Below are 57,671 nucleotides of genomic sequence, written 5' to 3' on the forward strand. Positions count from 1 at the left end.
GTTGATGATATCGAGGGCTTGAGAAACGTGCATAAAAAAATCCGATAAACAATGTCTATCGGATTTTTACATAAAGGTAGGATCATTCAACTGATCTGCCGATTAAAGTCTTAACTGATCGGCATTATAGGCAGATACCCTGCCTATTCTATTTAATTTGCTTCAATAAGCCATACGTCTTCAGCAAAACGAGTCAACCCTTGCTTATTAATTTTAGGATGTAATTCATCGGCATCATCACGTAACAAATGGGTCACAGTATAACCCGAATACAACTGGCGTATTTCCTCTTCAGACACACTAAAAGGAGGGCCAGACATTTCATCTTGAACATAATCCAAACTAACCAACAAAATACGACCTTTTGGCTTTAAAAGTGATTTTAGCCTATTAGCGTATTCAATTCGCATTTCTGGCGGCAAAGCAACCAAAGCCGCTCGATCATAGATGATATCAACCGCCTCAATAGGGGCTGTAAAATAGTCACCTGAATAGATCGATAATTCATCAAACTGGTAAAGTTCATGCCAGCTATTGATACGTGTCACTTGTGGTGTATAAAAATGTTCGGAAAAAAATGAACGAACCGCGATTTCACTCAGCTCTACACCTTGAACGACATCATGCTTGGAAGCTAACCAGATCAGATCTTCACTTTTTCCGCACAAAGGAACAAATACGCTATCTTCTCGCTGCGGCTTAGTATGCACCCAAAACTCAATCAACAATGGGTTCACATCCTCTAAGTGGAAACCTATTTGATTAGCAGCCCATTTATTGTGCCAAAATTCAGGATCTTTCATCTTATTGCTTGCTCTCATCACTCATATATACGTGCCGTTAAACGACGTAAATTCACTAGCCTAACCTATCTATTGCGCATCCGGTAGCATCAAAACAAATTCATTCATGTTTGGTTAATCTTCACCCGCTACACTTAGTTACAACTTGATGAGAACAAAACCACTGCACTAAAGTCAAACTACGTGAGCAACTTCAAAGTTAACAGTTTTGCTGATTCATCAAGGTTGAGTTTCACTGATTGAACCCAAGATAGTCTTTAGACATCTCCGGTTCGTTGCATAATTCGAGCTAGACGTTTTTAGGATCTTTTAAGTTTCCCTTTTGCCTAAACGTCCCGTAAGGAGAGTCAATGAGCTTATTTCTACGAACCACAGCATTGATGCTACTGGTATTAAGCCGTGCACCAGCGTTTGCTGCTGTTTCACTGATTTCGGAAAGTGTTCCTGAAGTCAACGAGTCTCAACAAGACCAATTATCATCAAAACTCTTCAAACATAGCCTTAGCGGTCTCTATGGCATTCAGTCGACCAACACCCAGCCTTTGCAACCATATAACGACTTTGAAGTACTCTATAGCAAAGCGCATCAAGCTCAGTTTGAACTTGAAACGCTATGTAAAAGTGCTGCGCTATTAACGTCAACCGAAGCGTATTTCGCGGGTGTTAAATCAAGAGATCGCGCACTGACAAAAATTGCACATGAACTCGATGGGCGCGCAGATAGGATTACCGATTTAGCTCGAGCAACCATTGTCGCTAACGACGTACCTAGCTTGGTTGAAGCCTATGAAGTACTCAACCGTGAAGCAACAATTGTTAAAGTAAAAAATCGTTTTAAATCGCCAGGTACTTCTGGCTATCGCGATTTAAACTTATTAATACAACTGCCTAAGACCAATGTCATTGCTGAGGTACAATTACACCTCAAAGCGATTGCCGATGTGAAAAATGGCCCAGAGCATGAACTTTATGAAAAAATCCAACAATTTGAACGTAACGCTGCCAGCGAACGCCGTGCGTTGAATGAATTTGAAATTGCGAAGATAGCTCAGTTCAGACGTCAATCTATAGAGCTTTATCAAAATGCATGGCAGCCTTACATAACTACTCATATTCAAGCAGCTTAAGACTCAATTTAGGATAAATGCAAAAAGACCACGCTAGGCGTGGTCTATTGCTCGGTCTATTTTTCGACTTTAATGTTCTCGACTCGGGCTTTCAATTTCTGCCCTGGGCGGAACGTTACGACACGTCGAGCGGAGATAGGAATATCCTCACCTGTTTTTGGGTTTCGACCCGGACGTTCATTTTTGTCTCGAAGATCAAAATTACCAAAACCAGATAGTTTTACCTGTTCGCCACTTTCAAGCGCCTTACGAATCTCTTCGAAAAACACTTCAACCGTTTCCTTGGCATCCCGTTTACTGTATCCAAGCTTTTCAAACAGGTTTTCAGCCAATTCGGCCTTTGTGAGCGCCATAAAACTTCCCTCAAAGCTATGTTAAACCTTGCTGCCAGTCAGCAGCACCGAAGCATTTTCGCTTAGCCAATCAACAACCTATCGGCTCTACTTGAAAAGTGTATGCCAAGCTTCTGATTTTCGCCAACTTTTTTATTCTCAACAAAATTAATAATTTCATCAAAAAGACGCATATCATGGCCATACAGCTAGTGTTTGGTATTGACGATTTCAAAAAAGTACTGATAATTTAGTAGTTTATGTCGAATTCACAAACCGACACAGAATTTCACACTACGGACAACTATCATTATTTTTTTATGAAAAAATTTATTTTCTATAAAATCATAGACTTGTTGGCTGGAAAATTCATTGTTCAACGCATAAAAAAGCAGGCTCTAATGAGCCTGCTACCTGTAACTAATTTGTTAAGTCGTGATCAATCACGCAGTGCGGCACCATATTGCTCACCAATAGCAGAGACAATAGCGTCTACCGCGCTAACAATATCGGCTTCTTCTAATGTACGCTCAAGCGACTGAAGGTTAAGCGCAATAGCCAAGCTCTTCTTACCCTCTTCCACGCCTTTGCCTACGTAAACGTCAAACAGTTTTGCGTCTTTTAGCAATTCACCACCAGCTGCACGACATGCATTTACTATGTCGCCTGATGCTACTGAGTCATCGACAACCAATGCGATATCACGACGGTTAGATGGGAACTTAGAAAGTGAAACTGCTTCTGGAATTACTCTGCTGTCAACCGCAGACCACTCAATCTCAAATACGACCGTACGACCATTCAAACCAAACTTGCGTTCAAGTTCTGGATGCACAGTACCAATCACACCGATAACTTCGCCATCAAGAATAACCGCAGCAGATTGCCCAGGGTGTAACGCAGGGTGCTTAACCGCTGTAAAGCTGTATGCTTTACCATTAGCCGTTAGTTCTAGAATCGCTTCTAGGTCGCCTTTCAAGTCAAAAAAGTCAACCGTTGCCGTTTCCATATTCCAATGTTCTTCACCACGAGTGCCTGAGATAACACCCGCTAGCATCGGTTCTTGACGCATGCCATTTTCTGCCGTTGCTTCAGGAATAAAACGCAGGCCATATTCGAATAAACGAACACGTGGCTGCTGACGTTTTTGGTTATGAACAACAGTATTTAATAGGCCTTGAATTAGGCCTAGACGCATAGCTGACATATCCGCAGAGATTGGATTTGGCAGAACCAATGGCTCAACACTAGGAACCATTAATTTTTGCTGTTCAGGTTCAACAAAGCTGTAAGTAATAGCTTCATGATAACCACGATCAACCAGAAGGTTACGAACGCGTTTAAGCGGTAAGTTAGCTTCTTTATGATCATTCATGCTTAACGCAGCAATAGGGGCTTGATTTGGGATGTTGTTGTAGCCGTATATACGACCCACTTCTTCGACCAAGTCTTGCTCTATCGCGATATCGAAACGCCATGTCGGTGCGGTTGCACTCCAACCTTCATTAGTCACTTCTACCGTCAAACCAAGACGCTGTAGAATCTCTACAACATCAGCATCTGAGATAGAGTGGCCGAGCAAATTGTCTAACTTAGTACGACGTAATGTAACCGTATTTGGCGTTGGAAGGTCTGTTGCAGACTCTACAGCAACCACAGGCGCGACTTCACCACCACAGATTTCAACTAGAAGCTCTGTTGCGCGCTCCATTGCGTTTGCTTGTAGTGCATAGTCAACACCACGTTCAAAACGCATTGAAGAATCTGTATGTAAGCCATAGCTGCGCGCACGACCACGAATATGATCCGGTGCAAAGAATGCACACTCTAGCAATACATCTTTTGTTTCTGAACTAACGCCCGATCCTTCGCCACCAAAAATGCCCGCAATCGCTAATGCTTTATTGTGGTCGGCAACTACGAGTGTATCTGCATTTAATTCAGCTTCCGTACCATCAAGAAGCGTTAGCTTTTCACCTTGCTCAGCCAAACGAACAACAATACCACCATCGATCTTAGCTAGATCAAAAGCATGCATTGGTTGGCCTTGTTCTAGCAAAACGTAGTTTGTAATATCCACGACAGGGTCGATAGAGCGAATACCACAACGACGCAGTTTTTCCTGCATCCATAGTGGGGTTTGCGCTTGAACATTCACATTCTTAACTACTCGGCCAAGATAACGTGGACATGCTGCTGGTGCTTGCACATCAATAGCGACAACATCATCAATAGATGGCGTAACGCCTTTAGCCATTGGCTCTGTAACATCTGCACGGTTTAGAACGCCAACTTCACGCGCAAGACCACGAATACTGAAGCAGTCTGCGCGGTTAGCGGTTAAATCTACGTCTACCGTTACATCATCGAGATTAAGGAATTGACGGAAATCGGTACCGATAACGGCATCTTCAGCCAATTCCATAATACCATCTGATTCAACGTCAATACCTAGCTCAGTAAATGAGCAAAGCATACCGTGAGAAGGTTGACCACGTAATTTTGCTTTTTTGATTTTGAAATCGCCTGGCAGCACGGCGCCAACCGTAGCCACTGCAACTTTAATTCCTTGACGGCAGTTAGATGCACCACAAACGATGTCCAGTAGTTCTTCTTCTCCAACGTCAACTTTGGTGACGCGCAATTTGTCTGCGTCAGGGTGTTGAGCACACTCAACAACCAGGCCTACTTTTACGCCAGTGAATTCGCCAGCTACAGGTAGAACATCGTCTACTTCTAAGCCAGCCATTGTGATTTGGTGTGTTAACTCGTCAGTTGTAACCGCAGGGCTTACCCACTCACGAAGCCATGATTCGCTGAATTTCATTGTATCTCTACCCTTTGAATTACTTGAACTGTTTAAGGAAACGTAAGTCGTTCTCGAAGAACGCACGTAGGTCATTCACGCCATAACGAAGCATCGTCAAACGTTCAACACCCATACCGAAAGCAAAACCAGAGTATTTTTCAGGGTCAATACCAACACTACGAAGTACATTCGGGTGGACCATACCGCAACCTAAAACTTCAAGCCACTTACCGTTTTTACCTTTTACATCCACTTCTGCTGAAGGCTCTGTAAACGGGAAATAAGACGGGCGGAAACGAACCTCAACTTCTTCTTCAAAGAAATTACATAGGAAATCGTTGAGAATACCTTTTAGCTGCGCAAAGTTTACATTCTCATCAACTAACATACCTTCTACTTGGTGGAACATTGGCGTGTGAGTTTGATCGTAATCATTACGGTAAACGCGACCTGGGGCGATAAAGCGGAAAGGTGGCTTGCCGTTTTCCATGGTACGAATTTGCACACCAGAAGTATGGGTGCGCAGCATCAAATCAGGGTTGAAGAAGAAGGTGTCGTGATCAGTACGAGCTGGGTGATCTTCCGCAATATTCAACGCGTCAAAGTTGTGAAACGCATCTTCAATTTCTGGACCAGACTCAGTATTAAAACCAAGCTCACCAAAGAATTGTTCAATACGCTCAACAGTGCGAGTCACTGGGTGAAGACCACCATTTTCAATACGGCGACCAGGCAAAGTAACATCGATGGTTTCAGCGGCTAATTTCGCTTCTAGTTCAGCACGTTGTAGCTCATCTTTACGAGCGGCAATCGCTTGTTGAACCGTTCCTTTTGCAACGTTGATCTCTTGACCTGCTGCACGACGTTCTTCTGGTGGCAATTTACCCAAGCTTTGGAGTTGAGTCGTTAACTCACCTTTTTTGCCTAGGTACTGAACACGCACTTCATCAAGTGCGACTAACGAATTCGCAGCGTTGATCGCAGCGGTCGCATTAGCAATAATCTCTTCTAGATGTTGCATCGTTTCCTCATCTACCCATTGGTAGTGTCCGTATCGGATGTTTTGTATTTTTCAGATAGCTACACATAGTATCTAAAGCCACAACTAAAGCCAAATTGAAATGATATCAAGCCTTTCTATTGATGAAAAAAAACACATTATCTTTGCTTTGTTGATTTGTCGCGGTCAACACATCCATCAATAACTTGATATTTCCATTCGTAAGACCAATAACTATACCCAAACAATCATGTTTAATAAGAGAAACACATATGGACATTACCATTACTGAAATCACACCCACCGATGATCAAGATATCTGTCACATCATCAAATCGGTAGGTGCAGAATTTGGCGCTGTTGGTGAGGGTTTTGGCCCTTCAGATTCAGAAGTTGAACAAATGAGCCAATACTACGGCATAGACACAAAAAGTATTTATCTGGTCGCAAAAATGGATGGAAAAGTAATGGGGGGGGCTGGTATCGCTGCATTTAATGGCAGTCAAGAGGTTTGCGAACTCAAAAAATTGTTTTTGTTGCCTGAAAGTCGCGGCCACGGATTAGGGATAAAACTCAGTGAAGCCTGCATCAAATACGCTAAAGATATGAGCTATCAATCATGTTATTTAGACACATTATCCAATATGACATCGGCCATTCGTCTATATGAGAAACTTGGGTTTTCCCACTTAAATAAGCCGATGGTGGGTACGGAGCACAATGGTTGCGATGTCTGGATGATCAAGGAGCTTTAGTTACATCGTTGGATAAACGCAATTCTTACCAGCTTGTTTAGCCTTATACAGTGCGTTATCCGCCTCTTTGATTAATTCATCGTATATTTTCATATCGGCACTGATTGCCGCGACACCAATACTGATACTTCCACGCCAATCTGTTGCCCCTGTGCTAACACGCATTTTAGAAACACGTTGGCGTGTTGATTCAGCGATATGCAGGCCGCTTTTTAGATCAGTATGCGGGCATATAACGAAAAACTCATCGCCACCAAGACGACACACAATGTCATCGCTACGAAAGGCATCTTTTAATTCGTGAGCCAGCTCAATCAACACCTTATCTCCTGCATCATGACCACAGCTATCATTAATTACTTTAAAATGATCGGCATCGATCATGATGCAAACTAATGGATATTGATGTTGCACAGCTTCTGTCCAACATACATGCAAGTGATGCATAGCACTACGACGATTAGGAAGCGACGTTAGTGCATCGGTTAGCGACAACTCTTCTAAACGTTGATTCGCCTCTAATAGCTGTTTAGTCCGTTCCTCAACTTTATATTCAAGTGATTGATTAAGTTTTAATAGCTCCTTATTGCGCATCGATACTTGTTCAAATAAACCATTCAACGCATTTAGCAGTGGCTCTGTTGCAGAGTCTCGCTGCCGTTCTTCTTGTCTGTACGCCTCTTCAGGCGATTGACCTGACTCAATAGCCTTTATCTGCAGAGCCAAGTTTTGATCAATACCGAGTATGTGATAAGCCAACCAGTGAATTAAAAAATCTAACAATTGCCCTGCCGAGCCGTCATCCTGTTGACGAATAAAACTCTGCATACTAGCAACTTCAGCTATAAAAGCTCTATGGACCTTAACATGCTGTTCTATATGACTAGGATAAACTCCTTTGTCTCTCATCAATTGCTCTTCTTCCTTAAAATGGAATTCGGCATATCGAGAAAGTTCAAAAAGTGCGACTCGAACATCTTCCTCTGCAATATTATTTTCAGAAATAAGCGCGCCATATTGGTTGATGATCCCAACCAAATATTGATGTTGTTCATCAACATCGCCAATTCCCGTTTCAAAATGTTTATCCCAAAGAAATGATTTCGTCACACTATCCACCCATAAAGCCTGCAACCATACAGACAATAAACACTAATCCATGAAAATATATACCCAAGCTACTAGGAGTTGCAGGTTGTCGGCAAGTGAGAGAATCCCCATGAGCATAGATAAACTATGTGATTGGGGTGAGCAAACGTAGCCAACACCGCTGCAACTTCAAATAGGAAGGGTGCAGTAGAATTATATATCAATTTATTCACAGCAACTGAGTCAGAAATGAAAACTATATGCTCTCTATCAGCATCATCGATCACAGATTTGAAATTTAAGATAGGGGAACAAAAGCGTGACCTCAACCTTGGCAAGATTGCGCTACGCGCAGGAAAAATGCTAAGTATTTAGATGTAAAAAAGCCCCAGCATTTCTGCTGAGGCTTTAATTTTGGAGCAACACACGAGGTTCGCTTTCTTTTGAACTAAAAGCGTGACCTCAACCTTGCCAAGATTGCGCTACGCGTAGGAAAAATGCTGAGTATTTAGATGTAAAAAAGCCCCAGCATTTTTGCTGAGGCTTTAATTTTGGAGCGACACACGAGGTTCGAACTCGTGACCTCAACCTTGGCAAGGTTGCGCTCTACCAACTGAGCTAGTGTCGCATACTGCTTATGCAGTTAAAAGATGGTGCCCCGGGCCGGACTTGAACCGGCACGACTCGAAAGTCGAGGGATTTTAAATCCCTTGTGTCTACCAATTTCACCACCAGGGCACGCAATTCTTGATTGCGATGCTGTTTACAAAATTAAGTAACACCATCTTAAAGATATCGAAATTAAATTCAATATCGCAAAATTTTGGAGCGACACACGAGGTTCGAACTCGTGACCTCAACCTTGGCAAGGTTGCGCTCTACCAACTGAGCTAGTGTCGCAAATGGAGGCGCGTCCCGGAGTCGAACCGAGGTCCACGGATTTGCAATCCGCTGCATAGCCCCTCTGCCAACGCGCCTCTGCCACTTCAATCGAAGCGCTATTTTGTTGCGTTCCTCTTGAGTACGGGATGCATTCTACGGATTCGATGAAATGAGTCAACACTATTTTTTTAGTTTTTAAATCGTTTGACTACTTTGCATTCAAAAACAGCTGATTTGCTCAATTTAATAGCAAAATATGGCGTCATTTCCATGAGATAACTGTACTTTACCGCAGATAAAAACCGATAACAGAACCGACTAAACGTAAAAAACGGGCCGTAGCCCGTTATTTAATGATGTTCTTCATTGAGGAGGTCATCTTTGGCCGCCATCAAATATTGAGCCATAGACCAATAGGTCAAAACTGTGGCAACATAAAGCGCAGCATAACCTAACCAGATCATCCAATCATCATAGCGCCAGATAAGGATCCATAGAGCGAACATCTGCGTACCGGTTTTAACTTTCCCCACCCAAGAAACAGCGACACTTGCACGTTTGCCAATTTCTGCCATCCACTCTCTTAGTGCGGAGATAATAATTTCACGAGCAATCATTGTGACCGCAGGAATCGTAATCCAAATACTATGATAATGTTCAGTAATTAAAATAAGCGCTGTAGCAACTAAGACTTTATCAGCAACAGGATCGATAAAAGCACCAAAACGAGAGGTTTGGCCTAGTTTACGCGCCAACATTCCATCAAGCCAATCGGTAAACCCTGCGACCCAAAACACCATTGCTGCCGCAAAAGGCCCCCAGCCATAAGGAAGGTAGAATACAACGACAAATATCGGTATTAGGAAAAGTCGTAGCAAAGACAAAATGTTGGGAATATTTAAACGCATATTTTTAGGCTCTTATCCATGGCGCGTTAATGTTGCGTCATTTTACTTATTGTTTCAATGCCTGATAAATGTTTTCAGCTAAAGAATGGCTGATCCCCGGCACTTTGGCGATTTCTTCAACAGTTGCCCGCTTCAACTCTTGTAATCCACCCATATACTTTAATAAGGATTGTCGACGCTTTGGTCCTACCCCTTCAATCTCTTCTAACGCACTCGTTCTACGGGTTTTTCCGCGCTTAGCTCGATGACCAGCAATGGCATGATTGTGGCTTTCATCCCGAATATGTTGGATAAGGTGTAAAGCAGGCGCATCACTAGGAAGATTAAACTCCTCACCTTCTATGGTCACAAGTGTTTCCAAGCCCGGTTTACGAGTTATCCCTTTAGCAATACCAATCAATATCGGCCTTTTAGGCCAATCTTGCCAATGCGTGGTGATGATTTGATGCGCTCGATTGAGTTGGCCTTTACCGCCATCAATAAAAATCACATCCGGTATTTTTTCGACATCAATTTGTTTTGAATATCGACGTTCTAGTACCTGCCCCATCGCGGCGTAGTCATCACCTCCGGTAATGCCAGTGATGTTATAACGACGATATTCTTGCTTCACCGGACCTTCTTGATTAAAGACCACGCAAGATGCAATGGTGCTTTCTCCCATGGTGTGCGAAATATCAAAACACTCCATGCGCATAATATTTTCAACGCCTAATTCCGACTGAAGTGCTTTAAAACGCTGGCCGATGGTCATCCGATGATTAATTTTGGTTGTAATTGCGGTCAATGCATTGGTGTTCGCCAATTTCAAGTATCGACCACGTGTACCAGTAGGGCTAACATGAAAAGAGATTTTACGACCAGCGACACTTTGCAATGCATCTTGTAATGGCTTTGCATCTTCAAGCAGTCCTGAATTTAAAATCATGCGGCTAGGGATCGTACGAGCCTCATTGTGGTTTAAATAGTATTGACTTAAAAAGCTATCGAACACCTCTTCTTGAGTGGTGTTATTGGGAATTTTAGGGAAATGGCTGCGGCTTCCGAGGATTTTACCTTGGCGGATCATTAAAATATGAATACACGCAATGCCACTTTCTTGAGAAAAACCTAAGACATCCATATCGTCCATACTATCTTCGGAAACAAACTGCTGCTCTTGAACGCGTCGTATAGCTTGAATTTGATCTCGAAATTGAGCCGCTTGCTCAAATTGAAGCGTTTGGCTCGCTTGCTCCATTTTCTGAATCAAGATTTCCAATACTTGGTTGTCTTTGCCTTGCAAGAATAAGCGCACAAAATTGACTAACTCAGCATATTGTTGATCAGAAATGATGCTGCTGACACAAGGCGCAGCACAACGGCCAATTTGATACATTAAGCATGGCCGTGTCCGGTTGCTGTATACCGTATCCTCACACTGCCGAACTGGGAATATTTTCTGGATGAGATGCAAAGATTCCCGAACCGCACCCGAGTCAGGATACGGGCCAAAATACTCTCCTTTGCGCTTTTTTGCACCTCGGTGCAAAGAGAGCCGAGGGTGTTTATGCCCACTGATAAAAATATACGGATAAGACTTGTCATCGCGCAATAACACATTGTATTTAGGCAAATACTGCTTGATATAATTGTGTTCGAGAATCAACGCCTCCGTTTCGGTATGCGTTACGGTAACGTCAATTTTGGCGATATGGCTAACAAGCGCGCGCGTTTTCTCGCTATCGATGTTTTTCCGAAAGTAACTAGAAAGGCGCTTTTTGAGGTCTTTGGCTTTGCCAACATAAATTATATCAGCCTCGGCGTTATACATTCTGTACACACCGGGCTGATTAGTGACTGTTTTAAGGAAAGCCGCCGAATCAAACGGAATCGTCACTACAGGGTCTCAGTGTCTAACATTCCGTGTCGAATAGCTAAGTGAGTCAACTCTACATCACCATTGATAGCCAGTTTGCTGAATAGACGGTAGCGATAACTGTTCACCGTTTTAGGGCTAAGGTTAAGCTGCTCAGAAATATCCGTCACTTTCTGACCTTTAGTGATCATCATCATGATCTGCAACTCTCTTTCTGAGAGATCAGCAAATGGGTTTTCAGAAGCTGGTGAAAATTGGCTTAATGCCATTTGCTGAGCGATCTCTGGTGAAATATAGCGTTGACCGCTATTCACTATCCGAATCGCATTGACCATTTCGTCAGGACCAGCCCCTTTGGTTAAATAACCGGCGGCTCCTGCTTGCATCACTTTGGTAGGAAACGGGTTTTCAGTATGAACAGTCAACACTATAATTTTTACGTCTGGGTTAAAACGTAAAATCTTTTTCGTTGCTTCTAAACCACCGATCCCCGGCATATTCATATCCATTAAAACAACGTCGACATGATTGTTGCGACACCATTTTACAGATTCTTCACCGCTGAGAGCTTCCCCTACTACGTTCATTCCACGGACGTCTTCAATAATACGTCGTATCCCTGTGCGAACCAGCTCGTGATCATCTACAAGGAAAACACTAATCACTCTTGTATCTCCACACTCATCTATTGGCTCTGCACCCACTTGGTAGTGGATAACAGCATGGCTGCCTATATTAACTTAAAATCTGGTTTTTGCTTACACTGAATATGTGCTCTAACCGAAATTTTGGCAAGTACTTATTTACCTTGTTAATCAATCCATGAGAATTTATCAACAAATCAATAGTTTCATTATATTAGCAAATAAGTGTCCATCAATTGAGATCATTTTTTGACAAATTTGAAGCTCACCATAAAAATGCAACCAGACTCATAGCAAAGCAAAATAAAATTAAATCAATCGGTTACTAGTGATTGACATGGCGTATCGAATTACCGTAGACAACAACATGACATTAGCCTAGATATGAGAAGCTAAGTATTTAAATCTGAGCTCTGATATGATGCATCTTAAGAAAATAACTACAATCTGGATCAACCACGCTTGAGTATTCAACAAGGCTTTTTGCTCACTCGTCATGCAAGAGACATCAAAGGTGCCACTTATATCGAACTTTGGCTAGCAACTCCGCAAGGGCCGAGCCAGCTGATCATCCGTGGCGAAAAGCCCGTATTTTTCATCTCCCAACTGGAGATAGAACAGCTTCAGAGTTTGGCAAGCCAACACAACTTGTCTGTCGATTGTAAGGCATTGGAATTAAAAGATTTCGAACATAACCCATTGGCCGCCTGCTATTGCCCGACACTCCACACCTATGCAGCACTGATTACCCTCTTAAAACAGCAACAGATTCAAACCTTAGAAGATGATATCAAGCTGGCCGATCGCTTTCTGATGGAACGCTTCATTAAAGGCAGTGTTGAATTCACTGGTTTACTCACTCAACAAAGCCGTTATTTAAAAGTTGAACAGGCCAAATGTCGCCCTGGGCATTACATTCCTAGCCTCAAAGTTGTCTCTCTCGACTTAGAATGCTCAGAAAAAGGTATTCTCTACTCAATTGGCTTTGATAGCCCAATGGATAGCCGTGTGATTATGATTGGCGAACCGCAGCCCAGTGAAACAGCGATCCAATGGGTAAAAGATGAACGTGCCTTATTGCAAGCGCTTATCGACTGGTTTAAGGCGTTTGATCCGGACGTCATCATTGGTTGGAATGTAATTGACTTTGACTTCCGGTTATTACACAAACGAGCAGAATGGCACAACACCAAATTAACCATCGGACGTGGTAATCAACACAGCTTCTTTCGTACTTCAAACCAAAGTCAGCAAGGTTTTATCACCATTCCAGGACGTGTAGTACTTGATGGAATTGATACTTTAAAAACGGCGACTTACCACTTTCGCTCATGGTCGCTCGAAGCCGTTTCTCAAGAATTACTGGGTGAAGGCAAAGACATCCACAACGTGCATGATCGTATGGATGAAATAAACCGCATGTTTAGAAAAGACAAACCGTCTTTAGCTAAATACAACCTGCAAGACTGTGTGCTGGTAAATAAGATTTTCCAACATACGCATTTACTGGATTTTGCTATAGAGCGCTCACGCCTCACTGGGGTTGAGTTAGATCGCGTTGGTGGTTCAGTGGCTGCATTCACGAATCTGTATCTACCGCAGTTGCATCGTGCCGGTTATATTGCACCCAATTTACAGCCGGAAAACTGGGTTGCTAGCCCTGGTGGCTATGTTATGGATTCTATCCCTAACTTATATGATTCAGTGCTGGTGCTGGATTTTAAGAGTCTTTATCCCGCTATCATCCGCTCATTTCTCATCGACCCGCTAGGGTTAATTGAAGGATTACAGCTCACGGTGGGTAACAATGAAAACGAAGCAGTACCAGGCTTTCGTGGTGGGCAATTTCATCGCAACAAACACTTTCTTCCTGAGATGATCGAAAATTTATGGGCGGCTCGAGATCTCGCTAAGAAGAACAATGAAAAAGCTTTTTCTCAAGCGATAAAAATCATCATGAACTCATTTTATGGGGTATTAGGGTCTTCAGGTTGCCGCTTTTTCGATACACGTTTAGCTTCGAGTATCACTATGCGTGGGCATGAGATCATGAAGCAGACCAAAAAGCTGATTGAAGAAAAGGGTTATCAAGTCATTTACGGTGATACCGATTCAACCTTTGTCTCTTTAGGTGGCGAATTCTCACAGCAGCAAGCGGATCATATCGGCAGCGCACTGGTCGACTTTATTAATCAATGGTGGGCCGAGCATTTACAAGAAGAGTATCAGCTTAGCTCAATTTTAGAGCTTGAATACGAAACCCACTACCGTAAGTTTCTTATGCCAACGATCCGTGGTTCAGAAACTGGCTCTAAAAAACGCTACGCTGGATTAATTGGTGAAGGTGAACAAGAACGGCTGATTTTTAAAGGGCTTGAAAGTGCGAGAACCGACTGGACACCGCTCGCACAACGTTTTCAATATCGGCTGTATTCGATGATTTTTAAAGGTGAAAACCCCGAAGCTTTCATCAGAGAGATTGTCGAGCAAACACAAAGTGGGCAACTCGACCATGAACTGGTTTATCAAAAACGTCTACGACGTAAGCTACATGAATATCAAAAAAATGTGCCACCACAAGTCAGAGCAGCTCGCCTAGCCGATGAGATCAACATGCAACTCGGACGACCACTGCAATATCAAAACCGAGGACGCATCGAGTACTTAATCACTATTAATGGTCCTGAGCCTAAAGAGTATTTAAAAAGCCTTATCGATTATCAGCACTATATCGATAAACAATTACAGCCCGTCGCAGAAGCCATTTTGCCTTTTGTTGAACTGAACTTTGAACAGCTTAGTCAACCTCAGTTGGGCCTCTTCTAAAATAGAGGCTAGCAACGAAATATCTAAGTACTACCAACGTCATCATTTATCATGCGCTAATACGATGGTATCAGCGCACGATCAGCCAATCCGAAATTCTGTTTTTTTGTACTGCTTTACAAGCCAGTGACCATAGGAATCTAAAATACCGATCACCGAACGTTTGGCAATCGGCCGCCCAGATAACAAAATACCGAGCCTATTGATTTCAACTTCCTTTTCTGGGTGATAACGAAGAAATTGTTGACCACATTCAATCGGGTCATCAAACCAACCTTTGTCACGGTACATCACCAGTGAATAACTTGCTCGCAATAGCTTTTTAGCAATCACAATCTGTGCTTTGCTCTGCTCACTGGCAGAATTGGCTTTGGCGATTTTATCGCGGTAAAAAAGCACCCAATCTTCAACATCCATATTCCAATGCTTGGCAATCTCCCAACTGGGTTCAAAATCACCAAAGCACTCAGCTAAGTCATCCCCCCAAACACAAACACAGCAGTGGCGAAGCATAAAGCCCCACGTAAAAATACTATCGAGCGAGGCAACCTCCGATACTAACGCCGTTTTTATCGACACTTCCGTTATGTGTGGAAAACTCTTTTGGAAACGCCATTTAATGGTGTTGAGTAACGTGGTTCGAGTTTCGGGGAAATCCGCGTGTGTGACCACCACAACGTCTAAATTTGAGCGACCATAACGTGCTGTTTTTCTCGCCACACTGCCATACAAATAAACACTGTGCAGATTGTCTCCCAAACCCGCACGAAGAAACCTGATGAGATCATCAATCGCTGCTTGGTATTCAGTTTGAAAAGCTTGTTTAGGGTCGATAACCGATAAATACATAACAAAAAACGTTAATTAATAGAGAAATGGAACACGCACATCATGTTCTACCATGCAAACCGATCAATCAAGATATTCCTTTTCTAGAGCTGCAAGGTATAATGCGCCGAAATTAAGTATGAAGGAAAAATTCCATGCCAAAGGCGAATGAATTAAAGAAAGGTTTTGCCATCGTTTCTGGTGGTAAAACACTACTCATCAAAGATATCGAAGTGACTACTCCAGGTGGTCGTGGCGGTTCTAAAATCTACAAGTTGCGTTGTACTGATTTAAACACTGGTGCTCGTGTTGATGAACGTCTAAAAGCTGACGATTTTGTTGATACCGTAGATATGAACCGTCGCGCTGTATCGTTTTCTTATGTTGACGGTGACGAGTACATTTTCATGGACAATGAAGATTATACTCAGTTCACGTTCAAGAAAGACGAGATCGCAGACGAACTACTGTTCATCACCGAAGAAATTCAAGGTATGTTCGTCGTCGTTGTAGACGGTTCAGCGGTTGCGCTAGATGTACCTTCATCAGTAGAACTTGTAATTGAAGAGACTGACCCTTCTATTAAGGGTGCTTCTGCATCAGCTCGTACGAAACCTGCACGACTAAGCACTGGCCTAGTTGTTCAAGTACCAGAATACGTAGCAACGGGTGATCGCATTATTGTGAACACTGCTGAACGCAAATACATGAGCCGAGCATAATAATGTCTGATTTAATTTCTTACGACGACGCGATCGACGCTGCCTATGACATCTTCCTTGAGATGGCTCCTGACAACTTAGAACCAGCAGATGTAATCCTATTTACCATGCAGTTCGAAGAACGCGGAGCTGCCGAGTTAGTTGATGTAGGCGATGATTGGGTTCAACACGTGGGTTTCGACGTTGATAAGGAAGATTACGCGGAAGTATTGATCGGCCTTGTGAATGAACAAGACGATGTGCTAGATGATGTGTTCGCAAGAATGCTCGTCAGCCGCGACCCAGACAAAAAGTTTTGCCATATCCTATGGAAACGCGATTAATCGTATCCATATCGGAATACAACGCCAATCGCTTTGATTGGCGTTGCTGTTTCTAACCTAGGTAACGTATATCTTTACTTTTAAGTCGTGCTATTTGTGTCTGGCATCGCTTTCCACCAGTTGGTAATAAATCACATACAACTGCTCTATCCCAGGGTAAATATCTTGGATAACTTGCTTGAGCGTTTCCAAGCTCATGTTTTCTTGCGCAGCGTGAAACTCACTCAGTTCACTGAATAAAATAGGCTCTACCGCATCAACTTTCAGTCGACAAAACCACTTCCCTTCTTCCAACGTGCTCACATCTACGATCGAACCAGCCTGATAGTGGCTCTCACTTTCATCTCGAATGGTGATCACTTTCTTTTTTGCCAAAATATCCGCTTCGAAACGCGCGAAAAAAGTCATTTCAGTGGGTATAGTCATTTATATTTTCTCTAATTTATCAAACAAAAACATTCTAAGGGGTTATTCAACAAAGCCCAAATAAGTTTATTGATGTGAGATGAGTGGTAACATCACGCATCGACAGTATCTAAACATTGCATTTTTCAGTCACTTCATTAATTATTTGTATATTCAATTAAAACCGATAATACCGATGTCAGCCTCACCATTATATAAACAAATAAAACAGTTTATTTTAGATAATATAGAAACGGGTCACTGGCCGGTAGGTCATCGTATTAGTACTGAATTAGAACTGACTGAACAATTTAATGTCAGTCGAATGACCGTCAATAAAGCGATTAGAGACTTGGTTTCTGATGGCAAACTACAACGCAGGCCTAGGCTCGGTACATTTGTTTGCGCCCCTGAAGAGAAAGCAGAATCACCGCTACTGGATATCCGCAACATCGCTGATGAAGTGATTAGCCGCGGGAAAAATTACCACAGCAAAGTGCTCAAACAAGTAGCATTAGCCGCCGACGAAAATGTAGCGACCAAACTTGGCGTCATGCTTGGGTCACAGGTTTTTTACAGTGAAATCATACACTTTGCGAACAAATCCCCCTTACAGCTAGAGGTGCGTTGGGTCAATTGCCACTATGCACCTCACTACCTTGAGCAAAATTTCTCTTTAATCACTCCTAATCAGTATTTATCGCAAAACTGCCCGTTAAGCGCCATTGAGCATACCGTAGAAGCGATTATCCCCGATTCTCATACCAAGCAATTATTACAGTTAACGAGCAATGAGCCTTGCTTGCTGTTAAATCGAAGAACATGGAGTGGCGATAAGTTAGTTAGCTCTGCACTGCTTTATCACCCAGGTTCTAAGTACAAATTAACCTCTAAAGTACTGCTCAGCTAAAGATTAACATTCCACCATTTAATCACAGTTCCGCAACATTACTCTTGCACAAGCCACCTTTTTGTCTTATTTATTTGTATATACATTTAGGCATTTGTAAACTTGCATAGAAAAAGTGAGAGCAACCATGGATTTGATACTGACTAATGCTCGCGTTATCAGCATGGAAAAGGGTAAACAAGGCTACCAGCCCAGTGCGCCTCAAACCATTTATATTCAAGCAGGAAAAATTCACTCTCTGCTCAGTGCTAACGAACCTATCTATACTAACTATGACTGCCCTATTATTGATTGCCAAGACAAGCTAATAACTCCGGGATTGATCGATTGTCATACACATCTGATCTATGCCGGCAACCGTGCCAATGAGTTTGAAATGCGCTTGCAAGGTATTCCCTATCAAGAGATCGCAAAACAAGGTGGCGGCATTTTATCAACCGTCAACGCGACAAGAGCGGCTTCGGTTGAAGAGCTGGTTGAGCTTGCTCTGCCTCGTTTAGAGGGGCTAATCCGATCAGGAGTCACCTCTGTAGAGATCAAATCTGGCTACGGTTTAACGCTTGATGATGAAATAAAAATGCTCAAAGCAGCTAAGATGCTGGAAAACTATCGCCGCATAAAAGTCGTCACCACGCTACTCGCCGCCCACGCGATCCCACCAGAATTTCAACACCGCGCCGATGACTATATCGACCATATTTGCCAAACAATCATCCCGCAAGTTGCTGAGCAAAAGCTAGCAAGCAGTGTCGATGTATTTTGCGAATCGATCGGCTTTAATCTCTCGCAAACAGAAAAAGTCTTTCAAGCGGCAATCAAACATGGCTTGCAGGTAAAAGGCCATACTGAGCAACTATCAAATTCAGGCGGAACCGCTTTAACGGCGCATTATCAGGGTTTATCCGCTGATCATATCGAATACTTGGATGAGCAAGGCGTAAAAGCGTTAGCGCAATCCAATACGGTAGCAACATTACTACCCGGCGCATTTTACTTCTTGCGTGAAACCCAAAGCCCACCAATAGAGTTACTGCGTAAACATACTATTCCCATGGCGATTGCCACCGACATAAACCCTGGCACTTCACCATTTGCAGACCTGACATTGATGATGAACATGGCCTGTACTCTCTTCAATTTAACCCCAGAGGAAGCATTACGTGGTGTGACTCAGCATGCAGCGCAAGCACTCGGTTTTGCGCCGTCGCGGGGTGTCATCGCAACCGGGTATGACGCCGATTTAGCCATTTGGAACATAACCCACCCTGCTGATTTAAGTTATCAAGTGGGTATTCCTCGTTTATATGCTCGCGTAGTTGATGGAGAACTCACCCATGACTAACCTCAATTTACCTAGCGCCCAACATAGTTTTAACTGGCAAGGTCGTGATGATGTAGAAGATGGCGAGTTAAGCACTCGTGTGCATCATCAGGCTCACTGCTGCCAAGTCGATGAACTTCAAGCACTACATATTGAACGTCATCACGCCATTGCTGTAGTCGGTCTTGAATGCGATGCTGGTGTTGCGCGTAATAAAGGACGTATTGGAGCTCAACATGCTCCGAACCTAATCAGACAAGCGTTAGCTAATTTAGCGTGGCATAAAAAATCAACATTTTACGATTTAGGTAATATTCGCTGCGAAGGGGACGAACTTGAACAGGCTCAAGCAAGCTGTGCAGATATCGTTGCTAAAGCACTCAATCATATGCCCGTCATAGTACTAGGCGGGGGACATGAAGTAGCGTGGGCAAGTTTTCAAGGCCTCGCTCGACATTTTAAACACAACCAAATAAAACAACCGACAATCGGCATCATCAACTTCGATGCACATTTTGATTTACGCGCGTTTGAATCAGACACGGCAGAGATCAAACCAAGTTCAGGCACACCCTTCAATCAAATTCACTCATTTTGTCAGCAGCAGGGTTGGGATTTTAACTACGCCTGCTTAGGTGTTAGTCGTGCCAGTAATACTCCAGCGCTGTTTAAACGAGCTCGAGAACTGAGGGTTTTGTATATGGAAGACTCTCAATTTTCCACATTAAGCCCAATTGATCACCTCCGTGAATTACAGCACTTTATCAACCGATGTGATTATCTTTACCTCACCATTGATTTAGACGTTTTCCCCGCAGCTACCGCGCCAGGGGTCAGTGCCCCAGCGGCTCGCGGTGTCAGTTATGACGCGCTGGCCCCTTATCTCGATAAAATTCTTTATCACAAAAACAAATTACTGATTGCCGATATCGCCGAGTACAACCCTCAATTTGATGTCGACAACCAAACTGCACGCCTTGCCGCACGGCTGTGCTGGGATATCGCCAACGCGATGACCAACAATTAACTTTTTTGAACAACCCTACACTTGGCGACATAACAACAATAGCCAATGGAACCAAACACAAGGAGTCTCAACATGACGCAGCACCACTCTCAAGGTCAACGTCTGGATACCACACGTACTATTCGTGCGCCGCATGGCACCACACTGCGCGCTAAATCATGGCTAACCGAAGCGCCGCTTCGCATGCTGATGAATAACTTAGATCCTGATGTAGCCGAACACCCACATGCGCTCGTCGTTTACGGTGGCATTGGCCGAGCAGCTCGTGATTGGGCATGTTTTGATAAAATTGTAGAAGTGCTAGAACGTCTGGAGGAAGACCAAACCTTGCTGGTTCAATCCGGTAAACCCGTGGGCGTGTTCCCTACCCATAAGAATGCGCCTCGGGTGTTAATTGCGAACTCTAACCTAGTACCACACTGGGCAAATTGGGAACATTTTAATGAGCTCGATAAACAAGGGTTAATGATGTACGGCCAGATGACCGCAGGTTCGTGGATTTACATCGGCTCACAAGGCATTGTTCAAGGAACCTATGAAACCTTTGTCGCAGTTGCCAAAAAACACTTTGCTGGTAATGCAAAAGGCCGCTGGGTATTAACCGGCGGTCTGGGTGGAATGGGTGGCGCACAACCGCTAGCTGCCACTATGGCGGGCTTTTCAATGATTGCTGTTGAGTGCGATGAATCGCGTATCGACTATCGTCTTCGCACTGGTTATGTCGACAAAAAAGCCACCAGCATAGATGAAGCTTTAACGATGATTACGCAATCAGACACGCCGATTTCTGTTGGCTTGCTCGGTAATGCGGCGGACGTTTTCCCGCAGTTAGTCGAACGCAATATCACCCCAGATGTGGTGACTGACCAAACATCAGCACACGACCCGCTAAACGGCTATTTACCACTCGGCTGGAGCATGGAACTCGCCTATCAAACTCGTTTAGAAGATGAAGCCAAAGTGGTAAAAGCGGCCAAGCAATCAATGGCGAACCAAGTCCGCGCAATGCTTACCTTGCAACAACGTGGCGCTGCAACTCTTGATTACGGTAATAATATCCGCCAAATGGCATTAGAAGAAGGCGTTGAAAACGCGTTCGATTTCCCTGGTTTTGTCCCTGCTTACATTCGCCCATTATTCTGTGAAGGGATTGGGCCATTCCGATGGGCCGCGCTTTCTGGCGACCCAGAAGATATTTATAAAACCGATCAAAAAGTCAAAGAGTTGATCCCTGACAATCCTCATCTACATAACTGGTTAGATATGGCACGTGAGCGGATTCACTTCCAAGGTCTCCCTGCTCGTATCTGCTGGGTTGGTTTGAAAGATCGTGAACGTCTCGGTCAAGCTTTTAACGAAATGGTTAAAAATGGCGAACTCAAAGCACCAATCGTTATTGGTCGCGACCACTTAGATTCAGGTTCAGTCGCGAGCCCGAACCGCGAAACCGAAGGCATGCTCGATGGGTCAGACGCCGTCTCCGATTGGCCATTGCTCAATGCATTACTCAACACCGCCGGCGGTGCAACATGGGTCTCTTTACATCATGGTGGCGGTGTCGGGATGGGCTTTTCTCAACACTCTGGCATGGTTATTTGTTGCGATGGAAGTGACGATGCATCACAACGTATTGCTCGCGTACTACACAACGACCCAGCAACTGGCGTGATGCGTCATGCTGACGCAGGTTATGGCATTGCAAAACGTTGTGCTAAAGAACAAAAACTGGATCTACCGATGCTTAACCAAGAGCTTGCGCAACTGAAGTAAGGACCATGAAAATGTTAAATCTTGTTATTAAACCAGGGCAACTAAGCCTAAAACAATTGCGCCAAATCAGTCGTTCACCGGTTGTGGTATCGCTTGATCCAAGTGCTATACCAGATATTGAAGCCAGCACTCGAGTGGTTGAGCAAGTTATCGCCGAAAACCGTACCGTTTACGGCATCAACACCGGCTTTGGCCTGCTCGCCAATACCAAAATCGCACCTGAAGATCTGGAAACTCTGCAAAGAAGCATTGTCCTTTCACACGCAGCTGGTATCGGTAAATTCATGTCGGATGAAACCGTTCGTTTGATGATGATATTAAAAATCAACAGCTTATCTCGGGGCTTTTCAGGCATTCGCCTTGCAGTGATTAACGCATTGATGGAGCTGGTAAATAGCCAAGTCTACCCTTGTGTACCACAGAAAGGTTCCGTGGGTGCTTCGGGCGACCTTGCACCACTGGCACACATGAGCACCGTGTTACTGGGCGAAGGTCAAGCACGCCACAACGGTGAGGTAATTTCCGGTTTAGAAGCATTAAAAATTGCAGGTTTAGAACCCATTACCCTCGCACCAAAAGAGGGACTGGCTTTACTAAACGGCACGCAAGCCTCTACCGCTTTTGCACTAGAAGGGTTGTTTGCTGCTGAAGATTTATTTGCATCAGCAACCGTGTGTGGTGCCATGTCAGTTGAAGCGGCGCTAGGCAGCCGTCGACCATTCGACCCACGCATTCATCGTGTTCGTGGCCATCGTAGCCAAATGGACGCCGCTACAGCTTATCGACATATGCTGGATATTAGTAGTGAAATTGGCGATTCACACACCGCGTGTGAAAAAGTACAAGACCCTTATTCACTGCGCTGCCAACCGCAAGTTATGGGTGCTTGCTTACAACAAATTCGCAATTCTGCTGAAATTTTGCAAGTTGAAGCCAATGCGGTTTCAGACAATCCATTAGTCTTTGCCGATGACGGTGACATTATCTCTGGCGGCAACTTCCACGCAGAGCCTGTTGCTATGGCTGCGGATAACTTAGCACTCGCGATTGCCGAAATCGGCAGCTTATCTGAACGACGTATGGCACTTTTGATTGACAGTGCACTCAGTAAGCTGCCTCCATTTTTAGTCGATAATGGCGGCGTCAACTCCGGTTTCATGATTGCGCAAGTTACAGCAGCAGCGCTTGCCAGTGAAAACAAAACCCTTGCCCATCCGGCATCGGTTGATAGCTTACCAACCTCAGCTAATCAAGAAGATCACGTATCCATGGCCACTTTTGCTGGCCGCCGTTTACGTGATATGAGCGAAAATACACGGGGAATTTTGGCCGTTGAATACCTTTCAGCAGCTCAAGGGCTAGATTTCAGAGCGCCCAACAAGTCATCAACACGAGTCGAAGAAGCCAAACAAATCCTGCGCGAGAAAGTACCGTTTTACGATAAAGACCGTTACTTCTCACCGGATATTGAACAGGCCAATACGCTACTCAAGCTGGCCGTTCATAACCACTTAATGCCCGACATGCTACTACCGAGCTTTTAAACACCGACCTGAGCCTCACCTTTTGTGAGGCTCATCTCACTGGATAGACCATTCATCCGACTTTCTTCGCTTATAATCCAACGCAGTTTTGGCTAGAAAGCGTAAATTATGTTTCTGACTCCTTATTTTTCACATCAAGACAAGCAATTCCAATTCACTCGCCAACAAGCGAGCCATTTTGCAAAAAAAGTGGCGGGCGATTTCAATCCGATTCACGACGAAGATAGCAAGCGCTTCTGTGTACCGGGCGATCTTCTCTTTGCAGTGCTGTTGCAAAAAGAAGGCATCAGCCAAAAAATGCGTTTTAATTTTTCTGGCATGGTGAACGACGGCATAGCACTGCATATTGAAAATAAGTGTGATAAAGAAAGTGCAGTCGTTGATACGAGTGGTAAAGAATACTTGCATATGAACCGTGAAGGCCAAGTTAGTCATGATGCGGCCTTTATCGAGCATGTGGTCACTAATTACGTTCAATTCTCAGGTATGAACTTCCCACACATCATGGTTCCACTAATGGAAGAAGCGCAGATGATGATCAACTGCCAACGTCCATTGGTTATTTATGAAAGCATGGAAGTGGAATTTAACCGCTTAGATCTAACTCATCCTGAAGTGTCGTTTTCCGGTGCATCCTTTGATGTGGATGGTAAACGTGGCGTAGTTACCCTGAATTTTGTCTTTAAAGAGGAAGGTAAAGTTGTCGGTAAAGGCGTAAAACGCATGGTGGCAAGTGGCCTCAAGCCTTACGATCAAGATGCCGTTGATGATTTGGTTAACCGCTTCAATGAACGCAAAGAGATGTTTCTAGCTAAGTTTTCTGCAGCTGCATAACAACCATACATAGATACCCATAGCCCTGCCAACTTGGTGGGGCTTTTAAATCCAGCGCCTCACTCGCTGTTTATAATCAACATACTCCTCACCAAACAGTCTCTCCAAAACCCGTTCTTCTGGGAGGATCTGTAACCGATTCATAAACCATACAAACAAAAAGACAATGGCAAAACTTAGTATGTTTTGTTGCCAATAAGCCGTAGCAAAAAGTAGTAAAAGCAACCCTAAATACATAGGATTGCGTGAGTAACGATAAATTCCACTATCAACAACACATGATGCGTTTTCCGGCTTAGTTGGATTAACTGTCGTTTGCACTTTGCGAAATTCATGAATGCCCCACAAGCCGACAATGCCGGACAGCACGAAGCAAATCGTAAATACCACCGCAGGTAAAGGCAATGTAATGCTGGCAAAAACAAAGAGGTGGGAAAGACGATTCATCAACACCAGTGCTACGATAAACACCGCGACTGGTGGAATCTTAAGTTCTAATTTATCCATCGTTTACTCTCTCAATCTTACTGCAACTCCAAGTATAGCCATAAAATCTAGAAAAAAGCCCAGTCACAAACTGGGCTATTTGCTTAACCAACACTCGGATAATTTACACCAAGGCTAACAACGCTTGTAGAGGATGCTTTGGTTTAAAGTGCTCGAAGCGTTTAACTTGGCTACGACACGAATAACCAGTGATCAAACAGCGCTCCTTCGGCAATTTTTCTAAACTTGGTTGCCAACTTAAACCATAAATATCTTTGGACATTTCAAGTTTATCGAGTTCATGACCAAAGGTTCCAGCCATGCCACAACAACCGACAGGAACGGTATGAAGTTTTGCGCCAAAGTGAGTGAAAATCATCCCCCACTCTTTTTCTGCATTAGGCAACTTTGTTTTCTCGGTACAATGAGCAAACAAATACCAAGCCTCGGTATCTAAAGCTTCACTAGTATTAAACTCGGCCAAACGAGGCAACAACCATTCATGCACAGTCAATACATCAAAATCACCACGCTTATCGCCCAGAATCTCGTTGTACTCATCGCGATAACAGAGCACAAGTGCCGGGTCAACACCGACCATCGCAATATTAAGATCAGCCACTTGTGATAAAAATGCCGCGGTATTTTGCGCCGTTGAGGTGAACTGTTTTAAGAAACCTTTAATATGTTGTGCTTTACCGTTAGGTTTAAACGGCAACAGAATTGGATTTTTGCCCAACTTGATCAGTAATTGGATGAAATCTTCAACCACGTCTGCATCGTAATAGCTTGTAAATGGATCTTGCACCACAATCACATGTTGATCGCGGTCTTGTTGAGACAATCCAGCCAAACGCTGCAAGTTAAAATCAACGCTATGGCCAGCCACACGTTTTGCCAAAGTTGGCACAGACAACAGCGGTGCATCGACATACCCAACCGTTGATGCAGTCAAACTTTGCACCCACTTTTGTGAAAGCGCAGCATTTACCACTCGTGGTACCTGCGCCATTAACGGCAACATGCTTTCAATATTTGCAACCAAGTAATCTTTTGCTGGGCGTTGATAGCGTGAATAGTAAATATTGAGGAAACGCGAACGAAAACTCGGTACATCCACTTTGATTGGACACTGACTAGCACATGCTTTACATGCCAAGCAGCCATTCATCGCTTCATAAACTTCGTGAGAAAAATCGTATTGATGACGTTTATTTAATGAATTACGAACACGCTCAATCATTGTTTTGATGGTAGGTGACGATTCTAACACTTGTTTTTCAAGATCAAGAATATCAACACCTTGCTCCGTTAATTGGCGTAACCATTCCCGGACTAACCCTGCTCGACCTTTTGGTGATTGACGACGATCAGCGGTGACCTTCATCGATGGGCACATCGGAGAGCTAGTATCATAATTAAAACAGAGACCGTTTCCGTTACACTCCATCGCTTGCTTGAAACTGTCACGAACTTGAACATCGATTTGGCGATCAAAGTACCCACGTTTAGTATCCGTCACTTTCACTAATTCAAAATTAGTATCGAGAGGGGTACATATTTTGCCGGGGTTCATCTTATTGTGTGGGTCAAACGCCGCTTTGACTCGTCGCAATTCAGTAAACAGTTCCTCACCAAAAAATTCAGGACCGTATTGTGAGCGATAACCTTTGCCATGCTCACCCCACATCAAACCGCCATATTTTGCGACAAGCTTGACGACTTCATCCGACACTTCATGCATCATCAGTTCTTGTTGGGGGTCACACAAATCTAACGCTGGTCGAACGTGAAGAACTCCTGCATCCACATGACCAAACATGCCATAACTGAGCGATTTGCTATCAAGTAAGGTTCGAAATTCAGCAATAAAGTCTGCTAAGTTTTCTGGCGGTACACACGTGTCTTCGGCGAATGCGACTGGTTTTGCTCGGCCTTTTGCCGCACCCAATAAGCCAACCGCTTTTTTACGCATGTTATAGATACGGTTGATGCTAGCTAAATCACTACACACTTGGTAGCCAATAATGCCTGCTTCTTGATTGGTAAGCATTTTCTCAAGGCGCATTGTTAGTGCTTGAACTTGCTCCGAAACCTCTTGTTCATCTTGCCCTGCAAATTCAACCATGTTGATGCCTTGCATCTCCTTGCCTGGGACATCTGCAAGCAAGTCACTAACACTGTGCCAAACGATATCTTGCTTGGCCAGGTTCAGTACTTTTGAATCAACCGTTTCAACCGATAACGCTTTGGCTTCGACCATCAAAGGAGCATTACGCAATGCTGAATCAAAAGTGTTGTATTTCACATTGACTAACGTACGAGCTTTAGGGATAGGGGTTAGGTTTAGCGTGGCTTCGGTAATAAATGCCAGAGATCCTTCTGCACCACACAATACACGGGTCAGGTTAAACGAATCACTTTCTTCATCAATAGCATTTTTGAGATCATAACCGGTCAGAAAACGGTTAAGTGCTGGGAATTTCGCAACAATTTGCGCCCGCTTTTCACGGCACACCGCTTCGGTCACTTGTAACGCTTGATCTGCAAATGAACCTTGTTCAGCCATACCAAGTGACATATCAGACTCAAGCAGTGATCCATCGGCAAATACCGCTTGTAACGACAGCACATGGTCTGAGGTTTTGCCATATTTCAATGACCCTTGCCCAGAAGCATCAGTATTAATCATGCCACCCAATGTAGCGCGATTACTGGTTGAAAGGTCGGGCGAGAAAAAATAGCCATAAGGGCGTACTGCATCATTAAGCTGATCTTTCACAACACCAGCTTGAACACGTACCCATCCTTCTTCTGCATTAATTTCAATGACTTGATTCATGTGGCGAGACAAATCAACTACAACACCTTTCGTTAACGATTGGCCGTTGGTCCCCGTACCACCACCGCGCGGTGAAAATGTCACTCTCTCAAATTCAGGTTTTGAACTAATCTTACCTATAAGAGATACATCATGCGTCGATTTTGGGTGGACCACCGCTTGAGGTAATTGCTGGTAAATGCTGTTGTCAGTAGCAACGGCGAGTCGACTAGAGTATTGTGATTCAATATCGCCACTAAACCCTTCTGCTTTGAGTTGTTGTAAAAAGCTCAAAACAACGGGATCGACGTCTGATTGGTGGTGAAGTCTTGGTAACATTTGCTTCCTGCCCCTACTGTGCTGATCCAATCAGCTGTGGGTTAATGGTTAATTTGATATTAATCTTTGAATTTCGTCACTTTACAACATTTAAAAAGGTGATCAAATCAGAATTTCAATGCAAGAATGGATCTATGGGTTGCATTTTTCTTATTGGATTCAATATCAGCCTTTTTTAAGCCATTGCACATTACGGATATAAGAATGAAAAAAAATAAAATTGTTACGACCGAAGACATCTTGTTGAAACTTTGCCAATCTGTATCGGGCGTCCTCAGCTCAGCGACAGCAACCAATGTCGCCTACTCAGCCATGGTGCAAAAAATCAACAAGACATCACTAAAGCCTGATTTCGGTTGTTTTGTACTGTTTGATGGGGGGTTCTCTGGACTGGTGGTGATTAACTTTACTGCTAAAGCAGCATTAGAAATATACACTAGCTATATGCGTAATATGGGAATGCCAGAGGAAGAACTTGCGGTATTACACACTTCTGATGAAGTGGGTGACGTACTTGGTGAATTGATGAATCAACTCGTGGGTGATTTCACCAACAAAATCCGTAAAGAGCTGCAAACTAACATCACTCAAAACCAACCCAAAATGCTGTCGTTAAATAAACAGGTTATTTTGTCTGTTGATACGAATTTAGACCGACCTCAAGCCCGCCGAGTAACCTTCTCGACAGAAAATAACAATATTTTCTATCTTGAGTTAGCGATGGATAAAACAGAGTTTATCCAACTTGAAGAGTTTGAGATACAAGAAGATGAAAGCCCTGATGCCATTTTAGAAGCGACTCAACAAAAACTTTCAGAGAAAGCAAAACGCGACGAACAACAAAATAGTAATACAGATATTACCACTGACTTGCTTGATGAACTGGGGATTTAACACCCTTTAATCGCTACTCTCGCTGCCTAAAACTAGGTAGCGACTTCTGCTTGGCTTTCACTTCCCACTTAAAACCGCTAAAATGCCGAACTTTTCTAAAAGTTGAAGCACTGTATTTGCAAATTGATGGATAAACAAAAAGCCTTAAAGAAAATCGCTAAATGCCTTGAGCTTGGTAATTCCGCCAATGTGAATGAAGCGGCTAATGCCATCAAAATGGCTCACCGCCTCATGCTCAAGTATGGACTTGATAAAGATGATATTGAATTTATCAAGATGGGCAAAACCCAATCCACTCACTTATTGCCTACTTCTATTGGCTCTTCATTGCTACGTGTCATTCGTGGTATTAACACCAAGTTTGGCGTTGAAGCGGTACTGCTGAACCATAAAGGTCTTAAGCGTGTCGAGTTTATTGGTGAGGCTGATCGTGCTATTTTTGCCGCTTTTGCTTTTGACATCATATATCGTGAAATGAATGAGCACACAGGTCAATTTAGAAATAGTTTTGCAGGCAGTGGCACGTCTAACACAGAGGTCACTCGTCGCGTCAATTCGTTTGTATCGGGTTGGATAGAAGGAGCTCTCGAAAAGCTGCCAACCATTACCGCTGATGATGAATCGAATAATAAAATCAATAATTACATCGACAAAGAATTCAAGAACATTGATCGCGAAACCTTCAAACAGCAACTTAGAGATGCGATGAAAAATATCACCGCAGACTACGAAACGGGGCTCAAAAAAGGTCGCAAGATATCGGTGAGTCGCCCTATAGATGGCGCTCCAGTAGTCCCCAAGAGACTCAAATAATCAGAAATACTTGTTGATGTTCTGTTTATCTGATGCAATTCAACTAAAGTGTGTATAGCCATAACCCGTAACTTGAAGGTGATAATTTGAGATTTGTCCTGAGTTTATGCCTATTAATCTCTTCATTTGTTATGGCTGGTTCATTGACAGAACTGACCGCTCAAGCACAACAGCAGAACCCGAATGCACAATATCAATTAGCCTTGAGTTACCAACAAGGTAATGGTGTTGTGAAAAATCAGGACAATGCTTTTTATTGGTATCAACAAGCGGCGCATAATGATCACCCCCTGGCTAAACTCAAATTGGCCGATGCCTATCTCAAAGGTTTAGGAACGACCCAAAGTACCTCTCAAGCTATTTTCTGGCTAACCGATCTGGCAACTACTGGCAACATTGATGCTCAACTGCGACTTGCTCAGCTGTATGAAACACTGCCATCATCCCCATCGCCACTTGAACTTTCAGAAATTTGGTACCACGCTGCGGCAGCCGAAAATGCTCAAGCTGAAGAAGGTTATGCTCGAGTGCTCGAGGAAAAATTTAATAAACAACGAGCCAAACAAATTTCTTCTATTGAACAACTAAACAGTGCATTCACCACAACTTCTGAAGAAGAAGCATCAATAAATTCAGCACCAACAACAAAACCGCAAGCCGACATCATGGCTGATTACTTATCATTGATTGTGTTAGCGATCATCTGCTTAGTCATTTGGTACATCTATCGATTTTTGATTAAAAGACACCGCAAAAATAAGAATCAAGCAAACAATAAATTACAAAAAGACAATCAATCCCAAGCTTTCGTCATCAAACAACAAAAGAGACAATTAGAAACTCTATTTAGAGAACTCAAAAGACAGCAACAACTGCATACAAACCAATCTCAAGATCAAAAACTATTGCTGGCATGTACGCTATTTGGATTCAAACCCTCGGATCTTCCCGATGAAAAAGCCATTAAGCTCCGTTATAAACAACTTTCGAAAATCTATCATCCTGATCTAAAAGGCTCTCAAGATGAAATGAAACGTTTGAATGCTGCGTTAAAAATCATTCTGTGCAGTGTTAATAAAAAGTAAATTTCATTTCTGGATGTTTCATAACTAACCTTCACCCTAATAAAACAAAGGCAATGCAATCGATCACCATCTCAATTTTAGTAACAAATAGTTAACTTATTTGTTTTTAATATGAGATAATCTCGCGTGAGAATTGCACCTAAATAGTCTAGGTGGGGAGATAAAATGTTTACGATTGAAGGTATCTGCGATTGGTGTAAACAACCAAAGCTACTAACTAAACACAACTATATTGATGGAAAATCGCACAACTCATGTGAAAACTGTAATGAGTTTGCAAGAATGGACGTAAGACAATTTAATATTGCAGAACAAGCAGTAAGAGAACGACAGTCACTTTCACAGTAAAGTCGTATATGTTCGACAGAAAGGCGCCTTTTGGCGCTTTTTTGATTTATCCACGTAAGCTATCGAACTTTAATCCCCCCATAACTGATGGATATACAGGTATTGCTACGGCCATCCTTAGTCTATCTAGATCACAAAATTCGTAATATCGTTGTTTTTTTAAACAGCAGAATTTTCAAAAAAACTCAAAATAAATCAATAGATTAAAGAAAAGCCCATAATTAAATCGATCTTTTTTGCTGATAAAAACAACAAAAATAACTTGATCAAACCAATCTCTTAAAATACTGTACACACATACAGCATGTGTAAAAGGACAGTGTTATGTTTCAAGCAAATTTCAGATCACACACTCTAGTTAGACATCATCGGTATACTTCTTCACGTCCGCAAAAGGGTACTGTAGAGAACATGATGTCAAAATTGGCTGGACTGTCTCAACAGCAACAACAGTGGATATTATTTACCGCTGAATGCCCTCGTCCTCAATACCAACAATTTGCTTCCTTCAACATACATTGCGATAGAGTAATTCATATGAAACCTTCTCAATCTCTATCTGAGTTAGAGATTGTGATTAAAGCAATTCAATCAGGTAATGCTAGCGCCGTTATCGCCTCAAACGGCATCGAAACGGTTAACCAAGCATTATTGAAACAGTTGGCGGCAGAACATCAATGTGAAGTGTTTTTCGTTGAAGGCAGACATCCACAATTCCATTAATTAAGATCAACGTTTATACACTGTCTTTTGCCTTCCCTCTGGGAAGGTTTTTTTCATTATTTTTCTCCTTTATTTCTTTCTATAAACTCAAAATCCAATAAAGTAGCCAGATAAAAAGCAAACGATTGCTATTTATCTGGCAGCGAACCGTAGTTCTGGTATGATGCGCACAGTTAATCGATATCCATACCTGCTTTATGCTAGAGATATCTTCTCTGTATGACGTTTGAAAAAGATAGGAATGTCTAAATGAGCCTCGCTGATCAAGTTCTTGCCGTCAATGACGACCTCCCAATTCGCACTCACCAACCTGTTCACAGTGGCAAAGTCCGCTCCGTTTATTGGCTAACGGCAGAAGACAGCCGCCGTTTAATTCAAGAAAAAGGATACAACGTCGCACCAGATGCCCCTTTAGCAATTATGGTCATTAGCGACAGAATATCGGCCTTTGATTGTATTTGGCACGCTGAAGGTGACATCAAAGGTGTTCCCGGTAAAGGTGCAGCATTGAATGCAATATCAAACCATTGGTTTAAATTATTTAAAGATAATGGCTTAGCTGATAGCCATATCCTAGATATCCCTCACCCTTTCGTGTGGATTGTTCAAAAAGCCAAACCAGTAAAAATTGAGGCTATTTGCCGCCAATACATTACTGGTTCAATGTGGCGTGCGTATGAGAAAGGCGAGCGTGAATTCTGTGGTATTCAGCTTCCGGAAGGGCTACAAAAAGATAAAGCCCTACCTGAAATGCTAATTACACCATCAACAAAAGGTATTTTAAAAGGCGTACCGGGCGTACCTGAAGCTGACGATGTAAACATAACCCGCCGCAATATTGAAGAAAATTTTTCTTCCTTCAACTTCAACAGCGCTGACGATATTGCACTTTATGAGAAACTACTGAAGGAAGGTTTTGGTGTTATAAGTCAAGCACTTGCAAAGGTGGATCAAATATTCGTTGATACTAAATTTGAGTTTGGTTATGTAGCTGATACCAACGGCATTGAAAAGCTGATTTATATGGATGAAGTCGGTACGCCGGATTCATCTCGTATTTGGGATAATAATGCTTACCAGCATGGGGAAATCGTTGAAAATTCCAAAGAAGGTTTCCGTCAATTCTTACTTAACTATTTTCCTGATCCCGATATCTTACTTAATAAAGAAAGAATGACTGAGCGTGAGGCACTCGCTCGTGATAATGCTTTACCTTTGAAAGCACTGATGGACATTTCAAAAACTTACTTAGGAATTGCGGAAAAGATCATTGGTCGCCCTGTCGAACTTAGCAAAAATCCGAAACAAGAGATCATTGATATTTTAAATACGCAATATGGCTTAATTGACTAGGTCTATAGGCTGGTATTTAAGACAACGGGGCTATACGCCCCGTTATTATATGAAGACATATACTATCTATAGCGTAATGACAAACTCATCTTGTTTGATCGTTCGAATGAGCGTTTTGCTTTTACTCTCAATCGCCTGAATCTGCTCCGAGTCCAATGGATATGGCATCACTAAAGTTAGCTCATCGATCCCTTCTAGCTTCGCAAGTTTCACTAATGAAATGAGATTAGATTCATCACTACGGCGTGGTGACAACGATTTTAGCGCCATTTCCCACAAGCGATCTTCTGGAGTCGATAATTCTTTAATGCTGTCTTTCCACATCATCCCAAAGATCGGCGCAAATGACGTCATCGCTTCAATAAAAGTCCATTTTTTATTACACGAAGCACCAAGAAATGTCGTGTAATCGAACACGGCACGATTTATTTCTTGTGTATTCATTTTGTCCTCCGACAAATTAGTAGCATACTGCACTCAGTATCATATAAGCTTATCTATATAGCAATAGGATATAAAAAAATCGTCTTTTATGCCCAATCTTCTCGCGAAATAGCTATATAAAAATCAGTTATGTAACAAAACACAAACAGACTTTACGACATATGTGCCTGATTGATTAATATTTCAAACAGTGAAGGAAAATATCACCTTATATCGACAATACGACTCGCTTTTTTATATTGAATTCTAAAGCCTTGCCATCTTGGTAACTCCCAACGTTTAGGATCACCTTTTCGTAAACCACTTTTGTACACAAGATAAATGAGCTTCTTAGCAACATGGTATTCAACGCTTAAGTTAAGATCACCTAGATAAAGCTCAAAGGGGTAAGTATTAGCAAAATCCTCATACTGCCAATATGGAATACCATCAAACTCAAAATCGTCGACATCAAATATAGATAGATCTTCTAAGCTGCTAACTTCTAATGTTTTAAGCTGATCTTTAAACCAACGATCAAAAGTCATGTGGTGGTGGGAAGTCTTTGTTTCATCCAAACCAAGCTCAACATATAAGCGCCAATGCGCAATCTCTGTCATCCGAGTCTGAGCTAAACCCGGTAGAATATCGCCATTTTTAACCGCTTCAACTAAGGGGATAATGGCAAACTCACCACACGCTTCAACCTGTCGACTTACAATTTTGCGTCCCGCGTAGATCAGATTCAAACGAGTATTGAGTTTGCCATTATCATAAATTACATCATCTTGCTGCCACTCTCCCAAATTAAGTTCATCAATTATCGCCAGATCAATTGGCATCATTACTGTCGCTAAGGTCAGCGTTTGCTTAACGCCTCGCCCGGCCAAACTGTGTTGGTCTAATACCAATGCTGCTTGACACTCTTGGCTAAAACGGCTGTTTCTTGCTGGCATAACTTCCATTTGGCCATTACCAAGCGCATCTCGACGTTTTTCTCGACGAACAAAAACGAGTTCAGGGTGTAAACGAGCGATTTCTTTTGCCAAACTAGATCTTTGATAACGGGAGGCAACGTCTAGGTGGGGCAACACGAAGATTGCTCTCATTTGTGCTGATAATCTCTTTGCTTCCTTGAGAACCTGTTGATCAACCGTTACCCCGCAAAAGGTTTCTCCACGGACTATTCGGATCAATAATTGCCCATCGCACTGACGAGGTTCTTGCTGTACTAAGGAATCTAATGCCTCCTCATTACTGGATAACGAATAGAGTGAAGCAGAGACCGAAAGGGCAGCGGTTAAATCAACCATCGCTTCTTTCAATGCTTTTGAAGGCATTCGCGTGACTAAATCGGCATATAAGCTGTCAATGGGAAGTGGCGCGAGTTGTAAGCCATGCTCTGTAACTTGGCCATCTTCATCAATGGCGTCCATCTGGCGCAATATAGTCAGTGCACTCTTTAGTGCTTTTTCTGGCAGCGGCTCTAGAAACGTTAATCTCGGCAGTGGATAACCACAACTCGCGCTCGCAAGCATAGCTTCAACTAATTCCTCGCGTTGTAGCTCTGGTGGCGTGACATTAGCAAGCGCGGCATGTTGACCATATAGCCGCACCGCAGTTCCATCCATCACACGCCCTGCCCGTCCCGAACGCTGATTGGCACTCGCTTTAGAAATATGCTTTAAACTTAAAGTGGTACGACCGTTGCGTTGCTCAGTTCTGCGCTCTAAGCCACTATCAATAACAACTGTCACATTAGGAATAGTGAGTGAGGTTTCCGCTACATTGGTGGCAAGAATGACTTTTTGTTGCGGTTGGATCGTTAACGCAAGCTCACGTTCATGCTCTGACACCGCCGCATGAAGTGGCAGCACCAGTAAATCTTCGAGGTTAAATAATGCCTGTTGGCATTGCTGAATTTCTTTACGACCAGGGAGAAAAACTAGGATATCACCTTGAGTTACTCCATAAGCACTAACGACCTCCGCCTTCACTCGCTGCTCTAAATGTCTTGCATCTGGAAGCTGGCGGCTGTCATTGGCACGGTAGTTAACAGCCACATTAAACTTTCGACCTTGCGCCACTAACCGCTTACCATGAATATAACGTGCCAACTTATCTCCCTCAATCGTTGCTGAAGTTAAAACAATACGATGTGTTTGCTGCTGATTAAGCAATGCAACTAATAGATCGGTATCCCAGCGGCGTTCATGAAATTCATCAACCATGACCACCTTGAAATCATGCAATTTATTTTCAGCAAACCAACGTAAAGCCACACCAGGTGTTACGAATACAACTTGTGTATTGGCATCGAAATACTGCTCTAACTTGATAGCATAACCTATCGTTTTACCTACAGGTTCATTATGTTCATTGGCCAGAAAACTTGCCAATGAGGTACAAGCGATACGCCTTGGTTCAATCACTAGTACCCTGCCCACATGTAATGACCACAAAGGCAAACGGGTCGACTTCCCTGATCCCGTTTCTGCTTCAACGACTAAATGCTGAATGAGTAGCTCAGATTTGAATGACTTTTCTAGTGTATCAATAGGTAAAAATTGCATGTAAATAAGAGTCTGAAGACATTTGTAGAGGATTATATACTCAAACAACTTAAATTAGGTGCAAGATAACGTTTTATCCCTTTTAGTTCAGTATTCTGCGTTATGTATCATGGCTCATCTATTTACAATATCATGAGTAAACCGTTATCATTTTCGAGTCTCCTCTCCACCCTATAATAGGCTTACAATGAATAACGACAAACGCCCTCTTTATATTCCCTATGCTGGCCCTGCTCTACTCAGTACCCCGCTGCTCAATAAAGGCAGTGCATTTAGTGCTTCAGAACGCAGATCGTTCAATTTAGAAGGGCTGCTTCCTGAAACAACGGAAACCATTCAAGAACAGGTGGTACGTGCCTATCAGCAGTACTGCAGCTTCGAAAGTGATATGGACAAGCATATCTACCTACGCAATATCCAAGATACCAATGAGACGCTTTTCTACCGTTTGGTACAAAATCACATTACTGAGATGATGCCTATCATCTATACACCGACGGTTGGTGCCGCATGTGAAAATTTCTCGAATATTTATCGCCGTGGACGCGGTTTGTTCATCTCATTCCCAAATCGAGATCGTATCGATGACTTATTAAATAACGCCGCTAACCATAACGTGAAAGTCATCGTAGTGACCGATGGTGAACGCATTCTAGGTTTAGGTGACCAAGGCATTGGCGGCATGGGAATTCCGATCGGCAAACTGGCACTTTATACCGCATGTGGTGGTATTAGCCCAGCTTACACACTGCCGATTGTTCTTGATGCCGGCACCAACAACCCGCAACGACTTGCAGATCCTATGTACATGGGGTGGCGTCATCCGCGAATTACTGGCGCAGAATATGACGCTTTTGTGGAAGAATTTATTCAAGCGGTACAACGTCGTTGGCCTGATGCTTTGATCCAATTCGAAGATTTTGCACAGAAAAATGCCATGCCACTGCTTGAACGTTATAAAAACCGCATTTGTTGTTTCAATGATGATATCCAAGGCACCGCTGCAGTTACCGTCGGTTCGTTATTGGCAGCTTGTAAAGCGGCAGGCAGCCAGCTATCAGAACAACGTATCGCCTTCTTAGGCGCAGGTTCCGCTGGTTGTGGTATTGCTGAAGCGATCATCGCACAAATGGTTTCTGAAGGCATTTCAGATGCACAAGCACGCTCTCAAGTTTATATGGTGGATCGTTGGGGTCTATTACAGGAAGGGATGCCTAACTTACTCGACTTCCAACAACGTCTAGTGCAAAAAAATACCGATACACAAGATTGGGTGACTGAAGGCAGCGGCTTCTCACTTCACGATGTAATGCGTAATGGTAAACCAACCGTTTTGGTTGGTGTCTCTGGTGCCCCTGGTTTGTTCAGTGAAGAAGTGATCACTGAAATGCACAAGCATTGCCCACGTCCGATTATTTTCCCATTGTCCAACCCAACCAGTCGCGTAGAAGCGACACCGAACGACATTATTCGTTGGACAAATGGCGAAGCCTTAGTTGCCACTGGCAGTCCGTTTGATCCTGTTCAACACAATGGTAAAACCTACCCGATTGCGCAGTGCAATAATAGCTACATCTTCCCAGGCATCGGCTTAGGCGTGCTAGCGGTTAACGCTAGCCGCGTCACCGATGAAATGCTGATGGAATCAAGTCGTGCACTTGCCTTGTGCTCACCACTGGCACTAAACGGACACGGCGCATTGCTTCCACCACTAGAAGCGATCCACTCGGTTTCTAAAAAAATCGCTTTCGCTGTCGCTAAAATGGCAATTGAGCAGGGTGTTGCTCTTGAAATCTCTGACGATGTATTAGAAAGTGCCATCGAGCAGCATTTCTGGCAACCGACCTATCGCCGTTATAAACGCACAGCGTTCTAACTGATAAGCAATCCGTTGTATTATCCAGTTGCAGGTTAGCGACAAGTAAACTACTGCCCCAATCACTAAATCAACGCTGTGATTGGGGTTAGCAAGCGCAACATGCCTCGCTACAACTTCAATGAGTAAGGGAAACGCACTGCCGAGCAAAACGCTAGCGGCTTTATTTGTGAATCAATATGATGAATTTTTTGGCCCCTGCAGGGCACTATATTGCTCCCTATCTGGGTGAGATTTCTACAGCCTTCATCGCCTGTTTATTGGTGATGCTAGGCTCGGATATCAACACTTTTATACGTCGATTAATGCGCAATCAGCACTTTGTTGTACGTACATTGGCATTTATATTGATTAACGCCTTTGGTTACGGTTTGATCATTATCAAAGCAAGCCCTTACCTTGCTCAGACACTTTCAAAGTTAGAACAAGGCATTATGTTTAGCATTGTTATGTTATCTTTTACTGTTATCGGAATATGGGCGCAAAGGAACCGTCAAATTTAGTGTTAAACTCTTCCCTCTCACATAAACTCCAGAATTTTTGGAAAAAATATCTTTCCAAACTACTTCGTTATGCATCTATTTTATTAATTTTGCTATGTGTAGGCGTTGTTGGTATCGATCGCTGGGTAAGCTGGCAAGCGTCTGAGCAAATTTTGACTGACCAGTCGCAAGTTGGTGAATTCCAAGTCGCGGTTGTACTTGGAACCAGCAAATATTTGGGGAAAATACTCAATGAATATTATACCCACCGCGTAGAGGCGGCTATTTCTCTCTATGATCAAGGAAAAGTTAAAAACTTCTTACTGAGTGGCGACAATGCCCACCGTTCATACAATGAACCTTGGACAATGAAACGTGACTTATTACGAGCGGGAGTTCCAACTGAAAATATCTACTTGGACTATGCTGGTTTTCGAACCTTAGATTCCATCATACGAGCGAAGCGTATTTTTGAAACCGATAACTTCTTAATCATTTCTCAGCAATTTCATTGTGAGCGCGCGCTATTCATTGCAAACCACCATAACATTAACGCCCAATGTTTAGCCGTGTCTGGCCCGACCAATAGCTCTGGTTTTAAAGTGAGATTACGCGAGGTTTTTGCTCGAACAAAAGCTTTCTTAGATCTCTATATCATCCATACACAGCCAAGGTTTCTGGGGCCTAAAGAACCAATTATGATTGATGATTCTCACGCTGACGGAGCACAACTCATCGATAACAACTAACTCGCTTCTCGTTGTACAAGCCCGTAGTTGATCTCAACACGATTACGCCCTTTGTTTTTGGCTTGATACAAAGCATCATCAGCTCTGGCAATCATTTCAGTAGTACGCTCGTCCCCCATCATAGCAACACCAATACTACACGTTAACTTATCACCATGAACCCAAAGGTGTGCTTCAACTCTGCGCCTTAATTTTTCAGCTCTAGTACAAGCTTCTTGGAGCGAAGTGTCAACGCAAAATACAATAAACTCTTCCCCACCCCACCGAACTAAGCGATCTTTTTCCACAAGAGTGCTCATTGTTACCATGGCAAACTCTCGCAAAATATCGTCTCCGGTCGTGTGGCCATAGCTATCATTGACTCGTTTAAAATGGTCAATATCGATATACAACATACAAAATTGAGTATCAGACCAACGCACCTTGCGTGCGTACTTATTTAACCATTCTCGAATTCCATTGCGGTTTAACGCACCGGTCAAAGAGTCGCGATGAGCCATTTCGGCAAACTTAATGTTTTGAGAACGAAGTGTGCGGTTAATAATTTTTAAATGCTCTTGGCGCTGTAGTGCAAGTTGGGCCTCATGCCGACTTTTGCGCATCTCATTGAATGAAATAGATAAGCCAACCAACATCCAAAAGCTCAATAAAAATAGGAATAGATGCTCACCGTTAACACAAGCGCCGATAAACTCCACACTATTGACGTGCATCTCATAATGACCGAGTTCACTTCCAGATCCTGTAGCAAACTCAATTTTATTCACATTACTAAATTCGGGCGCAGAATGTTCAATACCAATGCGGTTATCCACCAGCCACCACGTCATGACTTGAAGGTTTGCCATCGGAATTTCAATCTCACCTTTACCCCCAAGTGGGAACTCTAACCCATTGTATTTATGTGTATATTCATTCTCAATAGTTGAATATTCATGATTAAAATTTCGCAGATAAAAACGTATCGCAGGAGGAGAGGCAGATTGACTATACGTAAAATCAATACTTAACCTAACGGTGTGATAATCAGACAAATCCAAACCAACTCGAGGATCATCATTAGCGTGAATAGAAATCCCACAATAAGGCCATTGGTAGTTACTTGATAACAAATCACAACTAAGATGTGCTTGCCCATTTTGAATACTTAGCTCAGATGTCGATAGCCCCCCATCAAACTGATCATTTGTTGGATGAAAAGAGTATTGAGAGGGTGTGATTTTTAGTACCTTTTGATCACCAATAGCAAGATATGTCACTACTGTAATGACCGTTAAGAGCATCAATCCGACCAGAAACCTGGGGAAAGCCGTCATGTAATTACCCCCTAACAATGTTTAACCTTCATTACTTGAAGGTTAAACATTGTCTTTACTTTTTTCGCCCAATGAAAAAACAGTAATAATGTCTTGTTTTTAATACACTGGTGCCAAAAATTCTATGTTTAATTAACTTTTATCATTCCATTTTACGACCAACTTCAATAAACACTTATTTAGTTAACGCTTAAGTAAACTCAATCATGGTGTAAAACAGCCCCGCCAAAGCCAACTATTTTTCTGTTAGAATGACTCAAACTAACAATAATGAGTATATGTCATGTCTCTCTTAGCGACAGGTACACTGAAGAAATTACATTCTAGCCTCAATGATCACGTCTCTTACCAACTACCGGTAGGGGATGAATTGATTGGCCTCAATCAATTCATCGGCCAGTCATTAACACTCACTCACACGGGTAATATTTATTGTTGTTCATGCGGCAAAAAAACCAAGAAAAGTTATTCTCAAGGGCATTGTTTTGTATGCATGAGAAAACTCGCTAGTTGCGATATGTGCATCATGAAACCTGAAACCTGTCACTATAATCAAGGAACTTGCCGTGAACCTGAATGGGCAGACAAAAACTGCATGGTTGACCACTATGTTTACCTATCTAATACCTCCAGTTTGAAAGTAGGGATCACCCGCCACACGCAAATTCCAACACGTTGGATTGATCAAGGTGCAACGCAAGGGTTACCAATATTCAAAGTGAAAACACGTTATCTTTCAGGTTTGGTTGAGGTAGAGCTTGCAAAACATATTGCTGATAAAACAAATTGGCGTGAATTACTGAAAGGTGATGGTGAGCCCATGACTCTTGAAACTAAATTTGCCCAGTTACTTCCTCTGATTGAGGACAAAATTGCGCAACTAAAAGTGCAATTTAGTGAAGATGCGATCCAAACTTTAAATGAGAATATAACTGCTATCAAATACCCGGTAGGACAACATCCGAAAAAAATAGTCTCACATAATTTTGATAAAAAACCTGTCGTATCCGGCGTTTTACAAGGCATCAAAGGTCAATATTTGCTGTTTGACACCGGCGTAATCAACATTCGTAAATTCACCTCATATGAAGTTGAGGTTTCCAACTAACATTGCTTCTATTTAAAGAAAACCTCATTCGCTGAATGAGGTTTTTGACTCTCTTTAATCAAACGTTGATAACACAGCAAATAGTCGGTCTATTTCATCTCGTGTGTTGTAATGCATAAAACCAATACGCACAACACCACCGCTTTCTTCCAGACCAAGCTGACGTACTAAACCTAGCGCATAAAAGTGCCCATTCCATACACAAATATTATGCTCACCCAAGGTTTTCGCTATGATCTCAGGATGATGATGTGCTAAGCGAATAGCAAAAGTTGGTGTGCGTAATTGGCTGTCAGCTTTATCAAAACCGTATAACGTAACTGACGTTAATGCCCGCAGTTTATATAGAAAATACTCGCTTAATTGACGCTCATGCTGATTATATTGCGCAAAACTCTCTACTAAACGCTGTCTGAGAGTACGGCTTGGATCGCCCCATTGAGCCAAATATTCCACCGCAGCAATAACGCCAGCTAACCCTTCAAAACTCTGCGTCCCGGTTTCAAAACGGCCAGGACCAATATTAGTGGCAGGCTCTACTTTGTAAGGTCTCAGCGCGTGTAACCAATGTGAGGCAATGTAGGCGATCCCTACATGTGGTCCAAAAAACTTATACGCTGAACATGCAAGAAAATCGCAGCCTAAAGCCTGAACATCAATCAAATGGTGAGGAGCGTAATGAACAGCGTCAACATAAACCATCGCTCCCACTTGATGCGCAGCGTCAATAACGCGCTTTACATCGACTATCGAGCCTGTCGTGTTTGATGCATAAGTGATCGCAACTAATTTAGTTTTACTATTTAGCAGCGAAAGTAGATGTTCGATATCCAGCGAGCAATCACCTTCATCAACTTTGGCCTGATGAACGATAACTTGTTTATCTTGCGCTGCTTGTTGCCAACTAGAGACATTCGAATAATGGTCTAGAGCGGTCACAATCACTTCATCATTGGGTTGCCAATCACGGCTAATGGCGCGGCTAAGCTGAAATGTCAGAGAGGTCATATTCGCACCAAAGACAATATTCCCCGATGATTCAGCATTAAGCAAAGCTTGTGCAGATTCACGTGCTTGCTGCATTAAATCTGTTGTGTTTCTACTAGAAAAAAAATGCCCACCTAAATTGGAATTAAAGTACCCTAAATATTGAGTCATTGATCTTAATACAGTGCGAGGAACTTGAGATCCACCGGGTCCATCTAAAAAACAGACTGGCTTGCCGTTATACTCTTGAGACAATGCATCAAACTGTGACCGAACTTTTTCAGGAGTGAAGGTCATTTTTACCACCCTTTGCCGTTAATACAAACACATCCATATGACCTTCCTCACCATGTTCAATAGAACGAATTGGGCTGGCGTTGTGCCACAATTTACTGTCAGCAAGCATCGCAACTTCACCATTATCTAAAATCTTACGAAAGAAAGGAGCCTCATGACTGTCGTTATACAACATGATTTCACCGCCCACGATGTTATGACGATTTATGCCAACCAAAGCGATATGATCAAAACCATCTTGATGAACCCCTTCTGGAGCAACTTGTGTTTCATCATAAACCGCTGAAATGCGAATTTGGTGAATTTCAATTTCTTGCCCATTGGGCAATCCATTAGATTGAACGAACAGAGTACACACTTCATTCATTGCTGGGCTTTGTAGTGTTGAAGGCAAAATGGGATCAAAATGGCGAATCACGTTGCCTTGAAAATGATTGATTTGATCCGTTTGCATAAAATCGTGCTTATCCAGTGCTTCAACTGTTCCATCAATCAATCGAATCACCGAATAACGACGTAAACGGTATTGTCCGTCCGCATGTTCTGTATGAGGCAGTTGAGCAAACGATGGCGCTAATTGTTGAATCGCCTCTTGGCTCAATCGAGTAATATGCAGGGTGTTTTCGTGTGCGTTTAACATCATCGACTCCTTAATGAAAGCACATACCTTCAAAGTTTATTTAACAATAAATTCACATAAAGGATACGTTGAAATATTACAAATTCAAGATATAGCGAACATTAACTCCGATAAATTAGTCAAATAAAAAATATAAAACCAAAAAACCACTATATATTGGCCACAAAAACCAAAAAGACTGCATTCACTATTGATTATTTAGACAAGGTCACTAGATTAAGATTTTAATAGATAAAAATCAGTCAGTTAATGACCATTTTAAATATGGAAAGTCTAAAACTAAAATGAAGAAGGCATGGTGCAGAGCATTGACACGGAAACAGTATAATGAACAGAAACGCTCCCTAGCAACTTGACGTTACCAGGGTACGGACTGAGCATTCATTGCCCATCAACACAATATATCTATGTCGATGGAGATTCACTCATTCACATAAATTAAAACCCTAAAGATTGGTAAGCTTGATGGATTCCTTCGAGCAACATTTGAGTACCAATAACAGCCAGTATCAAACCCATCATTCGTGTTACTACATTAAGTGCACTTGGTCCAATCGCTTTAACAAAGCGTTCACCAAACAAGAAAAGTATGCAGGTCAATACACACAATAATCCGAAAGCGATAATAGTGACAACGGTTTCAGCAACGCCGCCTTCAGTTGCGAAGTTCATCGCTGTCGCAATAGTGCCAGGGCCTGCCAAAATAGGCATAGCCAAGGGTGAAACTGCGATCCCTAGTGCGACATCTTTATCTTTCCGTACCGCCTCGGCTTTTTTTTCATCATGATTTGGTGAAGATTCACCTTGTAGCATACGATAGCCGATCAAAAACACGATCACTCCGCCAGTAATGCGCAACGCATACAAAGTGATACCAAACATATCAAAAATGATTTTTCCTGATATTGCAAAAATCGACACAATAATGAATGCAATAAACACCGATCTAAATGCTATCGATTTAATGGTATCTCTATCGTCGCCACTGGTTAGCCCAAGAAATATAGGTGTATTTGCTATCGGATTCATGATGGCAAAAAAGCCCATGAACACTGTAATAATGTGGATAATTAACTCTTTCATTGGCAACCTTTTAAATAAGCGTTAATTTGATGTGCCAAATTAGAAAGCCGAACATTTCAAAACAAATTCTAATTTTTAGTATCAAATACAAAGAAGAAAAGACAAGTATAAGTGCCACTATGTATATGTCTACCGAATATCCTTAGTCTAGGTTCGGGGATCACTGAGTAAGTTAGTTGCCCAAAGATTGGCTTATACAATATCTTGAGCTTTTGGGTAAATCATTGCATCAGTAAGGTCATTAGACATACCAAATGTCTCTAGGCATATAACTATTTATTTCTAAAAACCCTCTTGTTAATTCTTTTATTACCCATACATATTCCCTACAATCGAATCAAATTTTTCGATACTGGAGCGCACATGAGCGACGTAAAACATTGCAAACTTCTTATTCTTGGTTCTGGTCCTGCAGGCTATACCGCTGCCGTTTATGCGGCTCGCGCTAACCTTAATCCAGTTCTCGTTACCGGTATGCAGCAAGGTGGTCAATTAACGACCACTACAGAAGTTGAAAATTGGCCAGGAGACGCCGAAGGCCTCACAGGCCCTGCTTTAATGGAGCGAATGAAAGAGCATGCCGAGCGCTTCGAAACTGAAATCATATTTGACCACATCAATGAAGTGAACTTATCACAACGCCCATTTCAGCTAAAAGGTGATAGCGCACAATACAGTTGTGATGCTCTTATTATTTCAACCGGTGCATCGGCGCGTTACCTAGGTTTAGACTCTGAGGAAGCCTTTAAAGGACGTGGCGTTTCAGCGTGTGCAACCTGTGATGGTTTCTTTTACCGTAATCAAAAGGTAGCGGTTATCGGCGGTGGTAATACTGCCGTAGAAGAAGCACTGTATCTGTCAAATATTGCAGCTGAAGTACATCTTATCCATCGTCGTGATTCATTCCGCGCAGAAAAGATCCTAATCAACCGCCTGATGGATAAGGTTGAAAACGGCAATATCATCCTTCATACCGACCGAACACTAGATGAAGTATTAGGCGATGATATGGGTGTAACTGGTGTTCGTTTAAAGCATACACTATCTGATGAAACGGAACAGCTTGATGTAATGGGGGCATTTATTGCTATTGGCCACCAGCCAAATACTGAAATATTCAAAGGCCAACTTGAAATGAAAGATGGCTATATCGTTGTAAAATCAGGTCTTAACGGCAACGCCACACAAACCAGCATCGAAGGTGTTTTCGCCGCTGGTGATGTAATGGATAATAATTATCGTCAAGCAATTACCTCTGCAGGTACTGGCTGTATGGCCGCTCTTGATGCAGAACGCTATTTAGATGGCCTAAACAATAAGTAAACAAAAGGTTATTTTCCAGTTTTATAACAAAACCCTACAGCCCAGTGGTATATCCACTGGGCTTTATTTTGTATACTAGCGCCCTTCCGTTTACATAATAATTATCATTAAGCCTTCGAAATGGATAAGAAAAAACAACGTAGCTTGAATAATTGGCTCAAACAGCAGAGCAAACTAGCGAAACGCTGGTTGATGATCGCTGTCAGCCTTGGCGTACTATCAAGTGTGTTTTTGCTGGCTCAGGCCGCACTCCTCGCCTCCATTCTGCATCAACTGATTATTGAACATGTCGATAAAGCAGAGCTCATTCCCTATTTTGTTGGCTTAGCCGCCACCATCGCGATCCGAGCCGCTTGTGCTTGGGGACGTGAAATTGCCGGTTTTCGCTGCGGAGAACAGATCCGCATTTATATCCGTCAACTCATTTTAGATAAACTACGTGAACTTGGCCCTGCCTATATAAAAGGAAAGCCTGCTGGCTCATGGGCAACGTTATTGCTCGAACAAGTAGAGGATATGCAAGATTTCTTTGCTCGATATCTTCCGCAAATGTCACTGTCAGTACTGATTCCGTTCATTATCCTTATTGTGGTATTTCCCGTTAACTGGGCTGCCGGTTTAATTTTCCTCATCACCGCACCATTAGTGCCGATGTTTATGGCGTTGGTTGGCATGAAAGCGGCGGACGCCAACCGCAAAAACTTTAAAGCACTACAACGTTTGTCTGGGCATTTTTATGACCGCTTACAGTCAATGACAACGATTCGTTTATTTGATCGCACGCAAGCAGAAACCGAGCAGCTCAGAGGTGCATCCGAAGTATTTCGTACTCGCACCATGGATGTCTTGAAGATTGCTTTTCTATCCTCAGCGGTATTGGAGTTTTTTACCTCAATTTCCATCGCTATTACTGCGGTCTATTTTGGCTTCAGCTTTATTGGTGAATTGAATTTCGGCTACTACGGAACCAGTATTACGCTCTTTTCGGGGCTATTTATCTTGATACTCGCGCCAGAATTTTACCAACCACTGCGCGACTTAGGTACCTTCTATCATGCCAAACAACAAGCCGTTGGCGCTGCGGAAAGTATTGTCGAGTTTTTAGAAACCGACGTGAGTAAAGTAAAATCAGGCGATCACATTTTAGACGATGTAAAACATATAGAAATCACAGCTCGAGAGCTCGAAGTGTTCAGCCCCGAAGGCAAGAGACTGGTTGGCCCGCTTTCATTTACCCTTGATGACCAAACAACCACGGCGCTAGTTGGCCCAAGCGGTGCAGGAAAAACCAGCTTAATTAATGCAATTCTTGGCTTTATGCCCTATCAAGGAAGTTTAACTATCAATGGCATTGAACTGAGTCAAATTAATCACAGCAGTTGGCGTAAACAGATCAGTTGGGTCGGACAAAATCCGCTTCTATTACATGGGACCATTTACGAAAATATTACACTCGGCCAAAACGACTTAAGTGATGATACGGTTCGATCGGCCTTAGAGAATGCTTTCGCCGCTGAATTTGTAGATAAACACGGTCTTGAATACGCTATTACCGATCGCTCTGGCGGCTTGTCTGTCGGGCAAGCTCAACGTATAGCACTCACACGCGCTATGCTGCAAAACGGTAACTTTTGGTTGCTTGATGAACCGACAGCCAGTTTAGATGCGCGCAGTGAACAGTTAGTGATGAAAGGTTTAAATAGCCAAATTATCGATAAAACCGCATTGATGGTGACACATCAACTTGCACCGCTGAAGTCGGTACAACAAATCTTGGTGATGGATGATGGAAAGATTGTTCAAAGCGGTGATTACACCTCGCTCAGTCAACAAGCCGGGTTATTTGCCGATATGCTGTCAGCTAACCAAGCCTTAGATGAAAACAATAAGGGGAACCTTGATGCGTGATCTTATCCCTTATCTAAAACTGTATAAAAAACACTGGTTCGGCTTATCGCTGGGAATGCTTCTTGCCTTCTTAACCTTGTTTGCTTCTATTGGTCTATTAACTCTTTCGGGTTGGTTCTTATCCGCAGCAGCAATTGCAGGCTTAACCATTGCCCGAGAAACCTTTAATTACATGCTACCCGGCACGTTTGTGCGAGGGTTCGCGATGGGCCGAACCGCAGGGCGTTGGGGAGAGCGAGTCGTAAGTCATAATGCAACTTTCAAACTACTAACCGATCTACGTATTTTCTTTTTCCAAAAGCTTGCTCCACTTATCCCTGGGAAAGTATCTAATTTAAGAGATGCCGACCTACTCAACCGCTTAGTGGCAGATATTGATGCCATGGATCATGTCTATTTGCGCTTGATCAGCCCCGTCACCGTCGGCATTTTTGGTATTACAACCCTCACCGCTTTCCTATGTTGGTTTGACCTACAGCTAGGTTTAATACTCGGAGCAATTTTACTGACGCTGTTATTAGTTTGGCCTGTATTATTCTACAAATTGGGTAAACGCAATGGTGCAGAGCTAACGCAGCATAAAGCAGAACTACGCATTACGACATTGGATTGGCTGCAAGGTTATAGTGAGCTGACCTTATTTGGTGCAGAAAACCGTTACCGTGAAGCGATTCTTTCAGCACAAAATAAATTACTCGCCAACCAGTTTGCCAACGCCCATTTCTCGGGGCTTGCACAAGCTTTATTGATGCTGGCCAATGGCTGGACGTTAGTATTGATCATTTGGCTCGCCGCAGATGGCGTCGCAGGAAACCAACCCGATCCAATGATCGCCTTAGTCGCTTTTGCAACCATGGCAAGCTTTGAGCTGCTAATGCCAATAGCCGGTGCTTTCCAGCATTTAGGTCAGACTTTAACTTCAGCACGTCGTCTAAATGATGTCACTTTGGCAGATCCAGAAGTTCAATTTCCAACTACAACTACTTCTCATAGCGGCCAATTTGATATTGAGTTTTCAAATCTAAACTTTCACTACCCTGATGGTGACCAAAGAGTATTAAACAATGTGAATTTGCATATTCCCGCAGGTCATCGTGTTGCAATTGTTGGCCAGACTGGTTCTGGAAAATCAACATTAATGCAGTTGCTTTCTCGCTACTGGGATCCTCAACAAGGTGAGATTGCGATTGCCGGTACGCCACTTAAAAATTGGAATGAAAGTGATCTGAGAAAAACCATCAGTGTCGTTAGTCAACGGGTTGACGTGCTTAATGGTACCTTGCGTGACAATTTAGCGATGGCCAATCCAACAGCCAAGGATGAGCAACTAGCACATGCGTTAACACAAGTCGGATTAACCAAACTACTTGAAGACCAGGGTTTAGATGCTTGGCTTGGTGAAGGTGGTCGTCAACTTTCTGGTGGTGAGAAGCGCCGTATCGGTATTGCTCGTGCATTTTTGCATAATGGTTCGATTCTGTTATTGGATGAGCCGACAGAAGGTTTAGACAAACAAACGGAGCAGCAAATCACCGCGTTGTTTAAAAAACACTTTGCCAACAAGACCGTCATTTTCATTACCCATCGCTTAGTCGAGTTAGAATCAATGGATGCCATCTGTTTGATTGAACAAGGGGAGATAGTTGAATACGGCAGTCACCAAGCTTTATTAGCTCAGCAAGGTCGTTACTACCAACTCAATCAAAGTTTGTAAGGGTGAAGGCTTGGTGATCCTACGATCACCAAGTTCTGAAATAAGAAGACTTACGCTTTCATCAACAATCCCAAAGCTACCAATAAAAATCCCGAGCTTTGCTCGGGATTTTTAAAACTTCATTATCTCAATGTAAACATTAAGACTGGCGACGAGGTGCTTTCGCCTTACCTGCTGGGCTGCGACCATTGGGTTTGCGTCCACCTTGCTCTGCACCGCTATTACGCGTGCTTGATGCAGGTTTACGACGACCTGTTGTAGTCCCATTGGTTGTACGAGTACTTTTCGGCTTACCTGTTGTCGTTGTCACGCGTTCTTCATGACGTTTAACAGCACGACGAATCTTCTGGCTACGTGAGCGTTCACGTTTACGCGACGTGTTGTCTTTACTTAGATCAAGCATCGTTTCTTTTTCAGGACGCAGTTCGACCAGTTCACGTAAGTAGTTGACATCTTTAAGATCAAGCTCTTTCCAACCACCACGAGGTAATTTCTTATCAAGGTAGATATCACCATAACGAACACGTTTCAAACGGCTGACGGTTGTTTCTTGAGATTCCCATAAACGACGAACTTCACGGTTACGCCCTTCGTTGATAACCACATAAAAAGTATGGTTCATACCTTCACCACCAGCATAAACAATATCTTCAAAGCGAGCCATACCATCTTCAAGTTGTACGCCCTTTACAAGGTTACGTACTTTTTGCTCGTTCACTTCGCCGAAAACTCGCACCAAGTATTCACGCTCAACCTGACGGCTTGGGTGCATCAAACGGTTAGCCAGTTCACCATCAGTAGTAAACAACAATAGGCCAGAAGTATTGGCATCAAGACGGCCAACAGAGATCCAACGAGAACCACGAATTTTTGGTAGGCGATCAAACACCGTACGTCGGCCTTCTGGATCATGGCGGGTACACAGTTCACCTTCAGGTTTGTAATAAGCTAGAACACGACACACAACTTCTTCTGGCGCTTTGATTGACACAACATGCCCATCAACTCGTACAACAGCGCTGTCATCTTCTAGGCGTTCGCCTAACGTAGCTACCTTGCCATTAACACTTACGCGCCCTGTTCTAATCAACGCTTCTAACTCTCGACGAGAACCATGACCTGCTCGTGCTAAAACTTTTTGTAACTTTTCGCTCATTTATTTACCTTTGTGTCGTCTTCACAGACGTCGAATGAAAAAATGCGACCCCAAAATCGCGGCCGCACAGTATCTCAAATTCTACGTCAAAAAGCACCCGTTTTGATTATCTACTCAAATGGTGTTGGATCACCAGCCCCAACGCGAGTAATTACCATTTCATCATCGCTAAAATCAATTACTGTCGTCGGTTGTTCGCCTAAGTAACCACCGTTTAATATTACATCGACAGCATGTTCTAGATGATCGCGAATTTCTTCAGGATCAGACTCTGTATGTGTGTTCCCTGGCAGAATGAGTGATGTCGACATCAGTGGCTCACCCAATGCTTCCAATAAATCTAAAGCAATACGGTTATCCGGAACACGGATACCGATAGTTTTACGCTTCGCGTTCATAAGACGACGCGGGACTTCTTTGGTACCTTTGAAAATAAAGGTATACGCGCCCGGTGTATTGTTTTTTAACAGACGAAAAGCGGTGTTATCGACACGAGCATAAAAAGAGAGCTCAGATAAGTCGCGGCACAATAGGGTGAAATTATGCTTATCATCAAGGCGACGAATTTGGCAGATACGCTCCAAAGCTTGCTTATTCTCTAACTGACAGCCTAGTGCGTAACCTGAATCCGTTGGGTATACGACAACACCACCATTACGGATAATAGCAACCGCTTGGGTGATCAAGCGCGCCTGTGGGTTTTCTGGATGAACGTAAAAAAACTGGCTCATTGTAATTCCTCATTATCGAGTCTCTCGACTCTATCTATAGGGTTTAAACCCCAATCTTTCCAGACAGGTTCGACTCCAGAAGGCAACCAAAGGTTTCGCCCCAATTCCATCCACGGTGAGGGGTAATGAAAATCACTGCCTTGAGAAGCTAATAGTTTGTATTGTATAGCATAATCCGCCAAATTGCGTCGTTCTTGTTGCGCTTGTTGTGGTTGCGCCACTTCCATTGCATCACCACCGGCTTCAACGAATGCGGTTATTAGGCGCTTGAGCCACTTGGTCGTCAAGTCATATCGCCCCGGGTGAGCCAGCACTGCCAGCCCTCCGGCACCGTGGATCGCTTGGATGGCATCATTCATTGAACACCAGTTAGGTGGTACATAGCCTGGCTTGTCACGGGTAAGAAACTTTTTAAACACTTGCTGCATGTTTTTGGCAAACCCTTGCTCTACCAACCATTTGGCGAAATGAGCACGGGTTATCGGAGCTTCCCCAGCAATCATTTGTACTTCTTCGAGCACCCCCTCACGAGTTGATTTTTGTAAGCGGTGTGCAATCAGTTCAGCACGTTTAACACGGTGATTCTGCTGCTGCTCTATTAAAGCCATCAGCGGTGTAGATTTAGGATCGACATTTAACCCTACAATGTGGATGTCTTTATTCTGCCAAACGGTCGAAACTTCAATACCATCGATAAGTTGAATAGGTAGCTGATTCTGTTCGATATAGTCATGAGCCATGGCTAAAGCATTGATGGTATCGTGGTCAGTAATGGCGAGTACTTCGATATCAAAGCTCAACGCCCTATCAATCAACGCTTGCGGAGAAAGTCTTCCATCAGAAAAAGTAGTGTGACTATGTAAATCAATTCTCATAATTTCAATTTGCCGTTTTTAAGGCTTGACTTTTCATTCCAGTACTAGTTAACTAGTACGTAAATACAAAGTACATATCTAAGGTTGGCTATGTTACAAGAATTTAACCAAAACCATAATCACAATTTAAGCGCAGTTTCTGCTGAGCTCAATTGGTGGCGCACATGGTCAAGTTCTTGGTGGGCTCACGTGTACTTTTAAAAGTAAACCACATATTCACGAAGCCCGCTTACATCAGCGGGCTTTTTATTTTGTCGGACAACTCACATTCAACTGAACAATAAAACAGCAAGTCGCCTAAAACGTCGATTGGGTCATGAAAAGGATTGTGCGAGTATGAACGACAGGAACTTAAAAAATCATGAAGGATGTCTTGTGAACAAGGCCATTAAAATTAAAAAGTTAGGACGTATTGAATTGCTGAATATTTCAGTTCAATACACGCAGGATCCAACACGTCTTTTCCATTCACTTTGTGAATCAAAAACCGATTGTTTATTGCTTGAATCAGCAGAAATCGATTCAAAACAAGATTTAAAAAGCCTACTGCTGATTGATGCCGCAGTGCGTATTATATGCTTTGGTCACGTTGTCACCTTTCAGGCATTAAGTGATAATGGGCAACATCTTATTGAGCACTTGCACCGTAATATCAAAGCGGACATTACACACCATCTTCAAGGCGATACATTAACTCTCGAATTTCATGCTGCGTGCGATACGTTAGATGAAGATTCACGCTTACGTGAAGCCTCTTCTTTTGATGCATTGCGCCTTGTTCAGCACAGCTTTGACCTCAGCAACCAAGATAAACACGCTCTTTTTCTTGGCGGTTTATTTGCCTACGATTTGGTGGCCAACTTTGAGCCACTTGGTGATGCAGCAGCGACAAACCAATGCCCTGACTATGTGTTTTATGTAGCTGAAACTCTGATGGTCATTGACCACCAGACCGAAGTTTGTCAGCTACAAGCCAGTTTATTTGAGCCCACAGATGAGGTTCGTGTCACTCTGAAAGCACGTTTAGCGGCTATTGCTGAGCAAAGCCTTGCACCAAAGCCGCTGCCTAAAGCAAAAACAATTGCCAACCTTAATGTCGTGCCTAGTGTCACTGATGAGGCATTTTGTAATACCGTTCGTGATTTAAAAGAATACGTGGTGAAAGGCGATATCTTCCAAGTAGTACCGTCACGTCGTTTCACGCTGGCTTGCCCTTCCCCGCTTGCCGCTTATAAGCAATTAAAAGAGAGTAACCCAAGCCCGTACATGTTCTACATGCAAGACGAACGCTTTACTCTCTTCGGAGCCTCTCCTGAAAGTGCATTAAAATATGCGACAGAAACTAACCAAATCGAGATCTATCCCATCGCAGGCACTCGCCGCCGCGGAAAACGCCCTGATGGCAGCATTGATTTTGATCTAGATAGTCGCATTGAACTTGAATTACGCTGCGATAAAAAAGAGAACGCCGAACATATGATGCTGGTCGACCTTGCACGTAATGATGTCGCTCGCATTTCTCAAGCAGGGACAAGGCACGTGGCCGATCTATTAAAGGTCGATCGCTACAGTCATGTAATGCATCTTGTGTCACGCGTAGTCGGTCAATTAAGAGACGATCTCGATGCACTGCACGCCTACCAAGCTTGCATGAATATGGGCACGCTGACTGGTGCACCAAAAATTCGAGCCATGCAACTGATTCGTGATGTAGAAAAAGCTCGTCGTGGCAGTTATGGCGGTGCGGTTGGCTACCTGACTGGTGAAGGCGATCTCGATACCTGTATTGTCATTCGTGCCGCTTATGTCGAAGATGGTATTGCGCAAGTTCAAGCTGGTGCGGGGGTTGTTTATGATTCAGACCCACAAGCAGAAGCAGATGAAACACGTGGTAAAGCTCAAGCCGTTATTTCCGCGATTCAAGCGGCACATAAGGAGTAGTCAAAATGGCTAATATTATTTTTATCGACAATTTTGACTCATTTACCTACAACCTTGTAGACCAGTTTCGCTCTTTAGGCCATAGCGTGACCATTTATCGTAACAATATTGCGGCGCAAAACATTGAACATGCGGTTAATCAACTTGAAAATCCGGTTGTTTTACTCTCTCCAGGACCAGGAGCTCCCTCGGAAGCTGGTTGCATGCCAGAGCTTATCCAACGTTTAAAAGGTAAAGTACCGATGATTGGCATATGCCTTGGCCACCAAGCGATTGTCGAAGCTTACGGCGGTACCGTTGCAGGAGCCGGTGAAATCATCCACGGAAAAGTATCGATGATGGCACATCAAAACCATGCTATTTATCAACAGCTTCCATCACCACTAGCCATTGCACGCTATCACTCATTGGTTGCAACTCATGTTCCTAACTCGCTGACTGTAACCGCAGAAGTTGATGGACTAGTGATGTCTGTTGTACAAGAACAAGACAAAGTGTGCGGATTTCAATTCCATCCCGAATCTATTATGACAACACATGGCGCAACTTTGCTCGCCAATGCCATCGATTGGGCTTTAGCAGAACAGACAATTTAACCGGATTGAAAAGGACTTTTTATGGAACAGATCATTAATAAACTGTATGCCCAGCAGTCACTATCTCAAGCAGAAAGCCAACAGCTATTTGACGTCATCATCCGTGGTGAGCTTGATCCTATCTTAATGGCCGCAGTACTAACGGCATTAAAAATTAAAGGTGAAACACCACAAGAAATAGCTGGTGCAGCCAAAGCCCTGTTGGTAAATGCCTCACCATTCCCAAGACCAGATTACGATTTTGCCGATATCGTCGGAACCGGTGGTGATGGCTCAAATACTTTCAATATCTCTACCACTGCCGCTTTTGTCGCTGCTGGTTGTGGAGTGAAAGTCGCGAAACATGGTAACCGAGGTGTATCGAGTAAATCTGGATCTTCTGACCTTCTTGACTCATTCGGTATTAACCTTGCGATGAGCGCGGAAGATACCCGCAAAGCAATCGATGATTTAGGCGTGGCTTTCTTATTCGCACCGCAATATCACGGTGGCGTTCGCTATGCGATGCCAGTACGTCAGACGATGAAAACGCGCACCATCTTCAATATATTAGGACCACTGATCAACCCAGCACGGCCCAATATTGAATTGATGGGTGTTTATAGCAAAGAACTGGTTCGCCCCATCGCAGAAACCATGTTACAAATGGGTTTAAAACGTGCAGCAGTTGTGCACGGCAGTGGTTTAGATGAAGTCGCTATCCATGGCGAAACGCTAGTAGCAGAAATACGTGAAGGTGAAATCATCGAATACACCCTTCGCCCAGAGGATTTTGGGGTCGACAGCTACCCACTTGAAGCAATTAAAGGTGGTGAGCCTGCGGAAAATAGAACCATTATTACCAACCTACTGACAGGAAAAGGCACTCCAGCTCAATTGGCTGCGGTTGCTGTCAATGTAGCTCTACTGCTTCGACTTTTTGGTCAAGAAGACCTTAAGGCCAATACAGAACAAGCTATAAAGGTGATGAATTCGGGCAAAGCCTATGAGCTTGTCCAACAATTAGCGCAACGAGGTTAAGCCAAATGTCTGAGCAACTCTCTGAACATATTTCAACGCAACATACTCAGATGGCTGAAGTGTTGGCAAAAATTGTCAATGATAAATACCAGTGGGTGGCACAACGTAAAGCAGTACAACCACTGGCAAGCTTTAAACACTTACTGACTCCTTCAGATCGCTCTTTTTATCAAGCACTCGATACAGGAAAAACCGCATTTATTTTAGAATGTAAAAAAGCATCACCATCTAAGGGATTGATTCGTGAAGATTTTGATTTAGATTACATCGCTTCCGTTTATAACGAGTATGCCAACGCGATTTCTGTTCTAACCGATGAAAAGTACTTCCAAGGTGATTTTGAGTTTTTACCGCGTGTCCGCTCACAAGTAAGCCAACCTGTTATCTGCAAAGATTTCATGGTTGATACGTATCAAGTCAATTTAGCTCGCCATTATGGCGCTGATGCTATCCTATTGATGCTTTCGGTGCTCGATGATAGTCAGTATCAAGAGCTTGCAAACGTAGCTCATGCTCTTGGGATGGGCATTCTTACCGAAGTAAGCAATGAGGAAGAACTTCACCGCGCGGTCACATTAAAAGCGAAAGTGATTGGTATCAATAACCGTAACTTGCGTGATCTTTCTACCGATCTCAATCGCACTAAGCAACTCGCACCTTTATTGCCCAAAGAAACCATCATCATTTCTGAATCGGGGATTTATACCCACCAACAGGTGCGCGACCTCGCCCAATATGCTAATGGCTTTTTAATCGGCAGTTCGCTAATGGCTGAAGACAATTTGGAACGAGCTGTTCGTAAAGTCACATTGGGTGAAAATAAAGTGTGTGGCTTAACTCACCCAGACGATGCAGCTAAAGCCTACCAAGCAGGGGCTGTATTTGGCGGATTAATTTTTGTGCCGCGGTCAAAGCGGTGTATCGATGTTGAAACGGCCAGTTCAATCATCAACAGTGCCCCTTTGGATTATGTGGGTGTTTTCCAAAATCATCAATTTGAATACGTCGCACATACTGCATCAACACTCGCACTGCATGCGGTACAGTTACATGGCGATGAAGATCAAACTTATATTGATTCATTAAGAACAGCCTTACCAGACAACATCGAGATTTGGAAAGCTTATGGCGTAAGTGATCATTTACCGACTTTCATTGAGCATAACGTTGATCGCCACTTACTCGATGCCAAAGTTGGCATGCAGTCTGGCGGAACTGGAACCAGTTTCAATTGGCAACTGTTGACCAATATCAGAGATGTCATGTTAGCGGGTGGGATATCTGCAGACAATGC

Annotated in this window: 50 protein-coding genes, 4 tRNA genes and 1 other annotated feature (1 of these 55 running past the window's edge); of the genes, 29 read left to right on the forward strand and 25 right to left on the reverse strand. The window is 43.1% G+C overall.

The window, feature by feature from the left end:
* Window positions 1–152: 152 nt before the first annotated feature.
* Entirely contained in the window at window positions 153–803 is a 651-nt protein-coding gene (locus AACW06_RS10155; protein WP_192074969.1) for a thiopurine S-methyltransferase, read from the reverse strand.
* A 350-nt stretch (window positions 804–1,153) separates the two neighbouring features.
* Between AACW06_RS10155 and AACW06_RS10160 the strand changes: the two genes are divergently transcribed.
* On the forward strand, window positions 1,154–1,930 hold the full coding sequence (locus AACW06_RS10160) for a phosphoribosylglycinamide formyltransferase (RefSeq protein WP_192074970.1): 777 nt from the start codon (window positions 1,154–1,156) through the stop codon (window positions 1,928–1,930).
* Between the two features lie 56 nt (window positions 1,931–1,986).
* Here AACW06_RS10160 and ihfA read toward each other — a convergent pair whose 3' ends face one another.
* The 3 genes from ihfA to pheS form a co-directional block, all read right to left on the reverse strand.
* Window positions 1,987–2,283 (reverse strand): integration host factor subunit alpha, encoded by a 297-nt coding sequence (gene ihfA, locus AACW06_RS10165; protein WP_053309362.1) that lies wholly within the window; start codon window positions 2,281–2,283, stop codon window positions 1,987–1,989.
* Window positions 2,284–2,701: 418 nt separating this feature from the next.
* A complete protein-coding gene (gene pheT / locus AACW06_RS10170) occupies window positions 2,702–5,089 on the reverse strand; it encodes a phenylalanine--tRNA ligase subunit beta (RefSeq protein WP_192074971.1) in 2,388 nt (795 codons plus the stop codon).
* Between the two features lie 19 nt (window positions 5,090–5,108).
* Window positions 5,109–6,092 (reverse strand): phenylalanine--tRNA ligase subunit alpha, encoded by a 984-nt coding sequence (gene pheS / locus AACW06_RS10175; protein ID WP_192074972.1) that lies wholly within the window; start codon window positions 6,090–6,092, stop codon window positions 5,109–5,111.
* A 251-nt stretch (window positions 6,093–6,343) separates the two neighbouring features.
* Between pheS and AACW06_RS10180 the strand changes: the two genes are divergently transcribed.
* Window positions 6,344–6,826, forward strand: coding sequence for a GNAT family N-acetyltransferase (locus AACW06_RS10180; RefSeq protein ID WP_192074973.1), 483 nt, complete (start codon window positions 6,344–6,346; stop codon window positions 6,824–6,826).
* Here AACW06_RS10180 and AACW06_RS10185 read toward each other — a convergent pair whose 3' ends face one another.
* From AACW06_RS10185 to uvrY, 8 genes are all read right to left on the reverse strand, one after another.
* Window positions 6,827–7,936, reverse strand: a complete 1,110-nt coding sequence (locus AACW06_RS10185) for a bacteriohemerythrin (protein WP_192074974.1) — start codon at window positions 7,934–7,936, stop codon at window positions 6,827–6,829.
* Window positions 7,937–8,467: 531 nt separating this feature from the next.
* A tRNA-Gly gene (locus AACW06_RS10190) sits at window positions 8,468–8,543 on the reverse strand.
* Between the two features lie 23 nt (window positions 8,544–8,566).
* A tRNA-Leu gene (locus tag AACW06_RS10195) sits at window positions 8,567–8,653 on the reverse strand.
* An 86-nt stretch (window positions 8,654–8,739) separates the two neighbouring features.
* Window positions 8,740–8,815, reverse strand: a tRNA-Gly gene (locus AACW06_RS10200).
* 3 nt (window positions 8,816–8,818) lie between these two features.
* Window positions 8,819–8,892 (reverse strand) — tRNA-Cys (locus AACW06_RS10205).
* A 255-nt stretch (window positions 8,893–9,147) separates the two neighbouring features.
* On the reverse strand, window positions 9,148–9,705 hold the full coding sequence (gene pgsA, locus AACW06_RS10210) for a CDP-diacylglycerol--glycerol-3-phosphate 3-phosphatidyltransferase (protein ID WP_192074975.1): 558 nt from the start codon (window positions 9,703–9,705) through the stop codon (window positions 9,148–9,150).
* 46 nt (window positions 9,706–9,751) lie between these two features.
* Window positions 9,752–11,584, reverse strand: coding sequence for an excinuclease ABC subunit UvrC (gene uvrC / locus AACW06_RS10215; protein WP_192074976.1), 1,833 nt, complete (start codon window positions 11,582–11,584; stop codon window positions 9,752–9,754).
* Complete coding sequence (gene uvrY / locus AACW06_RS10220; RefSeq protein ID WP_192074977.1) at window positions 11,584–12,228, reverse strand: UvrY/SirA/GacA family response regulator transcription factor; 645 nt, start codon at window positions 12,226–12,228, stop codon at window positions 11,584–11,586. Before uvrY ends, uvrC begins: the two co-directional genes overlap by 1 nt.
* Before the next feature lie 441 nt (window positions 12,229–12,669).
* Between uvrY and AACW06_RS10225 the strand changes: the two genes are divergently transcribed.
* Window positions 12,670–15,033, forward strand: a complete 2,364-nt coding sequence (locus AACW06_RS10225) for a DNA polymerase II (protein ID WP_192074978.1) — start codon at window positions 12,670–12,672, stop codon at window positions 15,031–15,033.
* A gap of 81 nt (window positions 15,034–15,114) precedes the next feature.
* On the opposite strand, the gene AACW06_RS10230 is transcribed toward AACW06_RS10225, so the two are convergent.
* Window positions 15,115–15,882, reverse strand: a complete 768-nt coding sequence (locus AACW06_RS10230) for a nucleotidyltransferase domain-containing protein (protein ID WP_168521804.1) — start codon at window positions 15,880–15,882, stop codon at window positions 15,115–15,117.
* Between the two features lie 134 nt (window positions 15,883–16,016).
* Between AACW06_RS10230 and yeiP the strand changes: the two genes are divergently transcribed.
* Both yeiP and AACW06_RS10240 read left to right on the forward strand, forming a co-directional pair.
* Window positions 16,017–16,583: an elongation factor P-like protein YeiP gene (gene yeiP, locus AACW06_RS10235; protein ID WP_168521802.1), complete on the forward strand. Its 567-nt coding sequence runs from the start codon at window positions 16,017–16,019 to the stop codon at window positions 16,581–16,583.
* 2 nt (window positions 16,584–16,585) lie between these two features.
* A complete protein-coding gene (locus tag AACW06_RS10240; protein ID WP_053309351.1) occupies window positions 16,586–16,906 on the forward strand; it encodes an HI1450 family dsDNA-mimic protein in 321 nt (106 codons plus the stop codon).
* A 90-nt stretch (window positions 16,907–16,996) separates the two neighbouring features.
* Here the strand turns inward: AACW06_RS10240 and yqfB are convergent, their stop codons facing one another.
* Window positions 16,997–17,332 carry a N(4)-acetylcytidine aminohydrolase gene (gene yqfB / locus AACW06_RS10245; protein WP_192074979.1) on the reverse strand — a complete coding sequence of 112 codons (336 nt, stop codon included), beginning with the start codon at window positions 17,330–17,332 and terminating at the stop codon, window positions 16,997–16,999.
* 175 nt (window positions 17,333–17,507) lie between these two features.
* On the opposite strand from yqfB, the gene hutC reads away from it, so the two are divergent.
* From hutC to AACW06_RS10275, 6 genes are all read left to right on the forward strand, one after another.
* Entirely contained in the window at window positions 17,508–18,221 is a 714-nt protein-coding gene (gene hutC / locus AACW06_RS10250) for a histidine utilization repressor (RefSeq protein ID WP_238336671.1), read from the forward strand.
* 115 nt (window positions 18,222–18,336) lie between these two features.
* Window positions 18,337–19,563: an imidazolonepropionase gene (gene hutI, locus AACW06_RS10255; protein ID WP_443263246.1), complete on the forward strand. Its 1,227-nt coding sequence runs from the start codon at window positions 18,337–18,339 to the stop codon at window positions 19,561–19,563.
* The gene (gene hutG, locus AACW06_RS10260; RefSeq protein ID WP_192074982.1) at window positions 19,556–20,569 is read left to right on the forward strand and encodes a formimidoylglutamase; all 1,014 of its coding nucleotides are present in this window, start codon (window positions 19,556–19,558) and stop codon (window positions 20,567–20,569) included. Before hutI ends, hutG begins: the two co-directional genes overlap by 8 nt.
* A gap of 72 nt (window positions 20,570–20,641) precedes the next feature.
* Window positions 20,642–22,339: a urocanate hydratase gene (gene hutU / locus AACW06_RS10265; protein ID WP_192074983.1), complete on the forward strand. Its 1,698-nt coding sequence runs from the start codon at window positions 20,642–20,644 to the stop codon at window positions 22,337–22,339.
* Between the two features lie 11 nt (window positions 22,340–22,350).
* Window positions 22,351–23,883 (forward strand): histidine ammonia-lyase, encoded by a 1,533-nt coding sequence (hutH, locus tag AACW06_RS10270; RefSeq protein WP_053309346.1) that lies wholly within the window; start codon window positions 22,351–22,353, stop codon window positions 23,881–23,883.
* Between the two features lie 108 nt (window positions 23,884–23,991).
* A complete protein-coding gene (locus AACW06_RS10275) occupies window positions 23,992–24,717 on the forward strand; it encodes a DUF3581 domain-containing protein (RefSeq protein WP_192074984.1) in 726 nt (241 codons plus the stop codon).
* 45 nt (window positions 24,718–24,762) lie between these two features.
* Here the strand turns inward: AACW06_RS10275 and AACW06_RS10280 are convergent, their stop codons facing one another.
* Both AACW06_RS10280 and ydiJ read right to left on the reverse strand, forming a co-directional pair.
* Window positions 24,763–25,224, reverse strand: coding sequence for a methyltransferase family protein (locus tag AACW06_RS10280; protein ID WP_192074985.1), 462 nt, complete (start codon window positions 25,222–25,224; stop codon window positions 24,763–24,765).
* 103 nt (window positions 25,225–25,327) lie between these two features.
* Entirely contained in the window at window positions 25,328–28,363 is a 3,036-nt protein-coding gene (gene ydiJ / locus AACW06_RS10285) for a D-2-hydroxyglutarate dehydrogenase YdiJ (RefSeq protein WP_192074986.1), read from the reverse strand.
* Between the two features lie 204 nt (window positions 28,364–28,567).
* Here ydiJ and AACW06_RS10290 point away from each other — a divergent pair, with 204 nt between their 5' ends.
* The 6 genes from AACW06_RS10290 to AACW06_RS10315 all read left to right on the forward strand — a co-directional run bounded on the left by AACW06_RS10290 (window position 28,568) and on the right by AACW06_RS10315 (window position 33,579).
* Window positions 28,568–29,257, forward strand: a complete 690-nt coding sequence (locus AACW06_RS10290; protein WP_192074987.1) for a DUF3334 family protein — start codon at window positions 28,568–28,570, stop codon at window positions 29,255–29,257.
* 126 nt (window positions 29,258–29,383) lie between these two features.
* On the forward strand, window positions 29,384–30,070 hold the full coding sequence (locus AACW06_RS10295; protein ID WP_192074988.1) for a DUF2786 domain-containing protein: 687 nt from the start codon (window positions 29,384–29,386) through the stop codon (window positions 30,068–30,070).
* 86 nt (window positions 30,071–30,156) lie between these two features.
* A complete protein-coding gene (locus AACW06_RS10300) occupies window positions 30,157–31,155 on the forward strand; it encodes a J domain-containing protein (protein WP_238336670.1) in 999 nt (332 codons plus the stop codon).
* 165 nt (window positions 31,156–31,320) lie between these two features.
* Window positions 31,321–31,503, forward strand: a complete 183-nt coding sequence (locus tag AACW06_RS10305; RefSeq protein WP_080996297.1) for a hypothetical protein — start codon at window positions 31,321–31,323, stop codon at window positions 31,501–31,503.
* Window positions 31,504–31,827: 324 nt separating this feature from the next.
* On the forward strand, window positions 31,828–32,226 hold the full coding sequence (locus AACW06_RS10310; protein ID WP_192074989.1) for a hypothetical protein: 399 nt from the start codon (window positions 31,828–31,830) through the stop codon (window positions 32,224–32,226).
* 249 nt (window positions 32,227–32,475) lie between these two features.
* Window positions 32,476–33,579 (forward strand): phosphoribosylaminoimidazolesuccinocarboxamide synthase, encoded by a 1,104-nt coding sequence (locus AACW06_RS10315; RefSeq protein ID WP_192074990.1) that lies wholly within the window; start codon window positions 32,476–32,478, stop codon window positions 33,577–33,579.
* Window positions 33,580–33,645: 66 nt separating this feature from the next.
* Here the strand turns inward: AACW06_RS10315 and AACW06_RS10320 are convergent, their stop codons facing one another.
* Together AACW06_RS10320 and AACW06_RS10325 are read right to left on the reverse strand one after the other, a co-directional pair.
* Complete coding sequence (locus tag AACW06_RS10320; RefSeq protein WP_192074991.1) at window positions 33,646–34,023, reverse strand: transporter; 378 nt, start codon at window positions 34,021–34,023, stop codon at window positions 33,646–33,648.
* A 203-nt stretch (window positions 34,024–34,226) separates the two neighbouring features.
* A complete protein-coding gene (locus tag AACW06_RS10325) occupies window positions 34,227–36,575 on the reverse strand; it encodes a helicase-related protein (protein ID WP_192074992.1) in 2,349 nt (782 codons plus the stop codon).
* A gap of 187 nt (window positions 36,576–36,762) precedes the next feature.
* Here AACW06_RS10325 and AACW06_RS10330 point away from each other — a divergent pair, with 187 nt between their 5' ends.
* The 3 genes from AACW06_RS10330 to AACW06_RS10340 all read left to right on the forward strand — a co-directional run bounded on the left by AACW06_RS10330 (window position 36,763) and on the right by AACW06_RS10340 (window position 39,682).
* Complete coding sequence (locus tag AACW06_RS10330) at window positions 36,763–38,451, forward strand: NAD-dependent malic enzyme (RefSeq protein ID WP_176245706.1); 1,689 nt, start codon at window positions 36,763–36,765, stop codon at window positions 38,449–38,451.
* Between the two features lie 179 nt (window positions 38,452–38,630).
* Window positions 38,631–38,954, forward strand: coding sequence for a DUF3392 domain-containing protein (locus tag AACW06_RS10335; RefSeq protein WP_202884029.1), 324 nt, complete (start codon window positions 38,631–38,633; stop codon window positions 38,952–38,954).
* Window positions 38,927–39,682 carry a SanA/YdcF family protein gene (locus AACW06_RS10340; protein ID WP_176245705.1) on the forward strand — a complete coding sequence of 252 codons (756 nt, stop codon included), beginning with the start codon at window positions 38,927–38,929 and terminating at the stop codon, window positions 39,680–39,682. The genes AACW06_RS10335 and AACW06_RS10340 overlap by 28 nt, the downstream gene beginning before the upstream one ends.
* Here AACW06_RS10340 and AACW06_RS10345 read toward each other — a convergent pair.
* Window positions 39,679–40,998 carry a GGDEF domain-containing protein gene (locus AACW06_RS10345; protein ID WP_176245704.1) on the reverse strand — a complete coding sequence of 440 codons (1,320 nt, stop codon included), beginning with the start codon at window positions 40,996–40,998 and terminating at the stop codon, window positions 39,679–39,681. The genes AACW06_RS10340 and AACW06_RS10345 overlap by 4 nt on opposite strands.
* Before the next feature lie 283 nt (window positions 40,999–41,281).
* Between AACW06_RS10345 and AACW06_RS10350 the strand changes: the two genes are divergently transcribed.
* On the forward strand, window positions 41,282–42,106 hold the full coding sequence (locus AACW06_RS10350; RefSeq protein ID WP_192074993.1) for a DUF2797 domain-containing protein: 825 nt from the start codon (window positions 41,282–41,284) through the stop codon (window positions 42,104–42,106).
* 54 nt (window positions 42,107–42,160) lie between these two features.
* Here AACW06_RS10350 and AACW06_RS10355 read toward each other — a convergent pair whose 3' ends face one another.
* The 3 genes from AACW06_RS10355 to AACW06_RS10365 all read right to left on the reverse strand — a co-directional run bounded on the left by AACW06_RS10355 (window position 42,161) and on the right by AACW06_RS10365 (window position 45,113).
* Complete coding sequence (locus tag AACW06_RS10355) at window positions 42,161–43,390, reverse strand: cysteine desulfurase-like protein (protein ID WP_192074994.1); 1,230 nt, start codon at window positions 43,388–43,390, stop codon at window positions 42,161–42,163.
* Window positions 43,374–44,030, reverse strand: coding sequence for a 2OG-Fe dioxygenase family protein (locus tag AACW06_RS10360; RefSeq protein WP_176245702.1), 657 nt, complete (start codon window positions 44,028–44,030; stop codon window positions 43,374–43,376). The genes AACW06_RS10355 and AACW06_RS10360 overlap by 17 nt, the downstream gene beginning before the upstream one ends.
* 438 nt (window positions 44,031–44,468) lie before the next feature.
* On the reverse strand, window positions 44,469–45,113 hold the full coding sequence (locus tag AACW06_RS10365) for a MarC family protein (protein WP_176245701.1): 645 nt from the start codon (window positions 45,111–45,113) through the stop codon (window positions 44,469–44,471).
* A gap of 363 nt (window positions 45,114–45,476) precedes the next feature.
* Here AACW06_RS10365 and trxB point away from each other — a divergent pair, with 363 nt between their 5' ends.
* The 3 genes from trxB (at window position 45,477) to cydC (ending at window position 50,058) form a co-directional block, all read left to right on the forward strand.
* Window positions 45,477–46,436 (forward strand): thioredoxin-disulfide reductase, encoded by a 960-nt coding sequence (gene trxB / locus AACW06_RS10370; RefSeq protein WP_176245700.1) that lies wholly within the window; start codon window positions 45,477–45,479, stop codon window positions 46,434–46,436.
* Window positions 46,437–46,556: 120 nt separating this feature from the next.
* The gene (gene cydD / locus AACW06_RS10375) at window positions 46,557–48,344 is read left to right on the forward strand and encodes a heme ABC transporter permease/ATP-binding protein CydD (protein ID WP_192074995.1); all 1,788 of its coding nucleotides are present in this window, start codon (window positions 46,557–46,559) and stop codon (window positions 48,342–48,344) included.
* Complete coding sequence (cydC, locus tag AACW06_RS10380; RefSeq protein ID WP_192074996.1) at window positions 48,337–50,058, forward strand: heme ABC transporter ATP-binding protein/permease CydC; 1,722 nt, start codon at window positions 48,337–48,339, stop codon at window positions 50,056–50,058. Before cydD ends, cydC begins: the two co-directional genes overlap by 8 nt.
* Before the next feature lie 139 nt (window positions 50,059–50,197).
* Here cydC and rluB read toward each other — a convergent pair whose 3' ends face one another.
* The 3 genes from rluB to rnm all read right to left on the reverse strand — a co-directional run bounded on the left by rluB (window position 50,198) and on the right by rnm (window position 52,820).
* Window positions 50,198–51,214, reverse strand: coding sequence for a 23S rRNA pseudouridine(2605) synthase RluB (rluB, locus tag AACW06_RS10385; RefSeq protein ID WP_192074997.1), 1,017 nt, complete (start codon window positions 51,212–51,214; stop codon window positions 50,198–50,200).
* A gap of 110 nt (window positions 51,215–51,324) precedes the next feature.
* Window positions 51,325–51,945 carry an L-threonylcarbamoyladenylate synthase gene (locus AACW06_RS10390; protein WP_192074998.1) on the reverse strand — a complete coding sequence of 207 codons (621 nt, stop codon included), beginning with the start codon at window positions 51,943–51,945 and terminating at the stop codon, window positions 51,325–51,327.
* Window positions 51,942–52,820, reverse strand: coding sequence for an RNase RNM (rnm, locus tag AACW06_RS10395; protein ID WP_192074999.1), 879 nt, complete (start codon window positions 52,818–52,820; stop codon window positions 51,942–51,944). Before rnm ends, AACW06_RS10390 begins: the two co-directional genes overlap by 4 nt.
* 90 nt (window positions 52,821–52,910) lie before the next feature.
* Between rnm and AACW06_RS10400 the strand changes: the two genes are divergently transcribed.
* The 5 genes from AACW06_RS10400 to trpCF form a co-directional block, all read left to right on the forward strand.
* Window positions 52,911–53,021 carry a Trp operon leader peptide gene (locus tag AACW06_RS10400; protein WP_192075000.1) on the forward strand — a complete coding sequence of 37 codons (111 nt, stop codon included), beginning with the start codon at window positions 52,911–52,913 and terminating at the stop codon, window positions 53,019–53,021.
* Window positions 52,968–53,071 (forward strand) — a sequence feature (Trp leader region). It overlaps the preceding gene by 54 nt.
* A 124-nt stretch (window positions 53,072–53,195) precedes the next feature.
* Entirely contained in the window at window positions 53,196–54,761 is a 1,566-nt protein-coding gene (locus AACW06_RS10405) for an anthranilate synthase component 1 (RefSeq protein ID WP_192075001.1), read from the forward strand.
* Between the two features lie 5 nt (window positions 54,762–54,766).
* Window positions 54,767–55,357: an aminodeoxychorismate/anthranilate synthase component II gene (locus tag AACW06_RS10410; RefSeq protein ID WP_192075002.1), complete on the forward strand. Its 591-nt coding sequence runs from the start codon at window positions 54,767–54,769 to the stop codon at window positions 55,355–55,357.
* Between the two features lie 21 nt (window positions 55,358–55,378).
* Entirely contained in the window at window positions 55,379–56,377 is a 999-nt protein-coding gene (trpD, locus tag AACW06_RS10415; protein ID WP_192075003.1) for an anthranilate phosphoribosyltransferase, read from the forward strand.
* Window positions 56,378–56,382: 5 nt separating this feature from the next.
* On the forward strand, window positions 56,383–57,671 hold the 5' portion of the coding sequence (gene trpCF / locus AACW06_RS10420) for a bifunctional indole-3-glycerol-phosphate synthase TrpC/phosphoribosylanthranilate isomerase TrpF (RefSeq protein ID WP_192075004.1). Its footprint extends 121 nt past the window's final position; 1,289 of the gene's 1,410 nt are visible here — the first part of the coding sequence; it begins with the start codon at window positions 56,383–56,385; its stop codon lies off the right edge, out of view.

It is taken from the genome of Vibrio sp. S12_S33 (assembly GCF_963889785.1).
GTDB classification, from domain to species: domain Bacteria; phylum Pseudomonadota; class Gammaproteobacteria; order Enterobacterales; family Vibrionaceae; genus Vibrio; species Vibrio aestuarianus.

Coding starts and splice junctions, on each gene's coding strand:
- AACW06_RS10155 (WP_192074969.1), bottom strand. CDS start 803: ATGAAAGATCCTGAATTTTGGCACAATAAATGGGCTGCTAATCAAATA.
- AACW06_RS10160 (WP_192074970.1), top strand. CDS start 1,154: ATGAGCTTATTTCTACGAACCACAGCATTGATGCTACTGGTATTAAGC.
- ihfA (WP_053309362.1), bottom strand. CDS start 2,283: ATGGCGCTCACAAAGGCCGAATTGGCTGAAAACCTGTTTGAAAAGCTT.
- pheT (WP_192074971.1), bottom strand. CDS start 5,089: ATGAAATTCAGCGAATCATGGCTTCGTGAGTGGGTAAGCCCTGCGGTT.
- pheS (WP_192074972.1), bottom strand. CDS start 6,092: ATGCAACATCTAGAAGAGATTATTGCTAATGCGACCGCTGCGATCAAC.
- AACW06_RS10180 (WP_192074973.1), top strand. CDS start 6,344: ATGGACATTACCATTACTGAAATCACACCCACCGATGATCAAGATATC.
- pgsA (WP_192074975.1), bottom strand. CDS start 9,705: ATGCGTTTAAATATTCCCAACATTTTGTCTTTGCTACGACTTTTCCTA.
- AACW06_RS10230 (WP_168521804.1), bottom strand. CDS start 15,882: ATGTATTTATCGGTTATCGACCCTAAACAAGCTTTTCAAACTGAATAC.
- yeiP (WP_168521802.1), top strand. CDS start 16,017: ATGCCAAAGGCGAATGAATTAAAGAAAGGTTTTGCCATCGTTTCTGGT.
- AACW06_RS10240 (WP_053309351.1), top strand. CDS start 16,586: ATGTCTGATTTAATTTCTTACGACGACGCGATCGACGCTGCCTATGAC.
- yqfB (WP_192074979.1), bottom strand. CDS start 17,332: ATGACTATACCCACTGAAATGACTTTTTTCGCGCGTTTCGAAGCGGAT.
- hutC (WP_238336671.1), top strand. CDS start 17,508: ATGTCAGCCTCACCATTATATAAACAAATAAAACAGTTTATTTTAGAT.
- hutG (WP_192074982.1), top strand. CDS start 19,556: ATGACTAACCTCAATTTACCTAGCGCCCAACATAGTTTTAACTGGCAA.
- hutU (WP_192074983.1), top strand. CDS start 20,642: ATGACGCAGCACCACTCTCAAGGTCAACGTCTGGATACCACACGTACT.
- hutH (WP_053309346.1), top strand. CDS start 22,351: ATGTTAAATCTTGTTATTAAACCAGGGCAACTAAGCCTAAAACAATTG.
- AACW06_RS10275 (WP_192074984.1), top strand. CDS start 23,992: ATGTTTCTGACTCCTTATTTTTCACATCAAGACAAGCAATTCCAATTC.
- AACW06_RS10280 (WP_192074985.1), bottom strand. CDS start 25,224: ATGGATAAATTAGAACTTAAGATTCCACCAGTCGCGGTGTTTATCGTA.
- ydiJ (WP_192074986.1), bottom strand. CDS start 28,363: ATGTTACCAAGACTTCACCACCAATCAGACGTCGATCCCGTTGTTTTG.
- AACW06_RS10290 (WP_192074987.1), top strand. CDS start 28,568: ATGAAAAAAAATAAAATTGTTACGACCGAAGACATCTTGTTGAAACTT.
- AACW06_RS10295 (WP_192074988.1), top strand. CDS start 29,384: ATGGATAAACAAAAAGCCTTAAAGAAAATCGCTAAATGCCTTGAGCTT.
- AACW06_RS10305 (WP_080996297.1), top strand. CDS start 31,321: ATGTTTACGATTGAAGGTATCTGCGATTGGTGTAAACAACCAAAGCTA.
- AACW06_RS10310 (WP_192074989.1), top strand. CDS start 31,828: ATGTTTCAAGCAAATTTCAGATCACACACTCTAGTTAGACATCATCGG.
- AACW06_RS10315 (WP_192074990.1), top strand. CDS start 32,476: ATGAGCCTCGCTGATCAAGTTCTTGCCGTCAATGACGACCTCCCAATT.
- AACW06_RS10320 (WP_192074991.1), bottom strand. CDS start 34,023: ATGAATACACAAGAAATAAATCGTGCCGTGTTCGATTACACGACATTT.
- AACW06_RS10325 (WP_192074992.1), bottom strand. CDS start 36,575: ATGCAATTTTTACCTATTGATACACTAGAAAAGTCATTCAAATCTGAG.
- AACW06_RS10330 (WP_176245706.1), top strand. CDS start 36,763: ATGAATAACGACAAACGCCCTCTTTATATTCCCTATGCTGGCCCTGCT.
- AACW06_RS10335 (WP_202884029.1), top strand. CDS start 38,631: ATGATGAATTTTTTGGCCCCTGCAGGGCACTATATTGCTCCCTATCTG.
- AACW06_RS10340 (WP_176245705.1), top strand. CDS start 38,927: ATGGGCGCAAAGGAACCGTCAAATTTAGTGTTAAACTCTTCCCTCTCA.
- AACW06_RS10345 (WP_176245704.1), bottom strand. CDS start 40,998: ATGACGGCTTTCCCCAGGTTTCTGGTCGGATTGATGCTCTTAACGGTC.
- AACW06_RS10350 (WP_192074993.1), top strand. CDS start 41,282: ATGTCTCTCTTAGCGACAGGTACACTGAAGAAATTACATTCTAGCCTC.
- AACW06_RS10355 (WP_192074994.1), bottom strand. CDS start 43,390: ATGACCTTCACTCCTGAAAAAGTTCGGTCACAGTTTGATGCATTGTCT.
- AACW06_RS10360 (WP_176245702.1), bottom strand. CDS start 44,030: ATGTTAAACGCACACGAAAACACCCTGCATATTACTCGATTGAGCCAA.
- AACW06_RS10365 (WP_176245701.1), bottom strand. CDS start 45,113: ATGAAAGAGTTAATTATCCACATTATTACAGTGTTCATGGGCTTTTTT.
- trxB (WP_176245700.1), top strand. CDS start 45,477: ATGAGCGACGTAAAACATTGCAAACTTCTTATTCTTGGTTCTGGTCCT.
- cydD (WP_192074995.1), top strand. CDS start 46,557: ATGGATAAGAAAAAACAACGTAGCTTGAATAATTGGCTCAAACAGCAG.
- cydC (WP_192074996.1), top strand. CDS start 48,337: ATGCGTGATCTTATCCCTTATCTAAAACTGTATAAAAAACACTGGTTC.
- rluB (WP_192074997.1), bottom strand. CDS start 51,214: ATGAGCGAAAAGTTACAAAAAGTTTTAGCACGAGCAGGTCATGGTTCT.
- AACW06_RS10390 (WP_192074998.1), bottom strand. CDS start 51,945: ATGAGCCAGTTTTTTTACGTTCATCCAGAAAACCCACAGGCGCGCTTG.
- rnm (WP_192074999.1), bottom strand. CDS start 52,820: ATGAGAATTGATTTACATAGTCACACTACTTTTTCTGATGGAAGACTT.
- AACW06_RS10400 (WP_192075000.1), top strand. CDS start 52,911: ATGTTACAAGAATTTAACCAAAACCATAATCACAATTTAAGCGCAGTT.
- AACW06_RS10410 (WP_192075002.1), top strand. CDS start 54,767: ATGGCTAATATTATTTTTATCGACAATTTTGACTCATTTACCTACAAC.
- trpD (WP_192075003.1), top strand. CDS start 55,379: ATGGAACAGATCATTAATAAACTGTATGCCCAGCAGTCACTATCTCAA.